Origin of the sequence: Lactobacillus hominis DSM 23910 = CRBIP 24.179 (assembly GCF_000296835.1) — a bacterium.
In the GTDB taxonomy this organism is placed as follows: Bacteria; Bacillota; Bacilli; order Lactobacillales; family Lactobacillaceae; genus Lactobacillus; species Lactobacillus hominis.
Window position 1 is genome coordinate 1 of the sequence record NZ_CAKE01000005.1, and the last position, 57,671, is coordinate 57,671.

The following is a 57,671-nucleotide window of genomic DNA, read 5'->3' on the forward strand; positions in this document are numbered from 1 at the left end:
GTACTAAAAAACCATACTCCGATAGAATATCGAAATATGGTTTTAAACAGAGCTAATTAATAATATGTCCCAAATTTGGGGTTCATATCATTAAGCTTAGCCTTTTTTATCGTGATTTGTCAGCCAGTAATACCAGGCCCATTGAAATTCTGTAATCATTAATGCAGCTGCAACTACTGCGACAGCAATTAATGCGCGTGATAAGTCTTCGCCGAGTTCGCTGGTATCAAAATTGTAATTACTTAATTTAAAACTACCCCAAGTTAATAATATTAGCCAATAAAGGTTGGCACCCCACCATAATTTCATTTATAAAACGCTTTCATTTAATATATAAACTTAGTATAACACTCTTTGGTAAAAGTTGTCACATATAGTGAATTGAATATAGTTTAATTATCAAATTGGTGGGGTATAATTTAGAGTATGCGTAATTACTAAGAAAGAGAACAAGTATGCAAAAAGTTTGGCAAAATTTCAAACAAAATATTCCACTGCGACGCTTTGTCGTATTAATGTTATTGATCTTTGTGCTTTATGAAGCCAGATCAATGATGAACACAATTTTATTAACATTTATTTTTACTTATTTAATAGTTCACTTAATCAATTTTGTTAAAAAACACATCCCTAAAGTCCCATCACAAATCATCGTTGCTGTGACATATCTGCTATTGGTCGCACTGCTTTATTTTGGCATTACCATTTACATGCCAGTGCTAATCAAGCAAAGCATCAAGGTTGTTGATTCAGTGGTTAAGTTCTATCAGTCAAACGATATGGATGGCGTGATGAGCTATGTTAACCAATATGTAAGTAAAGGCGAAATTACAACGCAAGTTAAAAAGGGTATGGGAATTGCTATTCATGCATTGACTGGTTTTGGCTCTGTAACGGTTGCCTTTTTCATGTCATTAATTTTGAGCTTCTTTTACACGATTGAATTAAAACAAATGCATGAGTTTTCACAATCATTTTTGAAAACGGGCTATTTAACATGGTTATTTGAAGATATTCATTATTTTGGTAAAAAATTCGTGAATACTTTCGGTGTCGTTTTAGAAGCACAGTTCTTTATTGCGATTTGCAATACAGTTTTGACGATGATTTGCTTGATCGTAATGAAAATGCCGCAGATTATTGCTTTAGGCTTGATGGTCTTTATTTTGAGTTTGATCCCAGTCGCTGGAGTGATTATTTCTTTGATTCCGCTGAGTATTGTGGCTTATACAGTGGGTGGCATACAATATGTAATTTATATTTTCATCATTATTATGATTATTCACGCAATTGAGGCTTATATTCTTAACCCGAAGTTTATGTCTAGCAAAACAGAATTGCCAATTTTTTATACATTCGTTGTTTTGTTAGTTGGCGAGCACTTTTGGGGTATTTGGGGATTGATCGTTGGCGTGCCAATCTTCACATTCTTGCTCGATATTTTGGATATTAAGCCATTGAAAAAGAAGGCCTTAGATTTAAAGCAATTAAAATTAAAACGCGATACAAAAAAGGGACGCGATTAAGCGTCCGTAGAAAGTGGATATTTGTGGGGTTAATCTTATTTAATGAGATAGATTGAGATTAAGATTGAAAATAAGAGAAATGGTTGTAATGAATTAATTTTTACCCCACATTATTTATTACACGAAAAGTGTTAAAAATTTTTTTCGAATTTAAAATTTTTAAAAAGGCTGCTCGTATGGGCAGCCTTTGTGATTAATATGGATTTTATATTTCTCATATATGAACTATTCAGGTAAGAAAAAGCGTATCCAAATGGATACGCTTGAATTAATGAAAATTTTTTTGAATTCTTTTGAATTCTTTTGATGATATCTTCCTTGGTACTTAAAATAAGTTCTACATAAATTACTTTTTTATTTTCATTTATACGATAAAAGATATATTCGTTTTTATCAATTAGAACATAATACCCATTAAGTATTTTTGAAAGCTTCGTGGCTTTGATTCCCATATAAGGAAAGGACTGCAAATTTTCTAGCTTTTTTTCTTCTTTAGATAAAACTTCTTTTGTGACTTTTTCACCAAAAGTGACCAGCAGATATCTCTTTAGGTTTTCAAAATATTCTTTTGAAGGACCTGATAATTCTAATAAGAACATTAGCTGAATAAATCTCCCTTGATTTTGTCAAAATCATAGTGTTTTGACTTTTCAGCTTTTTTAAGTTTATTAACTAGTTCAAGCGCTGCGGTAAACTCGTCGTATTTTTCGATATCTACGAGTGCAAATTTGCCATAACCATTTTTGGTAAGAAATACAGGATCATCCTTTGTGACTTTCTCAAGTACTTTATTATAATTTCTCAATTCTGAAACAGGTTGAATTTGTAACATGATCATCACTTCCTTTAGATAAATATTGTACATTATTTTTAGAATAAAATACAGCAAAGCTGAAAAGCAAAACAATCAAATTTTGCTACATTATTTATTACCCGAAAAGTACAAATATTTTTTTGTGAATTTAAAAAATAATATTAAATATGTACAATTTCATCGGCTAAGTTTGCAATATCATCATGTAAATGGTGAGTGATCATAATTGAAGTAGTATTTTGCTTATTCATCATTACTTTCTCTAGTTCTACACTAGATTTTTTATCTAGAGATGAAGTAAATTCATCAAGCAAATAAATTGGCCGGTCTCTTAACAATTCGCGTGCAAACGAAATTCGTTGTTTTTGTCCACCAGATAATTTGTTAACGTCTAGCTTTTCATCTAAACCATTAGAAAGGTCTTTAATTAGAGAATCTAATCCTGCTTGTTTGATGACTTGGCTTAACTTTTCGTCAGAATAATTCTCGCCTAAAGTAAGATTCCATCTTAAAGATGCATCGAAGATATATGGTATTTGTTGTACGTAGCCTATTTTTTCATGAATTTGTTTATCAGAAAGCGATTTGTAATCGATGTCTTCTAATGAGATCTTTCCTTGATATTTTCGTAATAGTGCACTAAGAAGATTGAACAGAGTGGTTTTACCAGCAGCTGAATCACCGACGATAATATATTTTTTGCCAGCTTCAAAATTAATATTTAAGTTCTGTAAAATTTTTTTATTGCTACCAGGATACTCAAACGATAAGTCGGTAGCTTTTAAATTGTTTTGACAATTTGAAAGATTTTTGGCAGGTTCATTGTTAGATTGAACTTTAATTTTGTTGAATTTATTTAAAATAGGCTTTACAGTCTTGAATTCTTGCCAATTGAAGCTAATACCGCTTAATTCGGCAAAAATAGTTCCTGCAAAATATTGCGCACCACTAACAGTACCTACTGGAGTTAAATTGTGTAAGATAAGAAAACCGGTCTGTGCCAGAATAATTACTTGACTTAAAAATGCAATTCCATTTGTAACTGCTTGAGTAAGACCAGCAGCTTTTGCGTAATCAACTGTATGATCTTGTACATCAAGGGATGCTTGATCAATTTTTTTAGTAATTAAGCGTAATGCATTACCTAAAAATAAGACATTGAATCCTTCTAAAATATCGTTGATTTTGTTTACTAATCTTTCATTGGCATGTGTTAATTCTAATGATCGATTAGAGAGCCATTTAGAAAATAAATTAGGCACAATTGTCATGATTACAGTTAATATTGCCACGGTAAATACTAGACTAATTTGAAAATAAGCTAAAGTTATAGCGCCAAATACTATTTCACTTACTTGCTGAATAATCATCATAAAATCATCTACGCCATAGTTGTTGATAGTATTAATATCGTTAGTCATCCAAGAAGTATAAGTAGCAACTTTTTGCTCATGGAACCCTTCATAGTCAGTTTTTTCCATTCGATGAGAAATGTTTTTTCTAATTAGACGATCAATTTCTTGTTTTAATTTAGTTTTAAAAATAGTTATTAGATATCTGAAAACGGCATAAAGTACGTAAGATCCCGCCATAACTCCAATCCAGATAAAGAATTGGTGACCATTTTTCTTAGCTATTTCGCTTAAGGCGTTGGCACTTGCTAATCCAGCTAAAGTTGAAAATAAAGAATTTACTATGATTAATAATGATACAAAAATAAATAAAGCTTTCTTTTGTTTAAAGTATATTTTCATGCACTATCTCCAAAATAAAAATTATACTTATAATAGTACTTAATGAAAATAAAATTATCAATATACTTTTAATATTAAAAAAATATTATACAAAGTAAATCAAAAATGCTAGATACATATAAATACACAAAGATACATAAAAGCTGGTGAGCAAATATGAATAATCCATTTAATCCAAGTTTTGGTAGAATTCCGAAGATCTTTTTAAATCGAGGGGAGTTAATTGATAATGTAGTAGAAGAATTAGACAATCCTAATAGTCCTTATAAAATTTCTATTGTTTATGGGATGCGGGGTGTAGGAAAGACAACTTTTTTAACTGAAGTTGGACGCAAAGTTGAACGCAAAGATAATTGGTTAGTTGTTAATCTTGCAATGGAATCTAACTTGCTTGCAATATTAATTGATAATTTATACATCGAAGCTGATTCAAAATTGCAAAAGGTCTTTGAATCTATTCGTGGTATTACATTTTCTGCTTTTGGCTTGCAACTCTCTGCAAATATTGAGCATACTTTGTCGACATATCAAGGAATCTTGACGCAGATGTTTTCTCGGTTAAAAGATCAAGGAATAAAAGTCTTGATTACGATCGATGAAGTCAAAAGTACTAAATAGTTGAGAAACTTTGCCTCATATTATCAATTGCTTAATCGTGATGATTATCCAGTGGCCTTAATGATTACAGGCTTGCCAGAAAATGTTTCTGAGCTTCAAAATTAAGATGTGATGACCTTTATACTACGTGGAAAAAGAATTGCTCTTTCTTCGTTAAATTTAACTCAAATTGAATATAGTTATCGCAATGTCTTTAGTGAGGCAAGTTATAGTGTAGAAGATGGGACTTTGATTGAAATGGCAGTTATGACTAAAGGATATTCATATGCCTTTCAATTATTAGGCTATCTAGCATGGAAAAAAGCCAAACATACGAAAATAATCGATGCTAATTTATTGGAACAAATTAAGCCAGAATATTTATTAGAATTGGACCAAAATGCCTATACTAAGATATTCGATGGTTTATCTAATCAAGATCGCAAGTTTTTATATGCAATGGCTCAAAGTGATAAAAATCGCGTTTTAATTAAAGATATTCGTCAGCGTATCAATCGTCCAAGTAATTTTGTAGCTAATTATCGACGCCGTTTATTAGATGATCAAGTAATTAAAGTAACCAATTATGGTGAAGTTGCATTTACGCTACCTTTTTTTAGAGAATATGTGTTAAAAAGACAAGTATTTGAAGAACTAGAATAAATCACAAGGCATAAGCTGTATGTACTGATTCTGTCTATAAATTAGTGTGATAAAATATACTTAGGAAAGCGCATAAAAATAGGGAGGAAGAAGCAACTATGGCTAGCATCTGTATTTTTATAGCAGCAGCTATTATGGTGGGATTTGCTGCAATTAATATTTCTAAAATTATTAATGCGAAAGTGGCATACGCTAAACCTAATCCTTACCGCAAACAACTGATAGCTCTTTACTTAGCTCTTCCATTATTATTTCTATTTTTCCCATTTTCTACGGATTGGGATACTTATACTTTTTTAGTTACTATTCGAGTGCCAATAACTATTGTTTGGGAACTATTGATGGTTCTTGGTATTTGGCTTGATAACAAAATGTACAAAAAATATCATAAAAATTAACCAAACGAAAAAAGCACGAGCGTTAAAAACTCGTGCTTTTATTTTGACTTAAATTAATAGGTCTAATTAAAACTTGTTCTTATCCAATGCAACTGGAGAATCTGGCTTTTCGCCGTTGATTAACTTCAAGTTGTTGTCGAATGCTTTAACAACCATGTTACGTACTGCGTGAGTAGTGTAGAAAGCAGTATGTGGAGTTACTAAAACATTTGGACGATCGATTAAGTCAGCTAAACGCTTGTCTGGGAATTCTTTACCTTCCCAGTCTTCGTTAAATACACCAACTTCGTCTTCGTAAGTATCCATTACGAAACCAAAGATCTTACCTGAATCCAAACCACGGATTACGGCATCAGTATCAACAAGTGGACCACGTGAGCAGTTTACGATAACTACGCCATCTTTCATCTTAGCGATTGATTCGTCGTTAATCATGTGAACGTTAGCTGGAACATCTGGTACGTGAAGTGAAATTACATCAGCTTGCTTGTATAAGTCATCAAGTGAGTCAACGTAGTAACCCTTCTTTTCGAGTTCTGGGTTCTTGAAGATATCGTAAGCAATAACTTTTGCGCCGAAACCTTCCATAATTCTCATAAATACTTGTCCAATGTGACCAGTACCTACAACACCAACAACTTGATCACGAACTTCACGACCAATAGTAGGTGCCCAACGTAAATCACGTTTAGCCATCTTTTCGTCCATACGCTTATCTTGACGTAATACACGAGCAGCTTGGATTGCAGCATGTTCAGCAATAGCGTCAGGAGAGTATACAGGAACGTTAGTGATTTCAAAGCCTAATTCTTTAGCCTTGTCCATGTCAATGTTATCAACACCAACGTTACGCAATGACATCTTAGTTACGCCAGCGTCTGCTAATGCTTGAAGAGTTTCTGGGGTGTAGTCTAATTGTTGGTAAACAACAACACCATCAGCACCCTTAGCTAATGCAGCAGTTTCAGGAGTCAAAAGTTGATCAGTGTAATCTACATCGATGTCCTTGTGAGCTTCCTTCCATTCGTTCAAGAATGGTTCTTCGTCTTTACGAATAGCGTAAGCAAAAATCTTTGTCATAAATTAAACCTCCGTAAAATTAATAGTTTTACCGTTTATTATTATACACTCGAGATTGTTAAACAAAACACAAAAGCCGAAATTTACTGTAATTTTTTCTTTTTCTTCCTATAAGTCATATTATTATCCTTTAAATCTTGTCGTAACTATAATTGATTGTGAATAGGGTGTAAGTGCTTAACTACTTATATTTACAAGGAAGGAGTTTGGCAATGAAATATTTATCTAGAAATAACATTAATGAAAGAAATAAAAATATTAATCCGATTTGTGAACGATTTAGCTTTAGAAAAATTGCTTCAGGTGCGCTAATTTCAGCGGCAATTGGTGCTTTCTTCTTAATGCAAAATCCACAAAATGTGCAAGCAGCAAGTTTAGTATCAAAACAAACACAAGTACCTGCTGTTAGTCAAAGTAAAGTTGCAGCAGTGCATAATACAGCTGATAAACAAAAAAATGTACAAGATAATCAGATTGCTCCAGAGCAACCTAGCTTAAACTTAAATGCTAATAATTTTGGCTCGACGTCTAGTGAAACGCAAATGCAGATTACTATTAATTGGAGTGTGCATGCGGGCGATCATGGTCAAGTCAATATTCCTTATGATTCTAACTTTTGGGCTGGCGTAAGTGCAGTCCCTATTCAGGACAATTTTGGAAATATTCAAACTAGTACTAGTACTAAAAATAATCAAACAATGGCGACGATTGATTATAATTTCACGCATGCAGGAGTTATTAAAACCGAAATTGACTTAAATAAAAATGATGCTGCTGTAGCTCAACCTACTCCCATGACAAATATTGGAACAACTAATTGGCAAATTAACTGGAGTTTTAATAATCAAAGCCAAACGCCTGTTACATATACTACAAATATCATGCCACAATGGAGTCCTGGTATAAGTCGTTTGGTTCCAAATAGCCAAGTTAGTGCTGTAGCTCCTAATACCTCAACAACTTATTTGTTTAAAGTCAATGAAAGCGATGGATTAGATAATAGTGATGATTATACGGCTGATCTGGTTAATAGTGCCGTAAATTATGGGACGACAATTACAATTCCAGTGCCAAAATATTTTATTTTGTCTGAATCTGAAACAAAAGCTGCTAATAATTTTGCAGATAGTAATGATCAGACGACTATTACTCAGCCTGGTGGAATTGGTACGCCAATTGTTATTAACGCACCTAAGGGCAGTGGCGATCAGTGGTCAAATAATGATCAGAATCAAGGCTATTTTTTAGTTGGTCAATATGAATTAAAGCAGCCACAAAATAATGAAACTTTAGGTAGTACTGGTTCAATTCAAATAATGCAAAAATTAAATGATGAAGGCACGGTTACAAAGACAACTGCAGAAGAGAATATTCCCAGCTTTAGTGAAACAATCTTAGGCAAAAATAATCAAGATAATAAGCCGGTTCAAGGACAGCTAGTGGCTAATGCGGGTAATGCCTATCTTAATAATCAACTAGTAAATACTAATCAAGAATTAGTGCTCAATTACTTTGGTTTTACTAATGAAACAAGTGCTCCGATTACTGATGGGATAATTAACTTAACCTTTGCGCCAGGACTTTTGATTAACCAAATTAAAACACCGGCAGGAGCTACCTTGCCGCAAACGATGCAATACCAATACGTTTTAACTTTAGCAAATGGTAAGACGATAGTTGGAAGCATTAATGCAGGGCAAAGCGTGCAAACTACTGATAGTTCAATTATGAGCGCAGTCTTTAAACCAAATTATATTTCTTTAAGTGGTCAAACAGCTGCTTTGCCAAGTAACACTGTTTATGCAAAGCAAAATACGAATGCAGCAGTCTTTATCTGCTTAGGTAAGTTGGCTGACAACTTAAAAATAGGGGATAGCTTAACATCCAAAATTACTTTTACAGGCAATGGCAAATCAGTAACACAATCAACTACTCAAGAAATTGCTCAAAAAACTTCTGCTATTGGCTTGTTTACTTATCAAAATCCGACAAACGGTGAAGGGATGGAAGCAGATAGCGATAATGCCGGATATTTAAGCATTTATTCTGCTGGCAATCCTTTTATAAATTCTCCTTATATTTATGAGCCAATTTTTTACTATGTTTTGCCTGAAGTAAACGTTGCAAATGTAAATCCAGCTGGCGAGATTGTCACTAATTTGAATTCTAATAATGATCAAACAGCTATTCCTAAAGTGAGTGTCTTTTTGGTTGGAAATCGTGAAGTAGTAAAAATTGATTATACAAATACCAAATTTAACTTTAACGCCTTGTCTAGTGCATGTAATGAGGTAGGGTTGAACAATTTGCCGATTGCCACAAATGGTGAATATCCATATGATTTGTATGTTATTAGCAATACGACAAAGTTATTAAATTCTGAGTATGGGCAAACAAAAAACTTTAGCCAAAATTCGACGACGGATGCATTTAATCCGGCGTGGGTACAAAATAATCTTAACAATCTTTATTATGTAGGATCTGGTTTGTGGCAGATTAATCAAGCATCGGGCTCTTATGTAGCAACTGCTGGGCAAGGCAATGAAAATCTATTGCCAAATAAAAATGGGCGCTCTTACGCTCTTGGCTCAAATGCGATGAACTTTGATGTGTCGATTGTGAATACCGCTACACATACTTTGCAAAATTGCTTAGTGATTGCAAATTTGCCACAAATAGGTCAATATGACAGTCAATTTAACTTTACAATGACAGGACCCGCTTATTTTAAAGCTCTGAATAATGCATATAATGGTAAACTTAGTTTTTCTTACAGTAATGAGTTAACAGATTTAGAGCATGGTCGACCTGATTTAAATGAGTTTGTTTCTGCAAATGAAATTAATAAAATCGGTGGCTGGCAGAATGTAAAATCAGTTGCAGTAAATGCTGGCAACGTTCCAGGTCAAGCGGTAATTGGCAGAATTGTGCTGCCTGGGATGGATAAAAACTTGGTAAATGACATCGGTAAGACTGGCTATGAAGTGACAGGGATGTATGTCGATGGATTTGCACCTTTTATTCCAAATCAGCAAAATTGGGCCCATATTCAAATTGTCGATACCCCTTTAAATATTGAACAGCCTCAACCTCAACCGCAGCCACAAGACGCTACCTTAACTATTGAATACGTTAATGTTGATAATAACCAAGTAGTAGCATCTCCTGGGCAAAAGAGCTTTAGTGGGACTGATGGTACAAAAATCAACTTTACTAGTAGCGATTTTAAGATTCCGCAAGGCTATCAAGCAGTGAGTTTGCCAACTAGCTATACTTTCACTAACCAGCCAAGCCAAACTTTGAAGATTGAAGTTGAAGCGCAAACTGGCTATAAGATGATTACTCAGCAAGTTACGCGGATAATTAACTACTATGATAAAGAAACAGGCAAGGCGTTAACTGCTTTAGCTCCTAAGCAAGTGCAAAGCGTGACAAAATATATTTGTCAAGTCTTAGATGATGCAACTAATAAAGTTGTTGGCTATAACACAACTGGTAGCTTTAATGCCAGCGGTCAATATGTTCCAAGTCGTCAAAATGGTCAAGTAAAAGTTGATACAACCGATGCACTGCAAGCTGGAATCTTTAATAAAGATGCCGATTTCTGGTCCGCTGTAACTTATCCTAACTTAACTAAAGAAGGTTTCGGTCAACCTGAGGTTTTAACTAAAGGTAATAAATTTGAAGCAGCCACTGGATTGGCTTTGGTGCAAGTAACTGATGATACAGTCGATGAAGTATTTAATATTTATTATCCTAAACAAATTAAGCCGATGCCTAAACCACACGAAACTAGTCAAGTAGAAACTAAAGTAATTACCAGAATCATTGAAACCACACAAAATGGTAAAGTAAAGATCTTAGCTAAGCAGCAAGCGGTCTTTATTCGCACTAAGATTACTAATACTGCTACTGGCACAGCAACTTATACGCCGTGGTCAAATAATGGTGCAATTGTCTTTGATAGCGTCAATGTTGCAAAGAAGGGATTTACTGCGACGGCAATAGTTGATGATAAGGCTTATGACTTAATCAACCAAACTGTGCCACAAGTCACAGCAGTAGCTACGCAATCAAATAAGCCTGATACTTTATCGCAAGATCAAGTGATTGTGATTAGTTATAGTGCTAACTCATCGCCAGACCAAGGAGAAAATGGTGGCAATGGCGGTAATGGAAATCCGGCAACAACTCCAAGCAACCCAAGTGGTACTAATCAGACAACTCCTTCTGATCAAAATTCAAATCAACCTGCGTTAGCTCCAAATAAGCCTAGCATAAAGCCTGATACTTCAATTGATAAGAATCACGAAGATTTAGACGAAACCAGTAAGCTAAATAGCGAGCGAGTTGATGGTCAGTTAGATGGTAAAGCTTTAGTTTATGGAAATTCGAATGCTAAGTTATATGCAAAAGAAAATAATGCACCAGTTAATACAAATATGCGCCATACTAAATTGCCGCAAACTTCTAACAAGCAAAATACCTTTATGCTGTTATTAGGTTCTGTATTTGGACTTTTAGGCGGATTATTGTTTGCTATTTTTAAGTCAAAGAATAAAAACTAGTTTTTAAAATAAATAATATAGGAAAAGATAGTCACGATTAAATGACTATCTTTTTTTGCGAGAAATTAGACCAATTTTAAATTTAGACTTTTTTCATGTGAAGATTAGGGTATAATACTTTTTATTGAAAAGATGGGGGAAAGCCTTGTAATGCAACAAGAAAATGTAGAATCTTCTTTAATGCAAGAAGATAAGAAATATAATCAATTAACCGCTCTAAAGCTGTTTGCCATGACCAGCTCAATGGTTATTTCCGTTAATGAGCTGGCACCATTTGGTAAAACTGGTCCGACCGCTCTTTTTTATTTGCTTTTAGCTGGTATTATATGGTTTATACCAATTACGCAAATAGCTGGCGAAATGGCTTCAATTGATGGCTGGGACAAAGGTGGTATTTTCACCTGGGTAAAAGGTTCATTAGGCGATAAGACTGGCTGGACAGCAATGTTTTATCAATGGATCCACATTACAGTAGGGATGAACACGATGATGTATGTAATCATCGGAGCTTTATCAATTACGCTGAATACGCCTTGGTTTAACACAACGCCGTGGATCAGATTTTTGTTAATGATGATCATTATTTGGACCATTACCTTAGTTGAAATGGTTGGAGTCAAGCGCATCGGACGCATCGCTGTTTGGTTATTTGGATTAGGAATTGCTCTGCCGGTTGTTTTATTGATTGCTGCATTTTTAGTTTATGTTGCACAAGGCAAGCAACTCTATTTGCACATTAATTTCAATACAGTCTTGCCGCACCATTTAAATGGAAATACTTTAGTGGCATTTGTGCCATTTATGTTAGCTTTTTGTGGTGGAGAAGCGTCAGCTCCGCACGTTAAATATTTGGAAAAGCCCAAATCATATTCTAAAGTTATGATAGCTTTAGCTGCGACCGCGATTTGTTTTGACTTGTTAGGAAGTATGGCAATTGGAATGTCTGTACCTAAGAGCCAAATTGAAAACTCAACTGGTTTTGTTTATACTTTTGGTCACTTACTTGATTCAATTGGCCTTCCAGGCAATTTATTGCAAAAAATTATCGGAATCTTACTTGCCTGCGGAATTATCGGCGAACTTGGTAACTGGTTGGCAGGTCCAAGTCAGGGTATGTTTGAAGCTGCCAAAGAAGGATACATGCCGAAGTTCTTTGCCAAGTCGACTAAGAGGGATGTTCCAATGCGATTAATTGTTTTACAGACGATTATTGTTTCTATCTCCGCACTATTAATTACTTTCACCAGTGGAACTAATGCGGATTTTGCTTTTAATGTTTCATTAGCAGCAACGACTGCGCAATATTTGATGGTTTATATTTTAATGTTAATCTCTTATATTGTATTAAAAATTAAGCATCAAAACTTAGAACGTAGCTATTATATGAGTAAAAGCCCTGTTATTAGTATCATTGTTGCGATTGTTGCTTTGATTATTACAGTAGTTGCATTTTTTATTTCTTTTCTTCCAGCACAAGGTACACCGATGCATTTACGGGGAGCTTATGTGTTAACGATGATTGGATTATGCCTGATTGTGACAATTTTGCCACTCGTTATTTATCATTTTCATCATCCAGCAAAAGTTGAAAAAGTATATGAAGATAGCACTGGAGCAATAGACGAAGAATAGATATAACAAAACATTTTGTTATTTTTATGAAGCTTTGAAAAAATTCTTGAGAAATTTTTCAAAGCTTTTTTCTTATCTTGTAATAACTGTTATTAAATAAGTCTATTGCTTTAGCAATAGTTGACGCTGCGTCATTTTCACTAAACTCATATAGATAACTTGCTAACTGCTGATGTTATTTAAAGCATCTAGACATGTTGAATAACGAGTGTTATATTAATTATTGCTAAGGGAAGTAAAACAATCTTCTTATATGTATTTAGACTTTGGTTAAACACTTGAAAGGAAAAAGAATTAAGTATGGTTTCAAAAAATAATCGTTTAAAAAGATTTGAACAATCTGCTCAACGTCAAAATCATTTTGGAATTAGAAAATTAACAATCGGAGCTGCTTCCGTTTTACTAGGTACTTCACTTTACTTGGGTACCCAAACTAGCCAAGCTAAGGCTGCTACAGTTGATGGTAATAATAAAGATAATGCTGAACAACAATCTGGCGAGGATAAGAGCGTTGCTGCCAAAGATGTTGATCATGTTGAAGTTGCAAAGCAAGCTACTACATTGCAAGTAGCTGGTGACCAAGCAACTACTGAAAACAAAGCACAACAACCTGCAGCAGAAGTTAAAACTGACGCTGTAAAGCAAGCTACTGATACTGCTAAAGCTGAAGAAAAAGCTAATGAAGCTACAAATGTTGAAAATAAAAATGCTCAAGTAGAAAACAAGATTACTGATGCAAATAAAGAACAAGAAACTAAAGCTGCTAAGACAGCAACTACTACCACTCTTAAGGTGGCTAGTTTTAAGGCTGACGCTAAAGCAAACAAGGATACTAAAGATCCTATTTTAGCTGCTAGAATGCTTACTGCAAGCAAAGTTCAAGCAACTGCTAAGACAGCAAATGCAGATGCTAACACTGACGCATCCAAAGCTAAAAATAACTATCAGGTTGTAACTGACGAAGATGGCTTTAAAAAGGCAGTTAATAGCAACGCACAAGGTGTAAATGTTAAGGGTAACATCACTGTTAATAGTGACCTTAATATTAATAAAAACTTCGCTATTGTGGGTGCCGACGAAGAATCTTCACTTAACTTTGGAAATAGTTCTCTTAACAACTCGGGTAATTTAACTCTTCAAAACATTACTGTTAATGGTTCAGTAATGGGCGACGGTACTGTTAATATTTCTGGTAAGGTTGTATCAAATGTTAACAGTGCTAATTCTTCTGTTCCAACGCAAAATCAATATACTGAACAAAACTATACTGGTGCTAGAACCAACTTTAAGAATTCTAACATTAGCGCAAGTAACGTAAATATTGAAAACGGTGCTTCATTAACAATTAATAGTACTGAAATTAATGATGGTATTAACTTAAGAGATGGTGGTACAGTTCGTGTTGGTGATAATGCTACTTTAAACGTTAACTTAACTAACGCTTCAACTACTGCTACTCGTTATCATGTTGCTGGTGTATTTGCTAAAAATGGTGGTAACTTTATCAGTGGTTACCAATCAAACGTCAACTTTAACACTGGTTTAGGGCAAGCAATTTCTATCGGTGCTACTCGTCCAGCTGTAACTGATTCAGAACGTTTTGGCGGATACGGCGCTCGTTCAAGAAATGACGGTCCTACATTAGTTCAACTAGGCGAATCATCTACGTTTAACTTTACTGGTCGAGACGGTATTATCTTAGGTAATAATGCTAACTTTGTTTCCGGTGAAAATTCAAACGTTCACTTTGAAAATAAAGGCCGTGGCGTTGCTTTAGATTTGGCTAATAATTCAAATATTGAAATTTCTAAGCACTCAAACACTTACTTCCATTCTGTAGGTAAGACTGGTACTTCAGGTAGTTATGATGGATACAACTACATTGGTGTTAACGAAGGCGGTAATATTACTGTTGACGAATACGCGACTTTCCGTGTAATTCTTGAGGGTCGTGGTGATAACCCTTGGGATGATGTTGTTTCTTTAGATTCACAAAATTCTAATACTAATGCAGCATTCACTTCCAAGACAGGTGCTATTATCGATATTCGTGATGACAACACTAACTTTTATGCTGAATTAATTTCATTCCCTCTAGGTTCGTCAAATTCTAGAATTGATATTCATGACCCGTTAATGCTTAACTTACAACGTTACTCTAAAGGTGGCGCCACTACTGGTTGGATGGCAACTGGTGGTGACATGATCAATACCACTTCATCACAGTATACTTCGAACTTAATTTATATGTCAGGTAGTAAGGGTGTATTTAGTGTTGATGGTACTGACTATGTTGTATACCAAAAAATTAAGTCTGATGGTTCTAAGCAAATTTGGTTAAATGTTAACGGCGTTAATATTCCGATGAGTGGTTTTCAGACTAAGGATATGTGGAATAATAAAGCAAATCCTGACCTTTCAATTAAAGGTAATGGCTTAACTGGTGATATTAAAGCTAATCAAGTACATAACTTTGATGGAAGTCCATTAACTGGAAAAGACGCTCCATACTACGGTATTTCTACTCAACGTGCTAGTCACCAAATCTGGTTCCCACACAAGACCCAAATGGAAGTGGTTGGTAAACATACCAATACTATTAAGTACGTTGATGAGCAAGGTAATCAATTATTCCCAGATGCAACTCAAGATCTTAACTTAACTCGTAAGCTAACCCTTGATATTACTCAAGATAAAATTAAAGAGATTCAAGACTATGCTTTATCACACACTGCTGACGAAACTCTTGAATACATTAAGAACGCTCAAGGTGTAAGTCAAGACTCTGGTTGGATTTATACTGATGCTCAAGGTAATGTTATTACCAATCCTTATGCTCAGGTTATTTCTCCAGTTAAAGATGGGTATACTACTTCAATTGAATCATCAAATGTTCCAGGAATTACTGTTGGCTCAGATGGCAAATCTGTAACTGCAAAATTACAGTATAAAGAAGATCTTGTACAAAATGGTGAGTTATCTAAGAACTATAAGCAAAACGGTCTTAGTGCTATTTTACCTGATAACTACGAAACTGTAGTTGTTTACAAGAAAGCTCAAGATGCTAAGATCACTGTTAATTACGTTGATCAAGATGCAAATAACAAGGTCCTTCACACTGATAGCCCATCAGGTAAGATTGGCGATGCAATTAATTACTCAACTAAGACTGAAATTGAAACTCTTACAAATCAAGGCTATGTATTAGTAACAGATGGTTACAATGCAGGCGACAACTTCACTGCTGATAATAATGGCAAGACTTATACAGTAGTGTTCAAGCATGGTCAAATTCCAGTTGGACCAGATACTCCAGATAAACATGGCGTAGATCCAAGCCAAGTAGAAAAGAATGTTAAAGAAACTGTTCATTATGTATACGCAAATGGCACTAAGGCAGCTGATGATAACGTTCAAAACTCTAAGTGGACTCGTACAGTAACTGTTGATGCAGTAACTAACGAAGTGGTTCCAAACGGTCAATACACTACTGAGTGGGCAATTGCTAAGGGTCAACCAAGTGAATACTCACAAGTAAATTCTCCAGTTATTAAGGGTTACTACGCAGATCAAGCTAATGTTCCTGCAACAAAGGTAACTCAAGATGATATTGAAAAGAAAGTAATTTACAAGCCGCTTGGTCATATTGTTCCAGTTGATCCAACTACTGGTAAACCAATTCCAAATGCACCACAACCACAATTCCCTAATGATCCAACTGATCCAACTAAGGGAAACCCTGGTGAAAAGCCAAATGTTCCGGGCTTCCACCCAGAAACTGGCAAGCCAGGTGATAAAGTAACGCCAAATCCGGGTAACCCAGGCGAAGATGTAAAAGTTCCTTACGTTAAGGACCAAGGTACTGTTTCAGTGATCTTCCACGATGATACTAGCGACAGCACCATTCCAAACGTTGGTTTCAACTCTGGTGATACAGCAGCTGATACTCCTGTAACTTACAACCCTGAAAAGAGCATTTCTGATCTTGAAAAACAAGGTTACGTATATGTTCGTACTGAAGGTACTCTTCCTGATAAGGTTGAAGCTAACAAGAACATTACAGTCACTGTTCACATGAAGCATGGTGTTCAACCTGTAGATCCGAACACTCCACCTACTGATGTACCAAAGAACACTCCAAAAGAAGCACAACCAGATGCACTTACTAAGAAAGTTAACTTAACTGTTAACTATGTAAATGCTGATGGCACTACTTTTACTGGTACTGTTCCAGCTAATGCTAAGCAAACTGCTGTATTTACTGGTACTGCTTATGTAGATAAGATTACTGGTCAATTAGTAAATGCTAAGCAAGAAGATGGTAAGTGGGTAATTGATACTGATAACAATGCAACTCCATCAATCACTTGGACTAGCAACAAGACTTCATTTGAAGGTGTAACTTCTCCATCAGAAGTTGGCTACCACGTAACTAATGTTTCAGAGCATGCAGATGGCAATAATGTTGCTGCAATCACTGGCTTAACTAAGGATAGTCAAGACATTACAGTTACTGTAACCTACACTAAGAACGGAACTGATCTTGAAAACAAACAACACGTTCCAGCTTCTCAAACTGTTCAATACGTAGATGATCAAGGTAATACTTTACTTGCTGACAAGGAGAAAAACTTTGAATTTACCTACAGTGGTGACACAGTTGATAAGGTAACTGGCGAAACTATTGAGCATGGTTTATGGAATAAAACTTCACACAACTTTACTGCTGAAGAAGTTCCTGTAATTGATGGGTACGTAGCAGTTTCTGGTTACACTAAGACTGATGATGGTAAGTACACTGCTGGTGGCTTTACCGCAACTAACACTGGTTCAAAAGAAGATAACAACAAAGTCTTCAAGGTTGTTTACAAGAAGGTTGGAAACATTGTTCCTCAAGATCCAGAAGGCAACCCAATTCCAGATCCAAACAAGCCAGGTGAAACCGTACCTAATGTTCCTTACAAGAATGATCCAACAGATCCAACTAAGGTAACTCCAAACGAAAAGACTCCAGATATTCCAGGTTGGCACACTGATACTCCTAACGTAACTCCAACAGATCCAACTAAGGACACTCCAGTTGTTTACACTAAGAATGTTGAAAACCAAAATGTAACTGTTAAGTACTTTGACGATACAAAAGAAACTGATTTAAGCTCATATGACAAGTCAATTTCTGCTAAGCCAGGCGAAGCACTTAACTACAGTACTCAACCTTCAATTACTGAACTTGAAAATAAGGGTTACAAGCTTGTAAGTGATAACTTCAATGTAACAACTATGCCTGAAAAAGGTGGTAATTACGAAGTTCACTTTGTTCACAACACTACTACTATCACTCCAGATAAGCCAGGTAAGCCAGGTGAACCAATTAACCCTAACGATCCAAATGGTCCTAAGTGGCCAGAAGGCACTGATGCTAAGAATTTAACTAAGCAAGGTACTCAAACTGTTCACTACGTATACGCAGACGGTACTAAAGCAGCTAATGATAATGTACAAAACACTACATTTGCTCACACTTTAGTATTCGACAACGTAACTGGTAAGCAAATTGAAGACAAGGGCTGGACTCCTGAAAGTCATAAATTCAATGACGTAACTTCACCAGAAATTGATGGTTACCACGCTGATAAGAAGACTGTTAACGGTGCTACTGTAACTGTTGATGATCCAACTAGTGAAACTATTGTAGTTTACGCTAAGAACGATACTGAAATTAGAAATAAGCAAGAAGTTAAAGCTTCACAAGTGGTTAAATACCAAGATGAAGATGGTAATGAATTAAGTCCATCTAAGAGCCAAAACTTTACTTTCAAGTACACTGGCGATACTTACGACGCAGAAACTGGCAAACAAGTTGCTACTGGTAAGTGGATTAATGTAAGTTATGACTTTGACAGTGAGGATGTTCCAATAGTTGAAGGTTACGTAGCAGTTAAGGGTTACACTCGTGATGACAATGACAAGGTTGTTGCAGGTGGATTCACTACTACTTACGACGCAACTGATGCAAAGCGTAATAGAACTTTCGTTGTGGTTTACAAGAAAGTTGGTAAGATTATTCCAGTTGATCCATCTAAGAATCCAATTCCAGATGCACCAACTCCAAGCTACAAGAACGATCCAACAGATCCAACTAAGGTAACTCCAGATGAACCAACTCCAAATGTTCCAGGTTACACTCCAAGTCAAAACACTGTAACTCCTCCAGATCCAACTAAGGATACTCCAGTTGTTTACACTAAGAACGTTGAACAAAAGGCTAAGGTTCAATATATTGACTTAGACGATAACAACAAGGTAATGTCTGAATCTCCTGTGTTAACTGGTCAAGCAGGCGATAAGATTGATTACTCAACTACTAATGAAATTGCTAACTACGAAAAGCAAGGTTACGTTCTTGCAGATGATGGTTTCAGCAATAACCCAGTATTTGATAACGTTGAAGGTAATGAACAAATCTTTAAAGTAACCTTCCACCATGGTCAAGCACCAGTAAACCCAGATCATCCACACGATGGTGTAGATCCAAGTGAATACACTAAGGAAGTTAAGGAAACTGTTCACTATGTAGGTGCAGGAGACAAGACCCCAGCAGATAGCGTACAAACTTCTAAGTGGACTCGTACTTTAACTGTTGATACTGTAACTGGTAAGGTTATCGAAAATGGTCGCTACACTACTGATTGGTCAATTGCCAAGGGCGAAAAGACAGTTTACGACCAAGTAAACACTCCAGTTGTTGATGGCTACTACGCAGATCAAGCTAATATTCCTGCAACTGCAGTAACTCAAGACAACATTGAAAAGACTGTCACTTACAAGCCGATGGGTCATATTATTCCAGTAGATCCAACTGGCAAACCAATTCCAAATGTACCAACTCCACAATTCCCTAACGATCCAACAGATCCAACTAAAGGAAACCCTGATGAAAAGCCAAATATTCCGGGCTTCCACCCAGAATCTGGTAAACCAGGTGATCCAGTCAGCCCAGTTCCAGGTAACCCAGGTGAAGATGTTAAGGTTCCTTATGTTCCAGATGTTGTAGCTAAGGACCAAAATGCAGTAGTAAACTACGTTGATGCAGATGACAATAACTCTGTAATTACTAGTTCAGGTAACTTAACTGGTAAGGCCGGCGCTAAGATTGACTATTCAACTCAATCAACTATCACCAGTCTTGAAAACCAAGGTTACGAACTTGTACACGATGGCTTCCCAACAGGTGCAACTTACGACAATGACGACAACACTACCCAAACTTACACTGTAGTATTGAAGCATGGTCACCAACCTGTAAATCCTAATGAACCAGGTAAGCCAGGTGAACCAATCAACCCTAACGATCCAAATGGTCCTAAGTATCCAGACGATACTGATAAGACAAGTTTGACTCATGATGTAACTCGTACTATTCAATACGCAGGTCTTCCATCAGATCAAACTCCAGCTAATGTTGAACAAACAGTTCACTTCACTGCAAGTGGTGTTCTTGACAAGGTAACTGGTCAATGGATTACTCCATTAACTTGGTCATCAGATCAAACTGTTAACAACGTTGTTTCACCAACTGTTCCTGGTTACCACGTAACTAATGTAAGTGCTGATACTACTGATGGTAAGAATGTCGATTCTAAGACTTTGAACCACAAGGACAGCAGCTACACAGTAACTGTAACTTACACTAAGGATGACGCTCCAGTAGTTCAAAAGGGTTCAATCACTGTAACAGTTCACGATGTAACTACTGACACTGATTTACCAGACTATGGTAAGCAAAGTGGTGAACAAAACGTAGGTACTAAGTTCGAATACGATAAGCCAGGTACCATTGAAGATCTTACTAACAAGGGTTACAAGGTAATCAACCCAGACGTTACTATTCCTACTGAAATTACTGACGGACCACATACTACTGTTATCTATGTAGAACACAACATTATTCCAGTAACTCCAGATAAGCCAGGTAACGGTTTAACTGATAAGGACTTGGAAAAGGATGTAACTCGTACAGTAACTTACGAAGGCTTACCAACTAAGCCAAGTGATGTAACTGATACTCTTCACTTCACAGGTACTGGTTACTACGATGCTGTAACTAAGAAGTGGACAGATGCTGATGGTAAGGAATTAGCTGATCAAACTAAGGCAATTACTTGGACTTCACAAGATGGTACCAAATTTAGTGGCGTAACTAGTCCATTTAACAAGGATTATCACATTGTAAGTGTAACTAGTGACGATGGTCAAAACTACAACGATGGTAAGGGTAGCGTAACTGCAATTACTGGTATTGGACATAATTCAAAGAACATCCACATCACAGTAACTTACGCTCAAAACGGTAAGATTATTCCAGTTGATCCATATAATAAACCAATTCCGGATGCACCAACTCCAACTTACCCAACAGATCCAACCGACCCAACTAAGGTAGTTCCAAACGAACCAGTTCCAGAAATTCCTGGAATGACCCCATCAACTCCAACAGTTACTCCAACTGACCCAGGCAAGGATACTCCCGTTCCATACACTCCAGTAACTCCAGCCAAGGATCAAGTTGCACAAGTAATTTACCGTGACGTTCAAAATGGTGCTAACACTCAATTAGCTACCTCAGGAAACTTAAGTGGTAAAGCTGGTTCAGAAATCAACTACTCAACTGCTGATACTATCAAGAAATTAACTGATCAAGGTTACGTTCTTAAAAACGATGGCTTCCCAGCAGGTGCAGTATTTGACAATGACGACAGCAAGACTCAAACATTCTATGTAGACTTTGTTCATGGTCAAGCGCCAGTAAATCCAGACCATCCACACGATGGTGTAAATCCAGATCAATACGCTAAGGAAGTTAAAGAAACTGTTCACTACGTAGGTGCAGGAGACAAGACTCCAGCAGATAGTGTACAAACTTCTAAGTGGACTCGTACTTTAACTGTTGATACTGTAACTGGTAAGGTTATCAAAAATGGTCAATACGATACTGATTGGTCAATTGCCAAGGGCGAAAAGACAGTTTACGATCAAGTAAACACTCCAGTTGTTGATGGCTACCACGCAGATAAGAGAGAAGTTCCAGCTACTGCAGTAACTCAAGATAACATTACTGTAACTGTAACCTACACTCAAAACGGTAAGATTATTCCAGTTGGTCCAGATGGTAAGACTCCAATTCCAAACGTACCAACACCAACTTACCCAACAGATCCAACAGACCCAACTAAGGTGGTTCCAGATGAACCAGTTCCAGAAATTCCTGGAATGATTCCATCAACTCCAACTGTTACTCCAAAGGACCCAGGCAAGGATACTCCGGTTCCATATAACCCAGTAACTCCAGCTAAGGATCAAAATGCAGTTGTAAACTACGTTGACGCAGATAACAACAACTCTGTAATTACTAGTTCAGGTAACTTAACTGGTAAGGCAGAAGAGAAGATTAACTACTCAACTAAGTCAACTATTGATGATCTTATTAACAAGGGTTACGTACTTGTACATGATGGCTTCCCAGCAGACGCTAAGTTTGATAACGACGACAATACTACTCAAACATTTACTGTAGTATTGAAACATGGTTTAGTTCCTGTAACTCCTGAAAACCCAGGTAAGCCAGGCGAACCAATCAACCCTAACGATCCAAATGGTCCTAAGTGGCCAGAAGGCACTGACGAAAATAGTGTCAAGAGAACTGGTACCCAAACTATCCACTACACTGGTGCAGGCAATAACACTCCTAAGGATGATGTTCAACAATTCGACTTCACTAAGAAGATGGTAGTTGATAAGGTAACTGGTAAGATCGTTGACGGCGGACAATGGAACGTAACTAGCCACACATTTGGTTACAAGGATACTCCAGTTGTTGAAGGCTACCACGCAGACAGACGTAATGCTGGTGGCTCTACAGTTACTCCAGATGACTTAAACAAGCAAATCGTTGTAACTTACACTAAGAACGGTAAGATTATCCCAGTTGATCCAACTGGTAAACCAATTCCAGATGCACCAACTCCAACTTACCCAACTGATCCAACTGATCCAACTGATCCAACTAAGGTTAAGCCAGATGAACCGGTTCCATCAATCCCAGGCTACAAGCCAAGCGTACCAACTGTAACTCCAACTGATCCAGGTAAAGATACTCCAGTACCTTACGTACCTGAAGCTCAAGCAGTTGCAGGTAAGGTAACTTACATCGACGACACTACTGGTTCTATTCTTAAGAGTGATGAAATCAACGGTAAAGTTGGCGACAAGATCAACTACACTACCGCTGATAAGATTACTAATTACATTAACCAAGGCTATGAATTAGTATCTAACGACTTCAAAGATGGCAATGAAACCTTTGCTAAGGAAGGCAATAACTTCGAAGTTCACTTGAAGCACGGTACTACTACTATCACTCCAGATAAGCCAGGTAACCCAGGTCAACCAATCAACCCTAACGATCCAAACGGACCTAAGTGGGGCGATGATACTGATGCTAAGCACTTGAGAAGAACTGGTACTCAAACTGTTCACTACCAAAGTGCAGGTTCAAACACTCCAGCAGATAACGTAACTACTGTAGTATTTGACCACAGCATTACTATTGACAAAGTAACTGGTAAGACTGTGAAGGATAATGGCTGGACTCCAGCAACTAACACTTACGTAACTGTAACTACCCCTCAAATTGATGGTTACACTGCAAGCGTTAACCAAGTTGGTGGCGACACTGTTAAATCTACTGATGGAAATATTGATCGTAACTACACTGTTACTTACACTGTAATTACTCCAAATACTCCAGTAGATCCAACTCCAGTGCCACAACCACAACCTGAACCAACTCCAGACCAACCTGAAACTCCAGCAGAACCAGACATTCCAGCACCACATGGTGAAGATGTTCCAACTGCTCCAGAACAAGAACCAGACATCCCAGCTCCTCATGGCGAAGATGTTCCTGATGCTGAACCTGTAGCTCCACAAGTTCAAAAGGTTTCTACAAATGAAGAACCAGCTCCAGCACCACATGCTTCTGAATTACCACAGACTGGTAGCGAAGATGACACTGCTGCAGCAATCGCAGGTGCTTCAATTGCATTAATCGGTTTAACTGGATTAATCGGCGCAGCTAAGAGACGTCGTAAGAACTAATAAAACTCTTACAAAAAAAGACATGGTTTAAGACCATGTCTTTTTTTGTAAATAATATAAGTAGAAATCGATAGTGTAAGGTTCCCTACAAAAGTTTGGAATGCTATAATAAATCTGACTAACTTTAATTAAAAATAGAAGGGGTAACTGTGAATAACTTGAGAGAGACAGGGAATAATCAACCATTCACTGTAAACTTTATCGACCTTGATAACGATAACGCTAGCCTGGCTCACTTAGAGGAATTAAAATTAGATGATTTAAATGTCGACAGAATCATCGAAACTTTACGTCAAAAAGGTTACCGGCTCGTTAATAATGATTTTGATGTTAATGCAAGCAATGAACACAATTTTGTCGTAACTTTTAAGCATACTTACCAAACAATCGATGCAGATAATCCAAATGACGATTTTCCTGCAAGCGAATTAAGAAAGGTAGGTACTCAGACCGTTCATTATCAAGGAGCAGGTACAAGAACGCCTATTGATAATAAATCTACAGTGGTATTCAACCGTAGCTTAATTTTCGATCTTGTAGAAAAGAAGATTATCAAAGATAATGGCTGGACTAAGCCGTCATTTAGAATGATTGGAACGCCAGATGTACCAGGTTACGTGCCAAGCGATAGCTTTGTCGGAGGCGACGAAGTTAGCGTTGATAATCCAGACCGCAATTATGTTGTAACTTATGAAGTTAACAATAATCCATCCCAAGATGAACAGACTGCAGTAGTAGAGTTTGTGGATGTTGATGCACAAAATAAAGAAATTTCAACTTCTGGTAGCCTAACTGGACAGCCTTATACGCGTATTGACTACTCGCCAACTGGAGTAATTAACTATCTAGAGCATCAAGGCTACAAGCTTTTGGATAATGGATTTAGTCCCAATGGCGAAGTACAATTCTTTGATAATAGCGATGAACATAAGCAGATTTATATCGTTTCAATGGGTCATATGCAGGCTAAGGTTGATAGCCACCACCCATTGACTGGTATTGAATCTTCGAGCTATGAACGTGATAAGATCTCAACTGTTCATTATGTTGGTGCCGGTGACAGTACGCCAGATGATAACACCCAAATTATCAAGTTAAGCCGCACGTTGACTGTTGATTGCGTTTCTAAAGAAATTCTAGAAAAGACTAATTGGACCCCTTCCAAGAAAAAGTTTGATCAAGTTGTAACGCCAATTTTAGAAAACTACCATGCAAATAAAGGCGTTGTTCCTGGTAGATTAGTTACATCTGATCATCTAGAAGAAACTGTAACTTATACGGCTAACGGATGCATTATTCCGGTTGATGAAAACGGCAATGAATTAGCTAATGCACCGCATCCGCAATATCAAACTGATCCTAAAGATGCCACTCGCGTCTTAGAAAATGAACCAGTTCCTGAAATTAGCGGCTACATTGCCAAATTTGAAAGCGTCAGTCCAAAGGACCCAAGTCAAGATACTTATGTGGTTTATAACAAGAACTTGATCAACGAATTGCAAGAATTGCAAAACCGTGGTTTTGTTTTTGTTAACAACGGTTTAAATGCAGATACTGTGGCACGTTCAATTGATGGACATGATGATGGTACACAGACATATGCTATTGGCTTGCGCCATGGTCACCAGAATGTGACTCCTGATCATCCGGGAAACCCTGGCGAAGCAATTAATCCGCACTATCCAAATGGTCCCAAATGGCCAGTAGGTACTGGACGCGATGATTTGGTTCGTATTGGTAAGCAGATTGTTACTTATCGCGGAGCAGGCGATGATACTCCTGTTAACAATGTTCAACAAGTTGAATTTGCGCGAACAATGATTATCGACCGCGTTACTGGTAAGATCTTAAAAGATAATGGCTGGAATGCGCTCAATCGTCAATTCGGTACTGTTGCTACGCCAGTAATTAATGGCTTCCATGCAGATCGCAAGATTGTCGGTGGCAAGACTGTAACGCCTGATTACTTAACTGTTAAAGAAGTTGTAACTTATACAGCTAATGGTCAAATTGTTCCAGTTAACCCTAATGGACAACCAATTCCTGGTGCAAAGCACCTACGCTATCAAACTGATCCACATGATCCAACTAAGGTAATGAGCAATGAACCGGTTCCTGAAGTTCCAGGTTATGTGCCAACGCAGACGACGGTTACGCCATCAAGTCCAAGTCAGGTAACGCCAATTGTTTATAAACCTGCTGGTAACGAAGTGATTGCTACTAACCAAAAAGAAGAAGCTAAAAAGCCAGCAGTTCCAGTAACTAAGGTTGAGCAAAAAGCTACTAGCAAGCCAGCAACTGAAAGTAAAGAAAAAACAAACAATGATAAAAAAGAAACTGAAAACAAAGCTTCACAAGTTTCTCATAAATCTGAATCAACAGTAAAAACTCCCGTAAAACCGGTAATTTTTATTCCTAAAGTTGATCCAGATAAAGATAATGATAAATAAAATAAGCCATGGTCTCATCGGATCATGGCTTTTTGTCTACTTAAACTTATACTATAATAACAATATGTATAGTTAATATAAGGATGGGTGAGTTGGATTGGCCAATAAGTTGAAAAGAGATGAACAAGACAAACAAAGTCATTATGCTTTGCGTAAGATTAGCAAGGACTTGATTTCTGTATCAGCAGGCTTGGTTTTCGCAGGGATGGTTAGTGAAAAGCAAGTGAACCAGGTTAAGGCAGCAAGTTTACCTGATAACAGCCGAGTCAGTCAGATTAAGTCTAATCAAGAAATTGTTGAATTTGGTAAGATTATCCCAGTCAATCAAGATATGCAGCCGATTGCTAATGCACCAACTCCGCAATATCGTCGCGATCCTGAAGATCCTAATAAGGCGATAGCCACGCCAATTCCGGACATTAAAGATTATAAATTAGCTGATAAAGAGCAGGCTGAAAATGTCGATTTAGAAACCAAGATGGTTTTTCCGCCAGCTAATGTGCAAGAAGATACGAAAATTATTTATGTTGAAAGTATTAAACCGCAACAACCTAATCCAGCAAAGCCAGTTATTCCAAATAACTCAGCTAACCAGAATCACTTGCAACCATCCCGTCCAGCAGTAAATAATAAGCCGACTGTTTCAAATGCGAATTCTAGCGCTAATACTAATAAAAATTACCTGGGTAATATTACTCATGCGGCCGTTCAAAGTAATCCAAATAATCAATCTAATTCTGTTCAAAACACTACTTATCAAGTTAATTCTTCTGTAACTTATTCAAATAATATTAATAATTCTAATTTCTCTAATCAACAAAGTTCTGATCAAGGTTCTAGTTTAAATATGGCTAGTCAAACAAGTGAAGCTAATCCATCTAATTCAGCTGGAAGCGAAGATACTAAGATAGATAAAAAGAAAACAAAAAATAAGACTAAAAAAAGCAAAGCAAGCGCTAAGCAAAAACTAAAAACTGAACATAAGAAGCATTCAACTCCTAAAACTAAGCCCAAGGCTAAAAAGCAACCTTCTAAGCAGTTTATGGTAATGCCACAGGTAATCATGAATCCAGAAACAAAATTACCTCCTAAGCCGCAAAAAGCCACTCTAGTTTTAGCAGATGCTCAAGATAAAAAAGAGCTTTTGCGCTTAGAAGCTTATGGTAGCCAAGGTGCGCCAATTGAATTTGAAGAATGGAATCGAACTTTGACTAGTCTGCAAGAAAAGGGTTATGAACTAGCTGGCATTTTGGATGTCAACCAAGAAAAAAAGCGTGATTTACATGCGCAATTTATCTTTGGCTTTTATGGTGAAAAAGAAAGCAGCTTTGTTGCTAGTTTCGCTCATAAATTAGTTGCTGTAACGGCTAATAACTTGCCGTCGAATATTAGCGCAAGCTTGGTTAAACATGCGGTTTCGCTTGTGGTTCGCTATCAAGGAGCAGGAGACAATACGCCGGAAGAAAATGTTCAAAATGCAGTCTTTACGCGCAGTTTAACAATGGATAAAGTAACGCACCGCTTGATTAAAGATGGTAAGTTTACCACGCCGTGGCATAGTCAGCCTCTTTCTTATCAAGAAGTTGTTAGTCCGAAAGTTAATGGCTTTGTGGCAGATCCGACGCTAGTACCTAAAATGGCGGTAGCTAGCGAAGATGTTATCAAGACTGTTGTTTATAAACCCGTTGCGCAAAAGACTAGTGAAATCAAAAAAACTAAGCAAACTTCAAATGCTGAAGAAATTACGGTTGTAAAGCCAGTTCCAAAGGTTAGCGAAGTTAAAAAGCAAAAACAACAGAATTTAAAACCAGTTACTTTTTATCCTAAGAAAAAGCAAAAAATTGAAACTAAGTTAATTTCTGATCCTAAAAAACAAGAACAAACACCTGAAAAAGAGAAGAAAATGACATTAAAGCAAGAACATAAAACCGTTTCGCCAAAGTCAGACTTAGTGGAATGCCATTTCATTGATCAAAATGGTAAATCTATTCGACAAGAAACTAAGCTCAACGCCAGCGGAGTTTTACCAGCAATTGACGGCTATTATTTAGTTAAAACAGAACTTAATACTGCTGGGATGACGGCAGCTTATGCGCCAATGGCTAAGATTGTGCCAGTAGATCAATATGGCAATTTGATTCCTGAGCCGCTTGACCCAACTAAGGCAGTTGCTCCAGTTGCTTTTAAAGCGGATCCCAACGATCCCACTAAAGCAGCCAAACGCCAAAAGGTTCCGCAAATTAGTGGTTGGAGTCCAGCAGTTGCTACTGTTAGTCCAGAAAATAATAAGATTGATATTCCTGTGGTTTATACGCGAATTAAGAAATAATTTTTAGAAAGAAAGTTTAGGTTTTAGCTGATGAATAATGATGAAATGTTAAAGCATCAATTACAAACCGCCCACCTCAAGATTGTGGATCAAGATAATAGTTTTAAACAAATTGAGTCTGACGGACTGACAACAGCTTTTACTGCACAAGGCTTACCCAAGACTGCGATTAATTTTCAAGAAGTTAATCAAGTCCTCCAACAACTCAAACAGCGTGGCTATCTTTATGTAAAAAGCGACCTGCCCGATGATGAAACGTTTGATAGTATCGACGATCAAGATCAAATAAGTCAGCGGTATCAAATCGTAATGCGCCATGCGACGCGTCCAGTCAATGCCGATAATCCGGCTGCTAATTATGGCTATGATAAAGAGAGCTTGTATCGCGATGTAACACGGACAGTGACATATTTTGCCGACAATGGCGTTGAACTTGCACCAGTTGTCCAGCATGCTTATTTTGATGGAGCCAGCTACTTAGATGAGGTGACTCATAAGTTAGTAGCAACTAATTTAGATGGTTCAGTTGATACTTCTAAAAAAGGCGGCTTGTCTTGGTCGCCTGATCAAGAATTTCCAGCAATTGCAGCTTTAGGCGGCTATCGCGTGGTTAAGTTGCAAACAGAAAATGAAGCAGATCGCGATGTGGCTGAAGATGGCGCAGTGGCAGCTATGAAAGTGGCGCATAATAGTCAAAACGTAAAGCTAGTTATTACGTTAGCAAGTGCTGCCGATAACGCAGATGAAGCAGCAATCGATGAGTCTGAAAATGATGCAAAAAATAACACTACAACTCAAGACAGTGACGACTCGTCACTACTTGCTGAGCAAAAAGATCCTGAAAAACCAGAAAATGACGAAAATTTAGAAGTCGATAGCGACGGGATACCAATTGGCGATCCATTAGATTTGATCGGTTTGTCAGGAATTAAAAAACACAATCGTGACTAATATTATATTAAGTATTAGCTTATAATAGTTAGTGTAGAGATTAAATTTAAAAGTAAGAATAGGAAAAATTATGGCTTGGTTTAAAAAGAACCGTCAAAAAGCGGTTATTAATTTTATAGATTTAGATAATGATTTAATGAGTATTGCGACTTCCGCAGAATTAACTGGTAAAAGTGGCGAAATCGTAGATTACGACCCTAGTCAAGAAATTAAAGATTTACAGGGCAAAGGATACGTTTTAGTTCGTAACCAATTCAACGGTAATGGCCAAGTGCCAAAATACACTGATGATACTGAAGTTTACTTGATTAGCTTTAAGCATGGCGAAAGAAAGGTTAACCCAGATCATCCTTTAACTAAGATTGACAGTGAAGAATACGTTCATCCAATTCACTTTACTGTTAAGTTTGAAGGAACGCCAACTAAGGTGCGTGATCATGTACAAACTATCAATCGTTTCCGCACTTTAACTGCTGACCGCATTACTAATAAACAAATTCCAAATGGTCAATTTGATACTGATTGGCAATTAGAAGCAGATAAGTTTGATGATTTTGAATTGCCAGTTTTACCTGGTGCTCATACTAATAAAAAAGTTATCCCGGGACCAGCAGTTGGCGATAAAGATATTACTATCACTGCTCAATATGAGCCAAACGGACACTTAATCCCAGTTGATGAAAACGGCGATGAAATCATGAATGTGGGCCCATATCAATTTGCTAGCGACAAAGATGATCCAACTAAGGTTGCTGAGAACCAAATTGTTCCTGATATTGATGGCTACACTCATGATCAAGAAGTTATCAGTCCTAAAGATCCTGGCAAAGACATGCCTGTAATTTATAAAAAAGTAGTCGAACCAGAACCTGAAGTAAACGAACCTGATACGTCAGCTGATTTAAACACAGTAAAGCTTGGTCAATTCCAAGATGTGAATAGTCCAAGTATGCCAGATACTAAGCAAGCCGCTCAAACAATGGGAATGGACGAATATGTTGATGAAAAGGGCATTGAAAGACGTTCTGATGAACAAATGGCTATCATTAACTTTATCGATTTAGATAATAATGGTAAGCAAATTACGTCATCTGGTCCTTTGTATGGCTTACCTGGTGAAGTAATCAACAACCTTTATAGTACAAAAGTACCAATGAAGGCTATTGAAAGAGCTGGCTTTGAAGTGGTCTTCAACAATTTCGATGGCGAAGGTCAAGAACAAAAATTCAATAATAACCACTTGCTTACTCAAATATTCACTGTTGGTTTGCGCCATAAAAATAGTAAGTATAATCAAGATGTTTCAGATACCCAGCTTGATGCCGCAGAACTTGCTCATCGCCAAGCATTAGTGCGCGATAAGATTAATAACTTTGATCCAAATTCAGCAACTAATGAAAATGAAACTGCGGCTATTATCACTGTAGCCAATGCGACAATGCAATTGTTGAGTATGTTTATTGATAAGAACCAACAAGAAGCTCAAGCAAAAGCAACAAATGTTGCAGATGAAACAACTAATACAGATCAAGAAGAAAATAACTAAAATTTAAAGCAAAAACAAAACTTGTGAATTGAGTACGTTTTATTTGCTTGTTCTTTCAAGTACATGTTATATTGAGCATGGTTAAGGTATAGAAAAGCATTATTCCTAGCTAATAATTTCCCCCATATATTTTATAAATCCACGCTAGTTAGGTGATGCAGCCACTCGGAGTTTATCTCTGGGTGGCTTTTTTTGTGCTCTTTTAAAAAATTATTTAATAACAAAAATCACATTTGATCCCAACGACTCAACTAAGATTACGCCAAATGAGCCAGTTCCGGAAGTTCCAGGATATAAGCCAGTTGTACCGACAATAACTCCAGTAAATCCAGGCGAGCCAACTAAAGTAATTTACACGCCAGATGCAAAGGACCAAACTGTAAAAGTTAATACTGACAATACTGAAATTCCAGGCTTTGCACCGCATGTAATTACTGCAAAACCAGGCAGTCAGCTTGATTACAATCCAGATTCGACAATTAAAGAAATTGAAGCAAAGGGCTACAAACTTGACCACAATGACTACGACATTACAACGATGCCTAAAAATGGTGGCACTTACCGCATCACATTTGTTCACAACATTATCCATGTAACTCCAGATAACCCAGGTGCTGGTTATAGTGCAAAAGATTTGGAACACGAAGTGACAAGAACAATTAATTACGTTGGTCCAGATGGCAGTATTCATGAACCTGTTGTTCAAAGTGCTAAGTTTACTGCTTCGGGTTACTATGACGAAGTAACTAAGCATTGGGTAAGTGTTTCTGATAGTAAGGTTACTGGACAAGTTGATGGTCCAACTTGGACGCCCGAAAATGAAGAGCTAGCTAAGGTTGTTTCTCCATCAATTAAAGGGATGCATGTTGTTTCTGTAAGTAGCGATGCCGACGGCAGCGATGTTGCAAGTGCTCAAGTTACTCACCAAAGTCCAAATGTTGTCATTACTGTAACTTATGCACCTAATGGCGCAATTGATGAAGGCGGAAAGACCGTGACGGGCAAACAGATTGTTAACTTTGTAGGCCCAGATGGCAAGCCACTCGTTGCTCCAAATACGCAAACTACTACCTTTACTAAATCTCCTGATGTAGTTGATCCAATTACTCATGAAGTAATTAAAAAAGGTAGCTGGAAGGAAACTAGTCATACCTTCAAAAACGTTGATTCACCAGTGATTAAAGGATATGTCACACGTGAAACAATCACTAAGGGTGCAACAGTCACTCCAGATGATCCTGATAAGGTAATTACGGTTCATTATGAAAAAGTCGGTAAAATCATCCCGGTAACTCCAGACGGTAAGCCGATTCCAAATGTACCAAATCCACCTTATGAAAATGATCCAAATAATCCAGCAAAGGTTACTCCAAATGAACCAGTTCCAAATATTCCTGGTTATACTCCAAGCGTGCCAACAGTCACTCCAACTGCTCCGACTAAGGACACAACTGTAACTTACACTAAGAATGATGAAGATCAAAAAGCCGTTGTTCAATACATCGATCAAGACGAAAATAATAAGATAATTGCAACTTCTGGTACTTTAACAGGAAAAGTTGGTACAACAATTGACTATTCAACAACTGAAGAAATTAAGAAGTTAGAGTCTCAAGGCTATGAATTAGTTTCTAATGGCTTTAAGGAAGGAGTAAAATTTGAAACTAATGATGGTAAAGAGCAAGTCTTCAAGGTAGTAATGAAGCATGGTTATGCCAAGATCACGCCAGATCAGCCAAATATCCCAAAGCCAAGCACGCCAATTAACCCAGACGATCCAAATGGTCCAAAGTGGCCAGACGGCGTTTCTAAAGATGACTTGAATAAAGAAATCACGAGAACGATCAATTACGTCAATGGATCAGGAACTAAGATTGCTCCATCTGTAGTTCAAAGCGTACACTTTGGCAGAACTGCAATCGTTGATAAAGTAACTGGTAAGTTACTCGGCTATAGCACTGATGGCAAAGACCAAGTAACTACAACTGATGGCGACAAGGCATGGCAAGTAATTGGTTCAAATAAATATAAGAGCGTAGATTCACCAAGCGTTTCTGGCTATACTGATCCTAGCCCAAGTGTGGTTAGTGAAAAGACAGTAGTAGCTAGCGATAAAGATAGCATTGTAAATGTTCAATACACGCCAGTTTCTACGCCAATTCCTGAGCCGCAACCAGAGCCAACACCGACCCCAACGCCTGAACCGGAACCAACGCCAATTCCACAACCTCATCCACAACCAGAGCCGACTCCAGATGAACCAACCCCTCAGCCTGAGCCACAGCCAGAACCAGATGTTCCAGCTCCTCATGGCGAAGATGAGCCAGATAATCCAAATAATGAAGGCGATAATGTAGTAACTCAAGCTCAACCGCAGACTCCAATTTTGGCTTCGAATAATGGTGAAATCAGTGATAATACTGTTAAGCCACATGCTCAAGACGAGCAATTGCCACAAACTGGTCAAGCAGATAATGATACTGTCTTGACTGCTGGTTTAGGCCTTAGCTTAGTTGGTTTATTAGGTTTGATCGATCCAAAACAAAGAAAAAAGAATAATTAGTATTTAATCTAGATAAAAAGCATCTATCCTGTTTAGATTAGTAAAAAGTCTCTTAGGTTATTTTTAACCCAAGAGGCTTTTTTATTAGATATAGCTTAATTTATTAAATGCTCAATATATTAATTTGAGCCATTATATTTAGAAAAGTAGTACTTTATTTTTATATTTGCATGGTAAATAAAGAAATAAAAACATTGTAACGCCTTATAAGAGTACAATGACAATACAATATATTAAGTAAATACGTATAGTTTTAATAACGCTTGATATTTCAAAATGGAGGGGGGTAGAATGAAATCGTATATGCAATAAGAGGAGTAAAGAATATGTTATCAAAAAATAATTATCAAGAAAAACTTCGTAAAATGCAGCCACGGAAGAATCGGTACTCGATTCGTAAATTTACAGTCGGGGCTGCTTCTGTTTTGATTGGTTTCTTTTTGGCTGGCTTTAGTCAAAACCAAACAGTTAAAGCTGATACCAATAGTCATACCGATAACGAAATGACGCCACATAAAGCACAAGCAGTTAATTCTAAGGACTTAACCACAGGTGTTGAAGGCAAAAATGTTAACGTTCAAGAAGTAAATAATGAGAAATTAGCACAAGCTGCCAATGATAATAAAGTAGCTAAAACCGAAAAAGAACATATTTTAGATACTTTACCTACTCAAGAGTCTAAATCTACAGTTAATAGATCAAAGGAAAATAAAGATGTACTAACAAAGCAAGTTGGAGCAAATTTAGTTGCTAACAAGAAAGATAATCCTGCTAAAGTTGCTTTAGCTAAATTAGCAGCGGAATCTAAAGAAGCCCAACAACAAAATTTGCGTGGTACTCAAACTGCAGAAGCCAGCGATTGGCAAAGCCTAGTTAATGCTTTAAATAATGCTAATAACGGTACTATTAACTTAACTGGCGATATTACTGTTGCTAACAAAGGCGCTAATGTTAATGGTATTAATCGTCCAAATCCTGTTGTTAATAGCGGTAAGATGAATTTAACTGGCGAAAACATTTCCGGTGGCTTAGTGATTAATGGTCAAGGTCATGCTATTAACTTTGGTGCTAATTATCTTAGCTTTACTACTAATAATCAAAAAGATAGTAATCCTTGGGATATTACCTTTAAGAATATGACCATTAATGCCGATGGCTACGATAATTCATGGTCTACTCTTGGCGGTGCATTTAGCCCAATTTACATGGGTGGAGATGACATAAGAACTGATCTTTTAGCTAACAACAAGGTTACATTTGAAAACGTAACTGCTGATATTAAAAACGGTGCCTTCTATAACACTACTATGGCTCAACAAACCACTGATAATCCATACACTACGGTAACGTTTAAAGGTAATAACAATATTACTTGTGAAGCCGTAAATGTTAAAGGTAACCAACTTTACAATTATTCAAGTGCTGTTTCAGCTTCACATATTATTTTTGTAGATGGTTCTGACACTACCTTTAATGTAAGTTCAGCTAAGACTAACAACGACCAAAATGCTGGTGGCAACATCTTACGTGCCAAAGTTGAAGATGAAGCAAATGATACTGCTCCAGCAATTGACGTCCAACAAGGTGCAACCGTAACCTTGAATGGTAATTCTACAGATGTTAAAGGTATGTTGGTAAATAGAGCCATTACTGGTACAGTTCAAGTGGATGGTAACTTAAATGCCAAAATGGCTGATGGTCACTCAATGGCTATTTGGGCTGGCAACTTAAACATTGGTAAAAATGGTGTTGTTAATATTAATACTAAGCAAAGTAACGATGGTAGTGGTATAAATGGCGTAGGTAATTACAATGGTTATCACTTTGCTCCCATTTCATTAGGTGTTGGTTTTGCTGCTAATGTTTCTAATGCAAATTCAAATGTTTTAGATAACCAAGGTAAGTTAACTATTGTCCGTACTGGTGTTAATAACCAATCTACTTCACCATTAATTTCATTTGGTTCAGGTAATGGTACTGGTGCTGAATTTAGCTTAAATGTAGCAGATGGCGCTACGATGGACTTGCAAGATGGTGCAACATCTTCAATCAAAGGTGACTTCACTAATACGCCTAACATCGGTATCGTAACCATGTGGGGTAACGGTAGTACTAGTGGTTCAGCTGCTTCAACTTATGCCAATATTAACATTAATAATCCAGCTTATGTAAACTTCCAACGTACAGGTTCTCAAACTGGTACTTTGCTTCGCCTTGAAAACATGAACAACCACGTTAACATTTCAAGTAACGGCGGAGCTTTACCGTTAGCTTTATGGGATGAAGCTAATAAGAGCGCAGGTCCTTCATATTACTGGTACATTAACCAATTAAAGAACCAAAACAACTGGGGTGACAATTCTATTTCAGGATTTGCTCAAACTGGTAATTCAATCGGTCAAAACAAGAAGGGTGAAATTAAGTTCTTACACTCTAACGGTGATATTACTTTTGCTGGTAGCCAAGCTGGATTGAATACTTTCCAATATCAAGATGGTGTTGTAACTCAAGGTCAACCTGCTAAAGGCGTTAAGTATGAAACTCCATACTTGAACAGATTCTTGAATGTCTTTAACTGGTGGACTCCACAACGTGTTGCTATGGGTACAAACCTTGCATCTGTTGCTAAGCCAACAGATGCACAAAAGTATCAACCACAAACTCAAGTTATCACTGGTTATACTGACCAAACCTTAAATGATTTAACTGCCGCAAATGGTATTAGTGGTTATATTAATGAAAATGGTCAACCAGCTACCTTAACTGGCACTACTGTTGCTTGGTATAATCCTGCCACTGATGCAGCTGCTTGGACTGAGGCTATGGGCGATCAACCTACTCCAACTAACCCAACTGGAAAGTTAAAAGTTACGGATGGTTCTGCATGGGCTAAGGTAACTTATCAAGATGGTACTGTTGATTTTGCTAATATTCCATTAGATATTAAGAGCCAAGCTGAAGAATATAATCCACTTGGTCAAAACGTAAATACTATTGTTGGAAGCGAACCATCAGCCAAAGACGGTATTTCTAATACCAGTGATTTGCCAACAAGTGCTCAATACAGTTGGTCAACTACTCCAGATGTTTCTAAGGCTGGCATTGTTCCATCAATTGTTAATGTAACTTATGATGATGGCTCAATGGACGAAGTTCCAGTAAACGTTATTGTTAAAGACAGCAAAGGCAATATTCCTGACAAAGCTGGCGATGCTGCTGAAAATGACCCTCAAGGTAAAGAGGTTTCTACAGTTATTGGTAAGCTTCCAGATCCAAATACTGCTGTTGATTGGCCAAAGAATCCAGTAGATGCAGATGGCAAGCCTATTGACCCAACACAAATTAAATATGACTGGTCAACTACACCAGATATCTGGACTCAAGGCAATCACCCGGGTGTTGTTAAGGTAACTTACCCAGATGGTACTAATGACTTAGTTCCAACTACAGTTATCGTAACTAATTCTCCAACTGGTAAATCAACTACCATCGAACAAGGTGGAGATGTTCCAGATCCATCTACAGTTATTGATTGGACTAACAATGGTCAAGCTCCCAATGGTACTAAGCCAAATGATCCAAAGGTAACTTATACTTGGGTAGACAAGCCAACAACTACTAACCCAGGTCAGCAAACTGGTACAGTTAAGATTACTTATCCTAACGGTGAATCAACTGTTGTCAGAGTTCCAGTTACTGTAACTGCAACTAATAGTTCATATGATCCATTTGCTAAGCACTTAGTTTTACCATATAGCCCAACAGGTGATGGGGTTCCAGAAGCTGGCTCAGTAATTGAATTGCCAAATGGTGAAACTGCTCCAGCAGGCGTTCAATATACTTGGGGAACTAAACCTGATACCACTAAGCCTGGTATGCAAACAGCTAATATTATTGCAACTTGGACTACTGATGGTAAGACTAATACTAAGAATATTCCTGTTACAGTTACTGTTGGTTCAATGGCTGGTTACTATAATCCAAAGGCAAATGACTTAACTGTTCCTTACAATGCAGATATGAATAAATATCCTGCTAAGAACCAAATTACTGGTCTTCCATCGGGCTTAAAGACTGATGATGTTTGGGCACCAATGCCTGTAACTTCAGTTGCAGGAACCCAACCAACTATGATCAAAGTAACTTACAGTGATGGTTCATTTGACTACGTTCCACTTAATGTAACTGTGGAAAATACCGCATATACACCAAGTTACAATCCTGTAAGTGTCAAGCCGGGCCAACAAGTAACTGATAATATTGTTATTCCAGATGGTCAAAAGACACCATCAGGCACTAAGTTTACAGCTGGTGAAACTACACCAAATTGGGCAACAGTTGATCCAACTACTGGTACGATTACCCTGAAGCCAAGTGCTGACGTAACTCCAGGACATTATTTTGTTCCTGTAATAATTGCTGTTCCTGGTAAAGGCAATCAGACTATCACTGCCCCAGTTACTGTAATCGGTATGGATCCAGAACATAATACTTACTATGGCAGCCAAAGCATGACTAGTTTTGACATACCAACTATCTCAGTTCACAGAACTACCGATAGCAACCCAATTAACGCAGATTTAGCCAAGATTCAAACTATTACTTACTACCAAGATTGGGACGGTAAGGGTAATGCAACTTCTAATTACAAGACATTTACTACATATCAATTGGAAGGAAATAAGTATGTAAATATTAAAGATCCTTCAGATAGCTTTGCTGCAAATGTCTTCAACTATAGTTGGATGCCAGCAGGTAATGGTGTCTTAACTCCAAATACCAATTGGAAAGTAACTGCAGATAACACTGATACAATTAAGTACGATATGGGTCAAGCACCTAACTCACTAGAGCAAACTACTGATGGTGAAAGCTTGCCTGGTAATTCTAAGTGGCGTGTAGAATATAGCTTTAACGATCCTGATTTGTTTGGCTACATAGGACTGAGCAGTCAAAGTTCATGGATGAACACTTACTTTGACTTCTATGGTGCTACTACTGGTCAAGCTTTAACCTTCAACCAAAACCAAGACATTTCTAACTTAACTCAAGATCAATACCGTCAATTAATTGATGTAACTGATCTTGGTCAAGCTGGTTGGAATGGTCAAAATATTAATCCTAATGCACCACAAGTTCTTGCCTACGTTCCAGGTACTGATGCAGCTAAGACTTTCTCAATGACTTGGGCACCAAATGGTCAACCTTCAACTAAGGATATTGCTAATGGCGTAAGTGGTACTGTTCGCATTCACTTCAACGATGGTACTTATCTTGACGTTAAGGCAAACATCAACGTTGTAGCTGATTCAGATTCTGGTAAGGGTGATCACAATAAGACTGAATTTACTCAAAAGATTGTTTACACTTATAATGGTCATGAAGTTGCTTACACAACTATCGATAATATTGCTAAAGGTTCAAGCTTAACCGCTGCTCAATTGAAGAGTGCAATTGATGGCAATGTTCCTGCAAATTACAATATTGCTACTGGTTACACTTATCCAGGTGCAGTTAACGACATTACAGCTACCCCAGCAGTAATCAATGTTCCGTTAGCTCTTAAAAATGGTTCACAATTTAACGCCCAAGGTCAAATCGTTTACCAAACTGCTGATGGTACACAAGTAGGTACTGGTGCAACGATCAAGAGTAATATTGGTGATACTTTGACTGCTGGATTATTACATGATTTAGCTGATCAAAGTGTTCCAGAAGGTTACACTATTTCTCAATACCCAGGCTCATTTGAAGTAAGTACAAAGAGCTTTACTATTCCAGTTATTGTTACAAAGGCAACTCCTGATACACAAAACTTTGCACAAAATATTGTTTACAAGGATGCAGAGGGTAAAGTAATTAGCACATTTAACAAGGCAATTACTGGTACCTTTACTTCTAAGACTCCTGCAACTGTTTCAGCTGATGAAATAAAGAACACTATTAATAATGGCGTTCCAAAGAACTGGAAGATTGCAACTAGCTACAAGTATCCAGCAGCTGAAACTATTAGCACTAAGACTCCAGCTGACATCATTGTTCTTGTTGAACACGCAACTAAGTACATCACTCCAACTGATCCAGGCGTAGATCCAACTGATCCTAAGTACAAGAATATGTTCGAGACAGTAACTCGTAAGATTTACCAAACTAAGCCAGGTGAAAATCAAACATTATTTGATACTCAATCCGTAGACTTTGGTAGAAAAGGTGTTGAAGACTTAGTAACTCGCGATGTAACTGGTACAGGCGATTGGCAAGTTGGTAAAATCAGTGATCACAAGTTTACTTTAGGCGGCAGTGCTGAATTTGCTGAAGAAAATGCTCCACAAATTGATGGTTATGATTCATACGTAGATGGCACTAAGTCTACTCAAGTTTCAAGTGCTCCTGCACTTAAAGATGGTCAACCTGTAAATGGTCAACCTGCTTACATCACTTACCTTAAGGCCGGTAAGACTACTCCGGTTCCTTATGATCCATCTAATAGGGAAATGAATAAGTACGTAACTCGTACAATTAATGTTTACAAGCCAGGTTTATCTAAGGCAGAAACTATTACTCAAACTGTTCACTTTGTTCGTGGCGGTGTAGGTCAAAATGCTGGTATGAAAGATACCGAAGGTAACATTGCTTGGACTGCTTGGACTGTTGCTGACGGTGACAATGTTTCAACTGGTGCAGAAACTGGTACTTGGAAAGAATACGATGTTGATCAAATTAACAACTATACTTCAACTGTTGATGGCAAGGATGCAACTAAGGTTGATGCGAAGGCTGTTAATGCAGATACTTCTAATGTAACTGTAACTGTTGCTTATACCCAAACCTTGCAACCAACTGACCCAACGATCAATCCAAACAAACCAGGCGAAAATAGTGATATGTATGCTCATCCAACTCGGACAATCAACGTTAAGAATCCTGTAACAGGTAACACTGATACTTCTACTCAAGTTGTATGGTTCGGTCGCACCAAGACTGTTTCAACTGATCCAAATGTCAAACCAACTTATGGCAAGTGGCAATTAGGTAAAGTTGAAAATAATAAGTTTGTCATTGATTCAACTGCTAAAGCTGAATGGCCTGAATTCGCAGCTCCAACTTTTGATGGTTATACTCCAAGCCAAGATAAAGTTACTGCTGTAAATGATATTAAGCCAGATACTGCCAATGTAATAGTAACAATCACTTACAGCAAAAATAATAATGGTGGCGGGAACGTAACCCCTACACCTCAAGGTCAAGTAACAATCATTTATCGCGATTCTAATGGCACTGAGGTGGGTAGAACGACTATCTCGGGTGCTGAAGGTTCAACTGTTGATCCATCATCAACAATTGAAGGTAATATTCCATCTGGTTATAAGTTAAAAGATGGCTACCAAGTACCAACGAATGCCTCCATCAGTTCAACAATTGAAGTACCAGTTGTAGTTGCTGACAATGGTGGAAATAACGGCAACGATGATAACGGCAATAAAGGTCCGACTGTTCCAACGGATTCTAATAATCACAACAATGGACATGACAATGAATTTAATAATGGTAATAAGGCTAACAGTGCGGCAGATAATGGCGGTATTACTGAAAATGATAATACATACTCAGCTCATACTACTGGCAATAATATCCAACATGGTATTAGTGCTAAGAAACTTCCACAAACTGGAAATAAGACTAATAAGTGGGGTATCTTTGGTTTAGCCGTTGCAAGTTTAGCTGGATTATTTGGATTAGGATCTGATAAAAAACGTCGTAGCAGATAATTCTTTTCTTAAATTAAAAATTTGATAACATCCAATCATCAAAAAGAGTCAAGTAGAAAAATACTTGGCTCTTTTTTGACGTTATTATCAGAAGTTTTGTACTTTATTTTTAGATTTGTATGATAAAAGAGATAAAGATAAATCATCCATAAATCTATACGACTCTATGAATACATAGATTATTTACAATATATTAAGTTGTAACGTATAGCATTAATCTAAGTAGATATAAACGAAATACATAGGATAAACTTACGATATGTATATTAAATAAAAACGAAGAATAAAATATATAAACTTCGTTTTATTTTGAAAGAGAGAAGAGTTCTATGTTATCTAGTAATAATCAAAAAAGTCAAGTAACCCAACAGCGATTTTCATTGAGAAAGTTAACTGTTGGCGTTGCTTCTGTATTAATTGGACTAACTTTTATGGGCGTAAGTGGAACTGTCCATGCTGATACAAATGATGATAGTCATGCTGCAGTGTCACAACCAGTCAAACCTAAGCCAAGTAGTGAGAACAGTAGCGTTGTAGCTACTGCAAATGATGGCTCTGTAACAACTACGTTCACTGCCAATGTGACCCTTAATACACCAGATGGTCAACAAACAGTTCCAAGTCAAACGGTAGCCGTTACTACTTTGGGAGCTCCAAGCCAAGCAAATCTTTTAGGAAAGAAGTTTAAGGATGTAACATTACCATCTTATATAGGATTTACTCCACAAGTTGCAGCTCCGGGAGTTACTGTTGCTAAAGAAGGTTCAAACTATGTATTGAAGTTTTCTAACTTAGATCTTAAAGTTACAACTTATAACTACGTTGTAGATTATGTGCCAGCTTATGCAGAATATACTAGTCGAGAATCTGTAAGTATTTATGGACCTGATAACAATGATGCGACAGGTAAGTCCGACTTTTACGGTGATATAGTAAAGAAAACTGTTAACCATACTATGAACGGAAAACAGTACACTGATACTTGGACGCCAGTTCGTTTTGAAAATTTGGATCTATCTGCGGTTTTGAGCGGCTCCAGCTTTACAAATTCAGATACCGGAATGCATAATCAATCTTTGCCACAATATTATGGTTATCATCCGGTAATTGAACGAGCAGATATTTCTCATGAATATTATGAAGGTATTCCAGGGTATTCAAACGCGCAGGGAACAGCAGCTGCAGAAAAGCTGCACCATGATTTAAACAGCTATTTGGCATCCCATCCGGACGCAACTGCTTTGCCTGCTTTTACCATCGATGGACCTTTAAATGTAAACTTTATTATTCACTATGTTAAAGATCCAATTTCAATAGCATATGATCCCGATGATGCTGCAATGAATCGCTACGTGACTAGAACAATTGCTGTTTCTAAACCAGGCTCTACAAAATCGGAAGTTGTAACACAAATAATTCACTTTGTTCGTGGTGGAGCTGGTCAAACTGCTGGGACAGCTGATGAAAATGGCCATATAACTTGGACTCCTTGGACAGTTGCAGATAAAGACAACAAGTCTACTGGAAAAACTGTTGGTTCATGGGCGCAATATGATATTGCACAGATAGATAATTATACTTCTACAGTAGACGGTAAAGCTTCTGCATTAGTTGCAGCAAATGATAATGTCACTGCAGATACAGCGAGCATAACTGTAAAAGTCGCTTATAGTCAAAATACTAAAACCTTAGAACCAACTGATCCAGCTATCAATCCAAATAAACCTTGCATTAATAGTGATATGTTTATTCATCCGACTAGGACGATCAATGTTGTGGTAGATTCGGCAACTGGTAAAACTGAGACTACTACACAAACTGTATGGTTTGGTCGCACTAAGACTATTTCAAGCGACTCAAATGTTAAACCGACGTATGGCGAATGGCAATTAGGTAAAGTTGAAAATGGTAAGTTTATAGTCGATCCAGATGGCAAAGCTGAATGGCCTGAGTTTACGGCGCCAACAATTAATGGCTATACACCAAAATTAGCTACAATTGAAAAGCAAAAGGTAACTCCGGAAACCAAAGATGTTACAGTAACAATTATTTATGATTTAAATAATAATGGCGAAGGTATTACTCCAACTCAAGGCCAAGCAACTATTATTTATCGTGATCCAGATGGTAATGAAATAAGAAGAACAATTATTCTGGGCGTTGAAGGAACTACTACTGATCCATCAACAGCAATTAAAAATAATCTGCCATCTGGCTATAAGCTAAAAGATGGCTATCAAATTCCAACTGTTGCAGCGATTAGTTCTACAATTGAAGTTTTAGTTGTACCTGCTAATAAAGAAAATTGTAACGATCACCAAGATGATAATGATGATCAAACTAAGCCAGGCTCTGATAAGAATCAAAATTCAAATACTTGTGTAGATACCCTCGATTCTACCGATAAAGAGGTTGGTTCAAAGAATACTAAAGACGATAAAGTTGGAGCTAATTGCAAAACTCAAGTTAGTGAATCTGGTAAAAAGCTTCCACAGACAGGAGGTGAGGAAAATTATATTGGCATTTTAGGCTTAGCTATTGCAAGTTTAGCTGGTTTATTTGGATTAAAAGCCGATAAAAAGCGTCGTAATAATTAATCAACTTATTAACTCACATTTTTTGATAACATTCGATCATCATAAAAAGCTAGAAGATATAATTCTTCTAGCTTTTTGTTATATAACCATTAGTAATTCTTATATTTAAAGCGTAAATAATTATCATATAGATCCGATACTAAAGAAAATAATTGTCGTTTCAAGATTAACTATTGCAAGCTTTAAGTGTGTATGAATTAGTCGTCTCTAAGAAGCAAAAGAATAAATAGTGATAAAAAGTCAAAAGCGTATGCTCTTGCTTTTTTTTGTTAACAGTATATGTAAATAGTAAAAGACGACTATTAAAATTAGATGAAAGCTGATAAAAGCTGTGACTATAGTAAAAATATTTGGCTGTTATATTAACAATCAGCCAGCATCATGTTATGATGAAGACTGTACTAAGCAATATATCTTTGTATAGCTTATAAGCAGGGCCAGTGGAGGAAAAAGCTGGCCCTAAAATCAACCTTATAAAGGGAGTCCTGAAAAACAGGCTCCCTTTATTTGTTTTTGTTGCTAAAATTGTAGTGTAAGCAATTAATGGACTATCGTCAAAATAATTTTTTTGATAAAATACTACAAATATTAGATTTTGGAGGAATAATTTTTGAAGAGCACCAAACCTAAAAAAATATCGGGTAAGCAATATTTAGTAGTAGCTTCAATGATCTTTGCTTTATTTTTTGGAGCAGGAAACTTAATCTTTCCACTCCATTTAGGGCAATTAGCTGGAAAAAATTGGTTACTAGCTTCAACTGGTTTTCTTTTAACTGGGGTTGTCTTACCATTACTATCATTATTAGCAATTGCAATAACTCGTAGTAATGGAATATATCATTTGAGCTTGCCGGTTGGAAGTGGTTTTGCCCTGATTTTTATGACTCTTACCCAACTAACGCTGGGACCCTTGTTTGCTGCTCCAAGAAATGCGACAGTTTCTTATACCGTTGGAATTGCGCCCTTACTTCCTAAGCAATTTCAAGATATTGGATTGATCATTTTTACAATTATCTTTTTTGTTATTGTGTTTGCAATTGCTTATAACGAAAGCGATATCTTGTCGTCATTAGGTAAAATTTTAAATCCTATTTTCTTGATCCTGCTCTTCTTAGTATTCGTAGTTGCTTTTGCTAAGCCATTGGGTAATCCTAGCAGTGCTCATGTAACTGGTGTATATGCACATCGTGCACTCATTAGTGGTTTTTTGGAAGGATACAATACAATGGATGCCTTGGCGGGCTTAGCCTTTGGTGTAACAGTAGTAACATCGATTAAAGAGTTAGTAAATAATGATGAATTAGAAACGGCTAAAGTTACTGCTAAATCTGGTTTTATTGCAGTTTTAGGCATTGGATTAATTTATTGTTTATTGATAATTTTAGGTGCTATGTCTTTAGGTCACTTTAAAATTGCAGCTGATGGTGGAGTTCTTTTATCTGAAATTGTGACTTATTATGCTGGTATTTTTGGGCAAGCACTCTTAGCTATGTTGATCTTTTTAGCTTGTCTTACGACCGCAGTTGGTGTGGTAGCGGCTTTTGCGCTTGACTTTCATTCTCATTATCCTAAACTAAGCTATCATGCTTGGCTTGCCATTGCCTGTGTGGGTTCACTAGCTACAGCTAATTTGGGATTGGTTCAAATTATAAAGTGGTCATTGCCAATATTGATGTTTTTATATCCAATTGCCATTGTTTTGATCGTTTTAGCACTGCTTTCTCCGTTTTTCAAAAACGATCATGTTGTCTATAAAGTAGCAATATTTTTAACTTTAATACCAGCAATTTTCGATTTAATTGTAAATTTACCAGCACCGTTAGCTAATACTAACTTTGTAAAAGCGGTCGCAAACTGGCGTATGACTTATTTACCATTAGCCAATGTCGGTTTGTCTTGGCTCGTCCCTACTTTAATTGGGCTTGTTTTGGGTATAGTTTTACATATTTGGCGCAGGAAAAAAGAAAAAATTTAGTAACTTAAATAACTTAGTAGAGAAAAACGCTAATCTTCATTTGACCGCTTGTATAAGATGAAAATTAAGATAAAAAATCCAAAAAATAACAGCGATCCTCTTTAATTAACAAGCTAATCGTACTATAATTGATGCATAAGAGATGACAATTACGCCTACCTTGCGGTTCGGGCTTGTTAGTGCTTATGCAAGTCGGGGTCGCAAGGGGAGATTGTTTGACTATCTTTCTAGAATAGTTGACTTTCTAGGTGCTTAATCGATAAAGGCATGGTTCATTACTGATGAATCGTGTCTTTTTTTGTGGGAGATTTTATAAATGTTAACAAATAAGGTACCAGAAAAAGATGTGCACGATTTATTTAGTAGAGTAGCACCTAATTACGATAAGATGAACGACTTAATTAGCTTAGGGACTCAGCGTTTATGGCGTAAAAAGCTATTTAAGAAACTAGCTGTTAAGCCTGGCGACTTTGCGCTTGATTTATGCTGTGGAACAGGAGATTTGACTATTGCTTTAGCTCAGCAAGTAGGCCCCTCTGGAAATGTAGTCGGACTTGATTTTAATGAAGATATGCTGGCTTTGGCCTATGATAAAGTTTTAACTGCTGGTGTTGAAAAAGAAGTCCAATTACGTCAAGCAGATGCGATGAATTTGCCTTATGAAGATGAGAGTTTTAACATTGTGACAATTGGCTTTGGCTTACGTAACGTGCCAGATGCTAATCAAGTTTTGCGTGAAGTTTATCGTGTTTTAAAGCCAGGTGGCAAGTTTGCCGTACTTGAAACATCTCAACCAACTAATCCAATTGTTAAAGTGGGATGGAAGGCATATTTTAAGCTCTTTCCCAAATTTGCTAAGTTGCTGCATTCAAACGTAAGCGATTATCAATACTTGTCACAGACTACTAATAAATTTGTTTCAGCTAACCAATTAAAGCAGATGTTTGAACAGGCTGGCTATCATGACGTAAGCATTACTAAGTTGAATTTAGGTGCTGGTGCAATTCATATTGGTATTAAAAATTAAAATTTGAATTAAAGTATTAAAAACAAATATAATAGAAAGCAATAAGTTTATTTAGGAAAAGGGGTATTTGATGAAAACAGGTACTAAAATTATTACTTTGGATAATGGCTATCATTTATGGACTAATACACAAGGACAAGGAGATATCCATTTATTAGCTCTTCATGGCGGCCCTGGTGGCAATCATGAATACTGGGAAGATACTGCTGAACAGCTTAAAAAACAAGGATTAGACGTGCAAGTAACTATGTACGATCAATTAGGCTCGCTTTATTCTGATCAACCAGATTATTCAGATCCTGAAATTGCTAAAAAGTATTTAACCTATGAATACTTTTTAGATGAAGTTGACGAAGTTAGAGAAAAATTAGGCTTAGATAATTTTTATTTAATTGGTCAAAGTTGGGGCGGATTGCTTGTTCAAGAATACGCTGTTAAATATGGGCAGCACTTAAAAGGTGCAATTATTTCCTCAATGGTTGATGAAATCGATGAGTACGTTGCTTCTGTTAACAGAAGAAGGCAAGAAGTTCTTCCTCAAACTGAAATTGACTTCATGCATGAATGCGAAGAAAAGAATGATTATGACAACCAGCGCTACCAAGACGATGTTCAAATTTTAAATATTAACTTCGTTGATCGTAAACAACCTTCTAAGCTTTACCACTTAAAAGATATCGGTGGCAGTGCCGTTTACAATGCCTTCCAAGGCGACAATGAATTCGTCATTACGGGAAAGCTTAAAGATTGGCACTTCAGAGATCAACTTAAGAATATTAAAGTTCCCACTTTACTTACTTTTGGTGAAAATGAAACAATGCCAATTTCTACTGCTGAGATTATGCAAAAAGAAATTCCAAATTCACGCTTAGTAACTACCCCTGATGGCGGTCACCACCACATGGTTGATAATCCAGACGTTTACTACAAGCACTTGGCAGACTTTATTCGTGAAGTTGAAGATGGCAGCTTTAAAGGTGAATAGAAAATAGAAAACGTTTCTCAATAAAACTGAGAAATGTTTTTTTGTTGCAAGCGTATAAATCGCTTTCCAAGTTTTTATTATATATAATTATAAATAAATATAGTTATAATTTAAAACTTAAGGAGAAACAGCAATGATTAACAAAACTAAAATCACCAAATTATTAACTGCGACCGCTTTACTAGGCACGATAGGCGTAGCCACTGCTGCCTGCAGCAATGATTCTAATAACCAAAGTAAGCAATCTAGTGTAAAAAAGAATGTTAAAGATAAGGCAAGTAATACAAAGAATACAGTAAGAAAAGCTCAAATCGATCTTAGTCAAACTGAAGCTTTGAACAAATTTGATAAAAAATACAGCGATAAAAAGATCAAAAAAATTGAATTAAAATTAGACGGTAATAAATATGTTTACGAGATTACTGGCTTTGATAAGAGTAATGAATACGAAATGACTATTAATGCAGCTAATGGTAAGCAAGTCAAAGCTAGTTCTGAAAAACTTGATTTAGATGAGCGTTTGCAAAAGGGGCTAGATTTAGATAAGACAATCTCTCGTAAGCAAGCTAGCGATATTGCTGAAAAAGAAGTGAAAAATAGTACTGCTAAAGAATGGACTCTAAAAATGAATAAGGATAAGGCAATTTGGGATGTTACTGTAGAATCAGGTACAAGTAAGCATGAAGTGGAAATTGATGCTATTTCTAAGAAAGTTATTAAATCAGAAAAAGATGACTAAACAAAAAATTCAGAGCAATAACGCTCTGAATTTTTTGTGGATATAGCAGTTGATTAGATTAATAAGTAATTAACTTATCTGCATTCATTGTTTCGTCGTCTAATTTATAAGTCTTCAATTCAAAATCATTTTCAAAGTTGCAGTAATAAGTCTTAGTAGCGGCAGAGTAACAAGCTGAGTAGACAGTATATTCATCATTGCCTTGGTTGTTGACAACGCTACCCTTAATCATGGCAACTGACTTTAAAATATTAAAGAACTTAGCAACATTAGCTTTTTCGCCTTTTACAGTTGGATAGTTAACATTTAAGTAAGCAGCTTTAACAAAACGATCAGCTGGAATACTATCACCTGGTAGACCTAAACTACCAGTACCTACGCCCCATGGGGCAACTTTTTGACCATTCCAGCTTTGAGCGCTAGCGTCATGTGGATCTAATCCAGTGTAGTTACCAAGATTAGTTAAGTGCCAGTTGAAATCTGGGCTATTAGTTAAAACACCCAATTTATCTTCAAATACTTTCATGCCATATTGCTTTGAAACTTCAACAATAATAGCTTCATCTTTATCGCTAATAATCCAGTGAAGAGGAGCTACTTCAAATGATGAGTTAATAGCTTCATTTACTAAGTTAACATTCTTTAAGGCGTCTTTAACGTCGCTAACTTTAGTAAAGTTTTGAGTAACCCATAGCATGATTTCATAAGATGCTAAGTTGATTTTGCCATCAATTGGACCATCACTAAATTTGGCAAAGTGTGGGAAATTAAGACCCGCAATGCCTAAGCCATCTTCGTTAAAGCAATCAAAATATGATGGATAGCCATCAACCACAATTCCCATACCAATAACGGCTTTTTTAGTCTTGGTATCATCTAAGAATTTATAAGGAAGGGGATAGTTACGAGGTGTAATAATTACGCCTTCGCCATAATCTTGTCCTACGTCTAAATTACGGCCAAAATATAAATTTCCTTGATCATCAGTAAATCTTAAACCTGTACACATTGTTAATTCTCCTTTGCACTAGTTGCAGCCTTAGCTTGCTGAGCAATATATTTCTTTTGATATCTCTTAATAGCTACAACGGAAATAACTAATAAAACAAATCCAATAATTACAAATGCCATCATGAACCACCATGCAGTGGTGAAGTTTGCTTTGCCTTTGATAATACCAAATAGCGGAGCACCAATGGCGTAACCAATAGCGTAAGCTAAGCCAACATATCCAAGCATTACACCTTGATCTTTAGCACCAAATAAGTCTTTTGCCATAAAAGCAGGACCTGACATGTAGCTAAAGACAGCTAAACCACAAAAGATAGCGTAAGCAATACCAATTGCTCTGCTTTGACTTGCACCGTATGGCTGGAAGCTGATCAAAATCATCATTCCAATAGAAATGACATACATGCATCCGGCATAGGCCATTGATTTAGCGGTGCCAAACTTATCAAATAAGACACCACCGGAAATATTTCCAATTAAACAGCCAACGCCATACATTGATCCAACTAAACCAACGTCGGTTAAAGACATTTTAGTATCAAGAAAGGCTGCATAGTCTTCGTTTAATGAGGCAAGTCCTAAACCAATAATTAAGAATCCTAAACTAAAGATCCAGAACCACTTCATTTTAATAACTTGTTTACTTGACCAGCCTTGGAATTCGTGAGCTTTCTTAGCACTGGCAGCAGCTTTGCCTTCTTGGATCTCTTTTTGAGTAGCAACAATTTCACCTTTCTTAGGGGTTCTAATGAAGCAAGCAATAATGACACCGATGATTGCTAAAGCAATAGCAAAGTAGAAAAATGGTGCCATTGAAGTTAAGTGACCAGTCTTAGTGTTACCAGTCATGTAGTTTTGTAAAACTTTTTGAGTGATTGGTTGTAAGAAAATATTACCAATTGAACCACCACAAAAGGCGATCCCTAAAGCAGCACCACGCCCCTTGTATGGGAACCAGTGGTTAATAACCCAAGGAACACCTTGGCCTGAGAAGAATGTTGAACCAATCATACAAATGATAGCTGCAGTGTAAAAGCCTGGTAATTTTGTACTAATACCAAAAATCACATAGGCAATTGCAGATAAGCCGATACCAATTAAATACATAATTCGAAAGTTTACTTTCTCCAAAGCTTTACCAATAAATGGCGAAGCAACAGAGGCAGCTATCGCACCAAAAGTAAAGATTAAGGTGTAAGAAGCTAAAGTAAAGTGGAACGTGTTAACTAATGGGTGAATAAACAAAGGCTGAATGTTTTGTGCGATTCCGTAAGGAATAGCTTGTGTTAACATACACAGAAAGACCATAAAATACTTATAGCCTTTACTTACTGTTTTTTGATCAGCGTTCGTAGACATGTGATCTCCTTCTTTCTAAAGTAAAATTATTTATCTAGTAAAACTTTATCTTGCGTGTTTGCAGCCATTTGATGTTGCATCTTCTTAATTCGAATAGCTGCAATGATTAGTAAGATAAAACCAATCGTGACAAAACAAATGGTAAACATCCAAGCCACGGTAAAGTTAGTTTTGCCTTTAATAATGCCAAATAGCGGAGCGCCGATGGCAAAACCAACAGCATAAGCTAAACTGATGTAACCTAAGTTAACACCTTGTGCTTTTGCGCCAAATAAGCTCTTAGCCATAAAAGCAGGACCTGACATATAGCTAAATACTGATAAGCCACTAGTAATGGCCCAGCCAAAGCCGGCATATAGGTTAACTTGGTCGCCAAATGGGTGAAAGCTAATAAATATCATCATTAAAATGGAAATAACTAGCATAATTCCGGCATAAGCCATTGATTTAGCTGTGCCGAGTTTATCAAATAGATAACCACCTGAAATGTTGCCGATGATTCCGGCCGCTCCGAATACGGAACCGATAAGTCCAACCTGGGTAAGTGATAGCTTAGTATCCAAAAATGCGGCATAGTCTTCGTTTAAAGAAGCAAGTCCTAAACCAATAATTAAAAAGCCGATACTAAAGATCCAAAACCATTTCATATGCAAAACTTGTTCGCCGCTCCAGCCTTGAAATTCATGAGCTTTGGCAATTTTTGCTTGGCTGCGGTTTTCGCTGATTTCTTCCAAGCTTGCAACAGATTCATCTTTTTTAGGAACTCTAATGAAGCAAGCAATAATTAAACCGATAATCAGTAAAGCAACTGCAAAAATGAAAAATGGTGCCATTGAAGTTAAATGACCAGTCTTAGTATTGCCAGTCATAAAGTGACTTAAAATACTTTGAGTAATCGGTTGTAAAAAGATATCACCAATTGAACCACCACAAAAAGCTAATCCTAAAGCTACGCCACGACCCTTGTATGGGAACCAGTGGTTAATAACCCAAGGAACACCTTGACCAGAATAAAATGTAGAACCAACCATACAGATAATTCCGGCTAAATAAAATTCTGGCAATTTTGTACTGATACCAAAAATTACATATGCACCAGCTGAAAGAACAATACCAATTAAATATAAAATCTTAAAGTTAACCTTTTGTAGAGCTTTTCCTACAAAGGGAGAGACTATCGAACCCACGATTGCACCGAAGGTAAAGATTAAGGTATACGAAGCCAGCGTAAAGTGGAAAGTATTAACAATAGGGTGAACAAATAATGGCTGAATTAACTGAGCGATCCCGTAAGGAATCGCCTGCGTCAACATACAAAGAAACACCATGAAGTACTTGTAGCCCTTGCTGACAACTTTCGGTTTGTTAGTTAAAGCATTAGACATCCAATCTCCCTCTTCCTAGATTTATATTAGTTATCTCAAATGATTATTAGATATAGTTAATATATTCATTTTCAGTTTCATTATTGAATAAAAAAGTATACAAAGCAAAGATATTGAACTTTTTTAGCAAATATTATTGCTGAAAAAGAAAAAAGAAAAAATAATTTTGAATTGAATAGACAAAAAGTTAGGTAAAGAAAAATGCTTAGCGTGCACGCTAAGCATTTTTTGATAGTTGATATTAGTTAAAATTAGTCTTTTATAACGCCAATTTGCTTAATTTTGCCTAAAACGGAATCACCGTGTGGTGACTTGTCGTAAAGTGGCTTGGTTAAGTCATTTCCGGCTTCAAAGCCATGGTGTTCTCCATTTTTCCAGTGCGAGTTATTAGTAACGTCGTAAACTTTGCCGTTAACTGCAATATAAGCTGGATTGCCATCCTTGCCATTATATTTTTTAAGTTCTGCGAGTGTAAATTCTTTCATGGTTAAACTTCCTTTCTTAGAGAATTGTAATAGCTTTCAAAATTCACTATAGCATGTTTTTCTAAGAAAACCATTTTTAATGCTTGTGAAGTGATGAATTTTTGACTAATAATAGCCAGCCGCTACAAAGCAAAACTATAACGTAAAGCGCAAAAGGCAAAAAGCCCCAGAAATTGTTATTCCAGTAGGTAAATAATAAGTGCCAGTGACTAAAAGTAATTACAGCCATAATAATGCTTATTAAAAAGTCTAAAAAGGCAATTACAGCGTTAATAATCCTAATTTCACGCACATTATGGTCTTTGGCAAAATAGTTGCTGATTGTATAAGCCAGTAGCGAAAGTGCGAAAAAGAAGATAAACACATAAAAAAGCCAGTCACCAATAAAGTGGACTAATTGTGTTTGACTACTTGATAGCTGCATATTGAAACACCTTCATCTGTTAAAAAAGAGCCTTATTTAGGCTCTTGTGGAATATAACCAGCAATGTCGTCGTAACTAAAGTTGTAGTTTAATTTCTTACCGTAGGCCTTTTCATAGGCCTGCTTTTTTTGTTGATAATCAATATCACGCATGCGACGTGCGTTTTCATCAACAGATAAGCGTTCATTTGGATAAATTGTTGGTAAAATATGCAAAATCTTGCGTGTAGTATGAAAATCAGGATGACCTGGTTCAAGACCGTTTTTATCTTGCAATTCGACAAAGCAAGAGATAATTGGCACGTTCATCTTAGCTGCATAATAGTAAGCACCTTTTTGAAGCGGACGAGGTTTACGATAATTGAACCACATTTCTTGTTCAGGATAAATTAAGATCCAGCGATTTTTCTTAGAAAAGACATTTGCGATATGTTTAGGAAATTCACGTCCTAAATAGCGCACGCTTTGGGTAATGGGGATGCTATCGACATTATGCATCAAAAAGCCGATCCAACTTGGAAGCATTAAATTAGTATCTTCAATAACGAAGTATAAGCGTTTGTGAGCTTTCATTGCTAAGCGTTTAATTGGCAAGCTGTCGAATTGGTTAAAGTGGTTAGAAGTAACCACAGCGTTTGGAACTTTTTTGACCTTTTTTGCGCTACCAATTTTTTGGTTAGCTGTTAAGATCAGAGTCCCAGTGCCAAAAAATGCCCGCGTCATCAAGTTAGTAAACTTATGCGAAAACTTTTCGCTTTGAGCCCAAAAGTCATTAACTAATTTAATTCGCTGCTCGTGCGTTAAAACAGGGTCGTCAACTTCAGCTTTCGCATTAAAGTGACGAGCTTGAACGTTCTTTCTAATATTTTCGACAACCTGTCTTCGATGTTCTCCAATTATCATCTTAATCCTCCTGTTTTAACTTTGTGCGAATTTTAGATTCTTACAGATTCAGTTTTTTTAACTTTGGCCCATGTATATTCTTCATCAACGATTTTATCGACTTTAGCAGCCATTTTTGCCAGGTCATCGCGAGCACGCTGGCGATCTTCGTCGGTGAAGTTTTTCAATTGGTCTTTTAATTCATTATAAAACTTAGTTTCTTTAGCAACATCCCAGAAGTATTGACCATATTGGACATCTTCAAAATGCCATGGTTTAAAGAATAAATTATAGTGAACAATCTTAGGATCTTTTATTTCAGGCATGCTTTCATTTGGCATTGCATCCCATTCTTTATCTAGGTGATAAATCTTATCTTCGCAGATTTCGTTCATGTAAGCCTGGTCTGGATCTAGATTGTCAAAGTGATATTTTTCCATTAAATAATAAAACTTGTCCACAAACTTCTTATCGCGAAAAGCCTTCATATTGAACAAAATTACACCATTATTAATATACTTTTCAGGTGGAAAAATACCTTGGCATTCTTTGATGTATTTTTGAAGTAATGGCATATAGCGAATGGATAAGTCGGGACAGCTGGCAAACATGTTATCGCCAATTTCGATGTCATACATTTCACTTATGTCAGTGCAAATAATAGTATCGGCATCTAAATAAACAGCCTTGTTATATTGTGGAAATAGGTCTGGAATAAATAAACGATAAAAAATGGACATCGTAAAGAATTGACCGCGTAAATAATTTTCTTCGCCCTTGTGGATAGGTTGAACCATATCGTCGCTAATGTGAAAAATATTTACATGTACATTATCAGTGGATAAGTCTTCCAAGTCCTTTTTATGCGCATCGCTAATATCTTGCACTAATAAAGTTACGGTGTAGTCTTTATTTTTATCTGCGTGATTAATAAGCGATTTAATAGAAACGGCTGCATAAGGCGTGTAGTTGTCGCTGATTGTATAGAAAACTGGAATTGTCATTTTTTACTTTTCCTCCAAAGTATTAATTATCTTGGTATAGATTATGCCTGATTTTTAGGTATTCGTTAAGTATATCGTCATACTCATGCAAATGTAAAACGCTATGAACACGTTCAACATCCCACGGCTTAACAGTTAAGGTGTGGAAATATGGCTTAAATCTGAAACTAGTAGTGAAGTGTTGGATGACAGTATTTTTTTGCAAGCGATATTGTTCATTATATTTTCGGGGTGCGATTTTTTTCTTTGTAGCAAGTTTATTAATCGCTGATTGATCAGGAAAGAACATTTTCTTGACTTGCATCAAAGCGCGCACACGAGAAAATAGCTGAGTATGTTTAATTTCAGGCATATTTAAAAGCAAAACGCCAGAATTTAAGTAGTCAAAGATTTTTTTAGTATGTAAGTTGTGAAAGAAAAAACGTCCCCAATAATCAAGTACGCCCACTAATTCGGTATTGTGCAGATCTTGTTTATAAAATTGACTGATATCTTTTCTTACAATAATATCATCGTCTAAGTATAAAAGGCGATCCGGCAATTGTTGCAGTTGATCGGCAAATAATCTAAGCATGGCATAGGGAGTAAAACGTGTTTTCATATTTTGTAAGGGAACTTGCTTAGTAAAAAGATTCGTACAATCAATCAAAGTTAAAGTGTTTGCTGTATTTTTTTGCTTAAGCAAAGATTCGATAAAATTAGCGGCTTTTTTACTGAAGGGCTTAAATCCTGGTAAATGCATCGTTAAAATATAGAGGTGCAATTCTTCAGATGTATTTTTTAGTAATGATAAAGTAGTGATTAAAACGCCGTCTTGGGCATGCGAATCACCACAAAATAAAATATTCATATGTTCCAACCTTTTATTTTTGCTTGTAATCATAGTAAGAATAATTACTTAGTTTTGCGCGAGCTTTCATGGTATTGAAAATTGTATCATGAAGTTTTTTTTGTTGCTCTTTTTTAGAAAGGGTTTGATCTGCAAAAAATGGACCATCTATATAAACAACAATTCTTGGTCGCTTAAAAAACTTGGGCTTTTGATAAGTTGTGGTCATCACAAAAACTGGAGTTTTTAAACTTACCGCAAAGTTCATGCTGGTTTGATCAAAAGGGCGAATTTTGGTGTAGTAAGGCCAAACATGAGCTTCAGGATAGATTACAATGTGCTTATTTTGTTTAATTAATTGATCTACTGCTTTAAGCAACTTAATAGATTGTTTAATATTTTTGCCGACGGGTAAGCCCCCATAAGGCAGTAAATACTTGCCAATAAAAGGCAAGCCCCAATTTGCTTGATTAGCTAAAGCATAGTAATCCCCACTGCCTAATAAAGTCAGTGGCATAAAAGCATCATTGACTGGCTGGGTATGATTAGCGTACACAAAGTATCCGTGACCTTTGCAAGAACTCAGCTTTTGTTTACCGACGACTTTTACATGTTTAATCAGGTAAGTAAAAAGATAAGCAAAAATACTTACGCAGTAGCGGATAAGCTTGGGTTTAAGACCAGCTTTTATAATTTGGTAATTGTCGCTTAAAGAAAAATCTTGTTTTTTACTTTGAACAACATCATCAGTTAGTTGATGATAATATATTTTTTTTCTAGTTTTAGTAGATAAGACCATGATAAAGTAATTATAAAGTATTTAAGGATACAAAAAAAGCACTACAGCAATAACTGTAATGCTTAGGAGATGGGTGGTCAGGGGATCGAACCCTGGACCCACGGATTAAGAGTCCGTTGCTCTGCCAGCTGAGCTAACCACCCGTTGCGTCATCAACAAATAGTATTATGCCAGTTAAAAAAATAAAATGCAAGAGTTTTTTGCAAAAAAATTCAAATTTTTTGCAAAAGTTCGAAAAATCTATAAAAAACAGTATAATATAGATATCAATATGAGGAGGCATGATCTATGCCAAAAAAGATTTTGGTCGTTGATGATGAAAAACCAATTTCCGACATCATCAAATTTAATTTGACTAAAGAAGGATTCGATGT

Annotated in this window: 33 protein-coding genes and 1 tRNA gene (1 of these 34 running past the window's edge); 19 read left to right on the forward strand and 15 right to left on the reverse strand. The window is 36.8% G+C overall.

Going from position 1 to position 57,671, the window contains the following annotated elements:
• Positions 1-96: 96 nt before the first annotated feature.
• Complete coding sequence (locus tag BN55_RS03785; RefSeq protein ID WP_008470486.1) at positions 97-309, reverse strand: DUF3923 family protein; 213 nt, start codon at positions 307-309, stop codon at positions 97-99.
• Positions 310-455: 146 nt separating this feature from the next.
• Between BN55_RS03785 and BN55_RS03790 the strand changes: the two genes are divergently transcribed.
• The gene (locus tag BN55_RS03790) at positions 456-1,526 is read left to right on the forward strand and encodes an AI-2E family transporter (protein WP_008470488.1); all 1,071 of its coding nucleotides are present in this window, start codon (positions 456-458) and stop codon (positions 1,524-1,526) included.
• A 131-nt stretch (positions 1,527-1,657) separates the two neighbouring features.
• On the opposite strand, the gene BN55_RS03795 is transcribed toward BN55_RS03790, so the two are convergent.
• The 3 genes from BN55_RS03795 to BN55_RS03805 all read right to left on the reverse strand — a co-directional run bounded on the left by BN55_RS03795 (position 1,658) and on the right by BN55_RS03805 (position 4,094).
• Positions 1,658-2,125, reverse strand: coding sequence for a type II toxin-antitoxin system RelE/ParE family toxin (locus BN55_RS03795; protein ID WP_008470490.1), 468 nt, complete (start codon positions 2,123-2,125; stop codon positions 1,658-1,660).
• A complete protein-coding gene (locus BN55_RS03800; RefSeq protein ID WP_008470492.1) occupies positions 2,125-2,358 on the reverse strand; it encodes a type II toxin-antitoxin system prevent-host-death family antitoxin in 234 nt (77 codons plus the stop codon). The genes BN55_RS03795 and BN55_RS03800 overlap by 1 nt, the downstream gene beginning before the upstream one ends.
• Positions 2,359-2,501: 143 nt before the next feature.
• The gene (locus BN55_RS03805) at positions 2,502-4,094 is read right to left on the reverse strand and encodes an ABC transporter ATP-binding protein (protein WP_008470493.1); all 1,593 of its coding nucleotides are present in this window, start codon (positions 4,092-4,094) and stop codon (positions 2,502-2,504) included.
• A gap of 156 nt (positions 4,095-4,250) precedes the next feature.
• Between BN55_RS03805 and BN55_RS10220 the strand changes: the two genes are divergently transcribed.
• From BN55_RS10220 to BN55_RS03815, 3 genes are all read left to right on the forward strand, one after another.
• Positions 4,251-4,712: an AAA family ATPase gene (locus tag BN55_RS10220; RefSeq protein WP_008470494.1), complete on the forward strand. Its 462-nt coding sequence runs from the start codon at positions 4,251-4,253 to the stop codon at positions 4,710-4,712.
• 111 nt (positions 4,713-4,823) lie between these two features.
• Positions 4,824-5,354, forward strand: a complete 531-nt coding sequence (locus tag BN55_RS10225; protein ID WP_008470496.1) for a hypothetical protein — start codon at positions 4,824-4,826, stop codon at positions 5,352-5,354.
• A 98-nt stretch (positions 5,355-5,452) separates the two neighbouring features.
• A complete protein-coding gene (locus BN55_RS03815) occupies positions 5,453-5,752 on the forward strand; it encodes a hypothetical protein (protein ID WP_008470497.1) in 300 nt (99 codons plus the stop codon).
• A gap of 66 nt (positions 5,753-5,818) precedes the next feature.
• On the opposite strand, the gene BN55_RS03820 is transcribed toward BN55_RS03815, so the two are convergent.
• On the reverse strand, positions 5,819-6,832 hold the full coding sequence (locus BN55_RS03820; protein WP_008470498.1) for a D-2-hydroxyacid dehydrogenase: 1,014 nt from the start codon (positions 6,830-6,832) through the stop codon (positions 5,819-5,821).
• Between the two features lie 212 nt (positions 6,833-7,044).
• Here BN55_RS03820 and BN55_RS03825 point away from each other — a divergent pair, with 212 nt between their 5' ends.
• From BN55_RS03825 to BN55_RS03895, 14 genes are all read left to right on the forward strand, one after another.
• Entirely contained in the window at positions 7,045-11,400 is a 4,356-nt protein-coding gene (locus tag BN55_RS03825; protein ID WP_008470500.1) for an LPXTG cell wall anchor domain-containing protein, read from the forward strand.
• A gap of 150 nt (positions 11,401-11,550) precedes the next feature.
• Entirely contained in the window at positions 11,551-13,032 is a 1,482-nt protein-coding gene (locus BN55_RS03830) for an amino acid permease (RefSeq protein WP_008470502.1), read from the forward strand.
• A gap of 300 nt (positions 13,033-13,332) precedes the next feature.
• Entirely contained in the window at positions 13,333-24,189 is a 10,857-nt protein-coding gene (locus tag BN55_RS03835) for a mucin-binding protein (RefSeq protein WP_008470503.1), read from the forward strand.
• Positions 24,190-24,338: 149 nt separating this feature from the next.
• Positions 24,339-26,639, forward strand: a complete 2,301-nt coding sequence (locus BN55_RS03840) for a mucin-binding protein (RefSeq protein ID WP_008470504.1) — start codon at positions 24,339-24,341, stop codon at positions 26,637-26,639.
• 97 nt (positions 26,640-26,736) lie between these two features.
• Positions 26,737-28,968, forward strand: a complete 2,232-nt coding sequence (locus BN55_RS03845) for a mucin-binding protein (RefSeq protein WP_008470505.1) — start codon at positions 26,737-26,739, stop codon at positions 28,966-28,968.
• 30 nt (positions 28,969-28,998) lie between these two features.
• Positions 28,999-29,919, forward strand: a complete 921-nt coding sequence (locus tag BN55_RS03850) for a mucin-binding protein (protein ID WP_008470506.1) — start codon at positions 28,999-29,001, stop codon at positions 29,917-29,919.
• A gap of 70 nt (positions 29,920-29,989) precedes the next feature.
• Positions 29,990-31,465 carry a mucin-binding protein gene (locus BN55_RS03855; protein WP_008470507.1) on the forward strand — a complete coding sequence of 492 codons (1,476 nt, stop codon included), beginning with the start codon at positions 29,990-29,992 and terminating at the stop codon, positions 31,463-31,465.
• A 538-nt stretch (positions 31,466-32,003) separates the two neighbouring features.
• A complete protein-coding gene (locus tag BN55_RS03860) occupies positions 32,004-34,028 on the forward strand; it encodes a mucin-binding protein (RefSeq protein ID WP_008470510.1) in 2,025 nt (674 codons plus the stop codon).
• Positions 34,029-34,354: 326 nt separating this feature from the next.
• A complete protein-coding gene (locus BN55_RS10230; protein WP_008470511.1) occupies positions 34,355-41,797 on the forward strand; it encodes a Rib/alpha-like domain-containing protein in 7,443 nt (2,480 codons plus the stop codon).
• Between the two features lie 329 nt (positions 41,798-42,126).
• Positions 42,127-44,394, forward strand: a complete 2,268-nt coding sequence (locus BN55_RS10085) for a mucin-binding protein (RefSeq protein ID WP_008470512.1) — start codon at positions 42,127-42,129, stop codon at positions 44,392-44,394.
• A gap of 610 nt (positions 44,395-45,004) precedes the next feature.
• A complete protein-coding gene (gene brnQ / locus BN55_RS03880; protein WP_008470513.1) occupies positions 45,005-46,369 on the forward strand; it encodes a branched-chain amino acid transport system II carrier protein in 1,365 nt (454 codons plus the stop codon).
• A 316-nt stretch (positions 46,370-46,685) separates the two neighbouring features.
• Positions 46,686-47,396, forward strand: coding sequence for a bifunctional demethylmenaquinone methyltransferase/2-methoxy-6-polyprenyl-1,4-benzoquinol methylase UbiE (gene ubiE, locus BN55_RS03885; protein ID WP_008470514.1), 711 nt, complete (start codon positions 46,686-46,688; stop codon positions 47,394-47,396).
• Between the two features lie 70 nt (positions 47,397-47,466).
• Complete coding sequence (locus BN55_RS03890) at positions 47,467-48,381, forward strand: prolyl aminopeptidase (protein ID WP_008470515.1); 915 nt, start codon at positions 47,467-47,469, stop codon at positions 48,379-48,381.
• Positions 48,382-48,514: 133 nt separating this feature from the next.
• Positions 48,515-49,120: a PepSY domain-containing protein gene (locus tag BN55_RS03895; protein ID WP_008470517.1), complete on the forward strand. Its 606-nt coding sequence runs from the start codon at positions 48,515-48,517 to the stop codon at positions 49,118-49,120.
• A gap of 58 nt (positions 49,121-49,178) precedes the next feature.
• Here BN55_RS03895 and bsh read toward each other — a convergent pair whose 3' ends face one another.
• From bsh to BN55_RS03945, 10 genes are all read right to left on the reverse strand, one after another.
• Complete coding sequence (bsh, locus tag BN55_RS03900; RefSeq protein WP_008470519.1) at positions 49,179-50,129, reverse strand: choloylglycine hydrolase; 951 nt, start codon at positions 50,127-50,129, stop codon at positions 49,179-49,181.
• Positions 50,130-50,131: 2 nt separating this feature from the next.
• Positions 50,132-51,490, reverse strand: coding sequence for a conjugated bile salt MFS transporter (locus BN55_RS03905; protein ID WP_008470521.1), 1,359 nt, complete (start codon positions 51,488-51,490; stop codon positions 50,132-50,134).
• A 26-nt stretch (positions 51,491-51,516) separates the two neighbouring features.
• Complete coding sequence (locus tag BN55_RS03910; protein ID WP_008470522.1) at positions 51,517-52,875, reverse strand: conjugated bile salt MFS transporter; 1,359 nt, start codon at positions 52,873-52,875, stop codon at positions 51,517-51,519.
• Positions 52,876-53,126: 251 nt separating this feature from the next.
• Positions 53,127-53,360, reverse strand: a complete 234-nt coding sequence (locus BN55_RS03915) for a cytochrome b5 domain-containing protein (protein WP_008470523.1) — start codon at positions 53,358-53,360, stop codon at positions 53,127-53,129.
• A 76-nt stretch (positions 53,361-53,436) separates the two neighbouring features.
• Positions 53,437-53,784: a hypothetical protein gene (locus BN55_RS03920; protein ID WP_008470524.1), complete on the reverse strand. Its 348-nt coding sequence runs from the start codon at positions 53,782-53,784 to the stop codon at positions 53,437-53,439.
• A gap of 32 nt (positions 53,785-53,816) precedes the next feature.
• Entirely contained in the window at positions 53,817-54,686 is an 870-nt protein-coding gene (locus tag BN55_RS03925) for a lysophospholipid acyltransferase family protein (protein WP_008470525.1), read from the reverse strand.
• A gap of 32 nt (positions 54,687-54,718) precedes the next feature.
• Positions 54,719-55,669, reverse strand: a complete 951-nt coding sequence (locus BN55_RS03930) for a glycosyltransferase family 8 protein (protein ID WP_008470526.1) — start codon at positions 55,667-55,669, stop codon at positions 54,719-54,721.
• Between the two features lie 22 nt (positions 55,670-55,691).
• Entirely contained in the window at positions 55,692-56,519 is an 828-nt protein-coding gene (locus tag BN55_RS03935; protein WP_008470528.1) for a glycosyltransferase, read from the reverse strand.
• Between the two features lie 13 nt (positions 56,520-56,532).
• Positions 56,533-57,297, reverse strand: coding sequence for a lysophospholipid acyltransferase family protein (locus BN55_RS03940; protein WP_008470529.1), 765 nt, complete (start codon positions 57,295-57,297; stop codon positions 56,533-56,535).
• Between the two features lie 70 nt (positions 57,298-57,367).
• Positions 57,368-57,440: transfer RNA gene (locus BN55_RS03945), tRNA-Lys, on the reverse strand.
• A gap of 145 nt (positions 57,441-57,585) precedes the next feature.
• Between BN55_RS03945 and yycF the strand changes: the two genes are divergently transcribed.
• A protein-coding gene (yycF, locus tag BN55_RS03950; RefSeq protein WP_008470530.1) for a response regulator YycF crosses the window boundary here: on the forward strand, positions 57,586-57,671 show its start. Its footprint extends 622 nt past the window's final position; the window shows 86 of its 708 coding nt (coding positions 1-86); the start codon lies at positions 57,586-57,588; its stop codon lies off the right edge, out of view.

What these genes read in the sequence shown, in the direction of transcription:
- BN55_RS03785 (WP_008470486.1), bottom strand. Translation starts at nt 309, where the DNA reads ATGAAATTATGGTGGGGTGCCAACCTTTATTGGCTAATATTATTAACT.
- BN55_RS03790 (WP_008470488.1), top strand. Translation starts at nt 456, where the DNA reads ATGCAAAAAGTTTGGCAAAATTTCAAACAAAATATTCCACTGCGACGC.
- BN55_RS03795 (WP_008470490.1), bottom strand. Translation starts at nt 2,125, where the DNA reads ATGTTCTTATTAGAATTATCAGGTCCTTCAAAAGAATATTTTGAAAAC.
- BN55_RS03800 (WP_008470492.1), bottom strand. Translation starts at nt 2,358, where the DNA reads ATGTTACAAATTCAACCTGTTTCAGAATTGAGAAATTATAATAAAGTA.
- BN55_RS03805 (WP_008470493.1), bottom strand. Translation starts at nt 4,094, where the DNA reads ATGAAAATATACTTTAAACAAAAGAAAGCTTTATTTATTTTTGTATCA.
- BN55_RS10220 (WP_008470494.1), top strand. Translation starts at nt 4,251, where the DNA reads ATGAATAATCCATTTAATCCAAGTTTTGGTAGAATTCCGAAGATCTTT.
- BN55_RS10225 (WP_008470496.1), top strand. Translation starts at nt 4,824, where the DNA reads ATGACCTTTATACTACGTGGAAAAAGAATTGCTCTTTCTTCGTTAAAT.
- BN55_RS03815 (WP_008470497.1), top strand. Translation starts at nt 5,453, where the DNA reads ATGGCTAGCATCTGTATTTTTATAGCAGCAGCTATTATGGTGGGATTT.
- BN55_RS03820 (WP_008470498.1), bottom strand. Translation starts at nt 6,832, where the DNA reads ATGACAAAGATTTTTGCTTACGCTATTCGTAAAGACGAAGAACCATTC.
- BN55_RS03825 (WP_008470500.1), top strand. Translation starts at nt 7,045, where the DNA reads ATGAAATATTTATCTAGAAATAACATTAATGAAAGAAATAAAAATATT.
- BN55_RS03830 (WP_008470502.1), top strand. Translation starts at nt 11,551, where the DNA reads ATGCAACAAGAAAATGTAGAATCTTCTTTAATGCAAGAAGATAAGAAA.
- BN55_RS03835 (WP_008470503.1), top strand. Translation starts at nt 13,333, where the DNA reads ATGGTTTCAAAAAATAATCGTTTAAAAAGATTTGAACAATCTGCTCAA.
- BN55_RS03850 (WP_008470506.1), top strand. Translation starts at nt 28,999, where the DNA reads ATGAATAATGATGAAATGTTAAAGCATCAATTACAAACCGCCCACCTC.
- BN55_RS03855 (WP_008470507.1), top strand. Translation starts at nt 29,990, where the DNA reads ATGGCTTGGTTTAAAAAGAACCGTCAAAAAGCGGTTATTAATTTTATA.
- BN55_RS03860 (WP_008470510.1), top strand. Translation starts at nt 32,004, where the DNA reads ATGCCTAAAAATGGTGGCACTTACCGCATCACATTTGTTCACAACATT.
- BN55_RS10230 (WP_008470511.1), top strand. Translation starts at nt 34,355, where the DNA reads ATGTTATCAAAAAATAATTATCAAGAAAAACTTCGTAAAATGCAGCCA.
- BN55_RS10085 (WP_008470512.1), top strand. Translation starts at nt 42,127, where the DNA reads ATGTTATCTAGTAATAATCAAAAAAGTCAAGTAACCCAACAGCGATTT.
- ubiE (WP_008470514.1), top strand. Translation starts at nt 46,686, where the DNA reads ATGTTAACAAATAAGGTACCAGAAAAAGATGTGCACGATTTATTTAGT.
- BN55_RS03890 (WP_008470515.1), top strand. Translation starts at nt 47,467, where the DNA reads ATGAAAACAGGTACTAAAATTATTACTTTGGATAATGGCTATCATTTA.
- BN55_RS03895 (WP_008470517.1), top strand. Translation starts at nt 48,515, where the DNA reads ATGATTAACAAAACTAAAATCACCAAATTATTAACTGCGACCGCTTTA.
- bsh (WP_008470519.1), bottom strand. Translation starts at nt 50,129, where the DNA reads ATGTGTACAGGTTTAAGATTTACTGATGATCAAGGAAATTTATATTTT.
- BN55_RS03905 (WP_008470521.1), bottom strand. Translation starts at nt 51,490, where the DNA reads ATGTCTACGAACGCTGATCAAAAAACAGTAAGTAAAGGCTATAAGTAT.
- BN55_RS03910 (WP_008470522.1), bottom strand. Translation starts at nt 52,875, where the DNA reads ATGTCTAATGCTTTAACTAACAAACCGAAAGTTGTCAGCAAGGGCTAC.
- BN55_RS03915 (WP_008470523.1), bottom strand. Translation starts at nt 53,360, where the DNA reads ATGAAAGAATTTACACTCGCAGAACTTAAAAAATATAATGGCAAGGAT.
- BN55_RS03920 (WP_008470524.1), bottom strand. Translation starts at nt 53,784, where the DNA reads ATGCAGCTATCAAGTAGTCAAACACAATTAGTCCACTTTATTGGTGAC.
- BN55_RS03925 (WP_008470525.1), bottom strand. Translation starts at nt 54,686, where the DNA reads ATGATAATTGGAGAACATCGAAGACAGGTTGTCGAAAATATTAGAAAG.
- BN55_RS03930 (WP_008470526.1), bottom strand. Translation starts at nt 55,669, where the DNA reads ATGACAATTCCAGTTTTCTATACAATCAGCGACAACTACACGCCTTAT.
- BN55_RS03935 (WP_008470528.1), bottom strand. Translation starts at nt 56,519, where the DNA reads ATGAATATTTTATTTTGTGGTGATTCGCATGCCCAAGACGGCGTTTTA.
- BN55_RS03940 (WP_008470529.1), bottom strand. Translation starts at nt 57,297, where the DNA reads ATGGTCTTATCTACTAAAACTAGAAAAAAAATATATTATCATCAACTA.